We start from the raw sequence: 57,671 nt of genomic DNA, 5'->3' as shown, positions 1-57,671 counted from the left end.
CGCTTATCTGCTGCGTGAAATCCCTGCCGAGCCGGGCAAGGAACCTGCGTTGCTCGTCGCTGATAAAGCTGACGAGAAGAAAGCTGCCGCCAAGGAAGCTGCTGCCAAGGAAGCTGCAAAGCCCGCCGTTGCCAAAGAGTCCGCCAACGACCAGGTAGAAATTGCCAAAGCCGACGCGCCGAAGCCTGAAGCCGCCAAGCCGGAAGCTGGCAAAGCTGATGCATCCAAGGCCGACGCTGCCAAAGGTGACGTTGCCAAGGCTGATGCAGCCAAGGCTGATGACGTAGCCAAGGGCAAGGACGGTAAAGATATTCAGCAGCCTGCTACCGAGGCAGCACCCACCCATCCGGAACCGGCCAAGACGTTGCAAGTCATGACCGAGACCTGGAGCTATCAGTTGCCGAGCGATGAGTAATTCTCAATGGGTGCCAGTGTCTCTGAACGAGTACCTGGCGCATTTGCCGATGAGCGACGAGCAGCGGGCAGAACTTGCCAGCTGCACAACCTTCGCCGAGTTGCATGAACGCCTTTCGGCGCAGCCGGTCACCGATCCTGCCGAGGCCGCTCAGGCTTCGGTAGGCCGTCGTCTGACGCTGTCCGCAGACGATCTGGAAGACGCCGAGATGCTCGGCGTCGATGCCAGCGGGCGTCTGTGCCTGAAGGCTACACCGCCGATTCGCCGGACCAAGGTTGTGCCCGAGCCGTGGCGCACCAACATTCTGGTGCGTGGCTGGCGCCGCCTGACCGGCAAGAGCAACCCGCCCAAGCCGGATCACAGCGATCTGCCTCGGGATCTGCCGAAGTCTCGCTGGCGTACCGTCGGTTCGATCCGCCGCTACATTCTGCTGATCCTCATGCTGGGTCAGACGATTGTGGCTGGCTCGTACATGAAAGGCATCTTGCCGTATCAGGGCTGGTCGCTGGTTTCGCTGGATGAAATCACCCGTCAGACCTTCGTGCAGACCGCTTTGCAGGTCCTGCCTTATGCCTTGCAGACCAGTATTCTGTTGCTGTTCGGCATTCTGTTCTGCTGGGTGTCGGCTGGTTTCTGGACCGCACTGATGGGCTTTCTGGAATTGCTCACCGGGCGTGACAAGTACCGCATCTCCGGTGCCAGTGCTGGCAACGAGCCGATTGAAGCCGGTGCACGCACCGCGCTGGTCATGCCGATCTGTAACGAAGACGTGCCGCGTGTTTTCGCGGGTTTGCGTGCAACGTTCGAGTCGGTAGCGGCCACGGGTAATCTGGACCGCTTCGACTTTTTCGTGCTCAGTGATACCAACGAGACCGATATTGCCGTCGCCGAGCAACAGGCCTGGCTGGATGTGTGCCGCGAGACCAAAGGTTTTGGCAGCATCTTCTATCGTCGTCGTCGCCGTCGCGTAAAACGTAAAAGCGGCAACCTCGATGACTTCTGCCGTCGCTGGGGCGGTGAATACCGCTACATGGTCGTACTCGACGCCGACAGCGTCATGAGCGGTGAGTGTCTGACCAGCCTGGTTCGCCTGATGGAAGCCACGCCGGACGCCGGTATCATCCAGACCGCGCCACGTGCTTCGGGTATGGACACGCTGTATGCACGCATGCAGCAGTTTGCTACCCGCGTCTATGGTCCACTGTTCACGGCCGGTCTGCACTTCTGGCAGTTGGGTGAATCCCACTACTGGGGTCACAACGCGATCATTCGCATGAAGCCGTTCATCGAGCACTGTGCGCTTGCGCCGTTGCCCGGTAAGGGCGCGTTTGCCGGTGCAATTCTGTCCCACGACTTCGTTGAAGCTGCGCTGATGCGCCGTGCCGGCTGGGGCGTATGGATTGCCTACGACCTGCCGGGCAGTTACGAAGAGCTGCCGCCCAACCTGCTCGACGAACTCAAGCGTGACCGTCGCTGGTGCCACGGCAACCTGATGAACTTCAGGCTGTTTCTGGTCAAGGGCATGCACCCGGTTCACCGTGCGGTGTTTCTGACCGGCGTGATGTCATACCTGTCGGCACCGTTGTGGTTCTTCTTCCTTGTGTTGTCCACGGCCCTGTTGGCGGTGAACACCCTGATGGAGCCGACCTACTTCCTTGAGCCGCGCCAGTTGTATCCGTTGTGGCCACAATGGCATCCGGAACGCGCTGTAGCGTTGTTCTCGACCACCATCGTTCTGCTGTTCCTGCCTAAACTGCTCAGCGTTATTCTGATCTGGGCCAAGGGCGCGAAAGGCTTCGGTGGCAAGTTCAAGGTTACCGTTTCGATGCTGCTGGAAATGCTCTTCTCGGTGCTGCTCGCACCGGTGCGCATGTTGTTCCATACACGCTTCGTACTGGCTGCCTTCCTGGGCTGGGCCGCAACCTGGAACTCGCCGCAACGCGACGATGACTCCACGCCGTGGCTTGAAGCGGTGAAGCGTCACGGTCCGCAGACCTTGCTGGGCGCATGCTGGGCACTGCTGGTGTTCTGGTTGAATCCCAGCTTCCTGTGGTGGCTTGCGCCTATCGTGGTTTCGTTGATGCTGTCGATTCCGGTGTCGGTGATTTCCAGCCGTACCAACCTGGGCCTCAAGGCGCGCGACGAGAAATTCTTCCTGATTCCTGAAGAATTCGAGCCGCCCCAAGAGCTGGTCTCGACCGATCAGTACACCCACGAGAACCGTTGGCATGCGCTGAAACAAGGCTTTATTCGCGCGGTTGTCGATCCTCGGCAGAATGCTCTGGCTTGCGCGTTGGCCACTTCGCGTCACCGTCAGGCACAGCCGATTGAAGTCGTGCGTATGGAGCGTGTTGATCACGCTCTCAAGGTCGGTCCGGCGAAGCTCGACAACCAGCACCGTCTGATGCTGCTGAGCGACCCGGTCGCACTGGGTCGCTTGCACGAGCGGGTCTGGAGCGAAGGTCATGAAGAGTGGCTGGCTGCCTGGAGAGCTTCCATCGAAGCTGATCCACACGCGCCGTTGCTGCCTTTGCAACCTGTCGTAAAAGCACCGGAGCCGGTCCTGGTCTAAAACCACCCGGCAACCAAAAAGCCCCTGAAGCACTGCTTCAGGGGCTTTTTATTGGGGTGTGCCGAGAAAAGGTTTTTTGTGGGAGCGGACCGGGCGACGCTCCCACAGTTACGTTATCGGCCCCTTCGCGGACAAGTCCGCTCCCACTTGGGCAGAATCAAAAGCAGACTTCTGTCCGAGGGGTAGGAGCGAACTTGTCTAAGCCCGTTAAGCAGAATCAAAAGCGGGCGGGTGTATAACGCCAAGCGCTCCAGCTTGGGAATCCTTGCATCGCAGATCCATCAACTCACCTTGAATTTCCCCACCAGCCCCTGCAAGTGTGTGCCCAATCGGGCCAGTTCGACGCTGGATGCTGCGGTTTGTTCGCTCGCTGCGGCGGTCTGTTCGGAGATGTCGCGCACGCTGATGACGTTGCGGTTGATCTGTTCGGCAACCACGCTTTGTTCCTCGCTGGCGGTGGCGATCTGTTCGTTCATGTGCTGGATGGTTGCAACCGTGCGGGTAATGTCCTCAAGTGCACTGCCCGCGCGACGGCTCAGTTCGACCGTGTTGTCGGTCAAGGTGCGGCTGTTGTCCAGCGTGGTCGCGACCTGCTGCGTGCCGCTTTGCAGCGCCGCAATCAACTCCTCGATTTCCTCTGTGGACTTCTGGGTTCGTTGCGCCAGGCTGCGTACCTCATCGGCGACCACCGCAAAGCCACGCCCGGCTTCGCCCGCGCGGGCTGCTTCAATCGCCGCATTCAGGGCCAGCAGGTTGGTCTGCTGCGAAACCGACTTGATCACATCAAGAACGCCGACGATCTTGCCGCTTTCCTGCTTGAGCTGATTCATGGACTGAGTGGAATTGACCATCTCGCGCGCCAGTTGCTCGATCTGAGTGATCGCCCGTCCGACCACTTCATCACCGCTGCGCGCCTGTTGGTCGGCCTGAACAGCCGCCTGGGATGCCTCCTGAGCACTGCGCGCCACTTCCTGCACGGTCGCGGCCATTTCATTCATGGCGGTGGCCACCAGATCCGTCTCGTCCTTCTGGCTGTTCACCCCTGAACAGGTCTGTTCAGTGACGGCTGAAAGCTGCTCGGCTGCGCTGGCGATCTGCGTGACGCCATCACTGATGCCGCCAATCAACTCGCGCAGGCTAAGCGTCATGGTCTGCATACTGCGCTGCAACTGACCCATCTCGTCACGACGCGCTACTGACATATCCCGGCTCAGGTCGCCTTGAGCGATGCGTGCTGCGGCAATCAGGGTTTGTTGCAGCGGAACGGTGATTTGTCGGGTCATGACCCAGGCCGCGAGCAACCCGATCAGTAATGCCAGGCTCGCCACACTGGCCAGCATCGTTCTGGAGTTTGCAGCTTCGCTGTCACGTTGCGCGGTTTGCAGAAGGGTCAGCGCTGCCACAGATTCAAGCAGCTTTTCACCCAGGCTTTCCATCGACTCCTGATCAGCCTCGGCTTTGGTCTGTATCTGTTTGAACTCGCTCAGGCTGTCCCGATAACCCTTCAGCGCCTCGGTCGCGGGTACCAGCCCTTGAAGCGGGTCGTCGGCCTGGGTCTGAGCGATCTGCTCGACTTCCTTGAGCGCTTCGTCGATAGCGGTAATGGCGGCCGTTTCATCCGCATCCTTGGTGGTGAAGGTGTAGGCCTGCACCTGATAGCGCGCGACCTGGATCTGCTGCCTCAGTTGTGAAATGTTGCTGAATTCTTCCATGCGCTCGCTGCTGTCCTGCTCCTGGCTCACGCTCTTGAGCACTTCGGCTTCGACCTGCGCGACTGCCTGCAAAGCCTGCTCTGACCTTTGATCCAGGCGCTGGCGTATCTGGTTGCGGCTCTGTCGATTGCTGCGAATCTCGGCGAAGGATTTCTCCAGTTCGCTCACCGCCTGCAGTTGCCCGTTGAGCAAGGTGATGGTCGCCTGCTCCGTGCTCTGCCGGTGCAGCGATGTCAGGTGGGTTTTCATTTCGTCGAGCTTTTTGATGACTTGCGCTGTGGTCTCCGGGGTCTTTTGCACTCGGTCGGTGATTCTGTCAGCGCGCAGGTCTTTGGTCAGGCTGGTGAGCTGTGAGACGTCCGAAAGCGACTCGGAGCGGTCGATCATGGTGTAAAGACCATGCCAGCCGGTGAGTGTGATGATCAGGGTCAATAACAGCACCAGGCCGAAACCCAGGGACAGTTTGAATCTGACGTTCATGTTGCCGAGCGCGTGATTGATCAGTCGGAACATTGGAATCTCCTGCAATGAGCGAACAAAAGCAGGTCCTGTATGAGTCAGGACGTGCGTTGTGAGCGCATCGGCATGGCGATCCATTGTGTGACCTGAGAAGGTCGTAGGAGATTTCCGAGAAGAAACGAGGGGTGACAGACGTCACATTCAGCGCAGACAGTCGGGCCCGTGCTCGCAAAAAGCACGGGCCTGATGCGCTTGATCAAACGGTAAAGCGGCTTACCAGCAACTGCAGGTGATTGCCGAGTCTGGCCAGCTCGACGCTTGAGGCTGCCGTCTCTTCACTGGCCGCTGAGGTCTGTTCGGAAACATCGCGCACATTGATGATGCTGCGATTGATCTCTTCGGCGGTGGCGCTCTGTTGTTCGGCTGCGGCGGCAATCTGCTGATTCATCGACTGGATGGCCGAAACGGTTTTGGTAATGTTTTCCAGCGATCCACCGGCCCGACGGGTCAGCTCCACGCTGCTGGCGCTCAGCTCGCGGCTGCTGTCCATGACCGTCGCGGCTTGGTGGGTGCCGCTTTGCAGGCTGGCAATCAGCGCTTCGATTTCTTCGGTGGACTTCTGGGTGCGCTGCGCAAGGCTGCGCACCTCGTCGGCGACCACGGCGAACCCGCGACCCGCTTCACCGGCACGGGCTGCTTCAATGGCGGCGTTCAGGGCCAGCAGGTTGGTCTGTTGCGCGACCGACTTGATAACGTCCAGCACGCTGCCGATCTTCTCGCTTTCCTGTTTCAGGGCACCCATTGCTTCGCTGGAATTGCCCACCGCAGAGGCGAGGCGTTCGATCTGCGCGATGGCCTCCTTGACCACGCGTTCACCGTCACGGGCCTGCTGATCGGCGGCTACCGCAGCTTCAGAGGCTTCTTCGGCGTTGCGTGCCACTTCCTGAACCGTGGCGGTCATCTCATGCATGGCCGTGGCCACCTGATCGGTCTCGACCTTCTGGCTGTTGACCCCGGCACTGGTCTGCCCGGTGACTGCCGACAATTCCTCAGCAGCACTGGCAATCTGCGTCACGCCGTCACGGATACCGCCAACCAGCTCACGCAGGCTGACAGTCATGCGCTGGATGGTGCTTTGCAGCTTGCCCAGCTCATCCTTGCGATCGACCCGCAGGTTGCGACTCAGGTCGCCGGAGGCAACGCGCTCCACCACTTCAAGGGTTTCCTGCAGGGGCGTGGTGATCTGACGAGTGATTATCCAGGCTGCCAGAATGCTGATTAGCAGGGCCAGCGCGGTGGTCACAGCGATCATCAGGACTGACTTGTCGCTGTCTGCGTTGCGGCTTTTGTTCTGCCTGGCGATCATTTCATTGCTGGTGGCCAGCATGGTGGTGCCCAGCGCTGTCATTTTCTCCAGCGCGGCCTGGCTGGCGGCTTGCGCGTCCCGATACTGGCCTACCGCAGCGCGGTAGCCTTTTAGGCCGACCACGGCCTGTTGCAGCAACGGCAGGTAGTCGGAGGAAATGTCACCGGCCAGGGTGTTGAACCCGGTAACGGCTTCATCGATAGCCTGGTTGGCGTTCTTTTCAAAGTCCGGACGGCCGCTGTAGGTGTAACCACGAACCTGGAAGCGCGCCTGTTGAATCAGCTTGCTGACGCCAACGATGCCGTTGAAGGCGAGGATGTTATCTGCCTTGAGCAACTCCGCTTCCACCTTGTTGGCCTGATCCACCGCCTTGTCGGCGTTGTCGCCCATCTGACTGCGGCTGGCCTCGCGAACATCGATGGCTTTGGACATGTCCGCGAACGACTGGCGGTATTCACGAGCGGTCTGGATCTGACCATCAAGTGACTGGAGGTTTTCAGGTGAGCGCAGCAGGCTTCTCGCGTAAGCAAGTGCTGCATCAAGTTGATCCAGGGTAGTTCTGACTTCTGCCGCGCTTTCTGCGTTGAACAGGTCTTCGTAACGGGAACGGTTGATGCGCAATTGGAGTGTCAGCTCGTTGATCTCTGCAATCGCTGTGACACGGTCGCCACGATCAATAAGCGCCTGGTTGCTGAACCAGCCGGTGGCCGAGATCATCAGGGTCATTAGCATGACCAGGCCAAAGCCGACTGCCAATTTCAGGCTGACACTCGCGTTGGCGAGACGTTGAGATAACCCACGAGACATGACCACTCCTTAGCTGTCTGTTCTTTTACGAATGCACTTACATCGGCAGTGCAGCAACTAACTGAAGCGATTTAGTTTGCGTAAAAAGTCTAGAACAGACGAGCCAGAAGGGCTGTTACTGCCGTTTCGACGCGCAGGATACGCTCGCCCAGCTGCACAGGCTGCAAACCGGATTGGCGCAACAGGTCCACTTCATACGGGATCCAGCCGCCTTCGGGGCCGATCGCCAGCGTGACAGGCTGGGTGACCGCGCGCGGGCAGGCAGGGAAGTCGCCAGGATGGCCGACCAGGCCAAGTGTGTCGGCAGCTATGTGCGGCAGGCGGTCTTCAACGAAAGGCTTGAAACGTTTCTCGATCACGATCTCGGGCAGTACACAGTCGCGCGCCTGTTCCAACCCCAGAATCAACTGCTCGCGAATGGCTTCGGGCTCCAGAAACGGTGTCTGCCAGAAGCTTTTTTCGACCCGGTAGCTGTTCAGCAGAATGACTTTCGGCACGCCCATGGTCGCAATGGTCTGAAACACCCGGCGCAGCATTTTGGGACGAGGCAGCGCCAGCAACAGGGTCAGCGGCAGCTTGGCCGGCGGCTCGGCAGTCAGCGAAACACGCAACTCGGCCTCGTGAGGCTCCAGACGCAGCAGTTCGGCACTGCCCAGCAAGCCGTTGACACGGCCCACGCGCAAGCTGTCGCCAACCTCTGCGCGATGCACCTCCTGCATGTGCTTGAGGCGCCGATCGCGCAGAACCACCCGGTCGGCCGCGATAAAGTCGGCCTCCTCAAGTAACAGCAGGTTCACGGTGTGGTGGCGGGCGGCTGATCCTGCTTGTCAGCGTCCCCGGTTTCATCGTCCGGGTGTTCGCCGCGCTTCCTGATCATCGAGCTGCACAGGATGCCCAGCTCGAACAGCAGCCACATCGGCACAGCCAGCAGCGTTTGCGAGAAGATGTCCGGCGGGGTCAGGATCATGCCGACCACGAAGCAGCCGATGATCACGTACGGACGAATCTTTTTCAGGTATTTCACGTCGACAATGCCGATCCAGACCAGCAACACCACCGCCACCGGGATCTCGAAGGCCACGCCGAAGGCGAAGAACAACGTCATCACGAAGTCCAGGTAACTGGCGATGTCGGTCATCATCGACACGCCTTCCGGTGTCACGCTGGCGAAGAAGTGGAAGATGATCGGAAAGACCAGAAAGTAGGCGAACGCCATGCCTGCGTAAAACAGGATGATGCTGGAGACCAGCAACGGAATGGCCACACGCTTTTCATGCTTGTACAGGCCCGGGGCGATGAAGCCCCAGATCTGATGCAGGATGACCGGCATCGACAGAAACAGCGCGACCATCATGGTCAGCTTGAACGGCGTGATGAACGGCGAGGCCACGTCGGTGGCGATCATCGTTGCGCCTTCAGGCAGGTAGACGCGCAGCGGGGCCGACACCAGGGTGTAGATCTTCTGCGTGAAGTAAAACAGACCGGCAAAAATCAGAAACACTGCCGCGACACAGCGCAACAGACGTGTACGCAGCTCGGTGAGGTGCGAGATCAGCGGCATTTGCTGATCGTTTTCCGGGATATCAGCGCTCATGGGGCTCGCGGTGGCAATGACGAATCGTGGGCGGGAGGCGTCGGGACCGGCGTGCCGGCATCGGCTGGCTTCGCGGTTTTCTCCAGCGACAGTGCGGTTTTCGGTGCCGCAGGTTCCGCCGGGCCGAGGGAGTTGTGCCCGGTGTCGGGGGCGTCGGTCTGCACCGGTGCTGGCTGCGGGCTCACCGGCTCGTAAGCGGTTTCGGGGTGCTGATTCTGAGCGAACATTTTGCGCGCTTCGTCTTCCAGCGAAAGAATGTGCTCGTTGTGCAGCTGCCGACGAATTTCGTCGGCACCGATTTCACGTTCAACTTCCTGTTTGATCGCATTGAAGCTGCGCTTCAAGCGGCCGATCCATAAGCCTGCGGTGCGTGCGGCACCCGGCAGACGCTCGGGACCCAGCACCAGCAAGGCAACCAGGCCGACAAGCAGCAGTTCAGAGAAGCTGATACCGAACATGGGCTTAAACCTGGTCTTTGCGGATCGGCTCGTCGACTTTGTGCGCTTGCGCGTCGATGGTGTGCGGCTGGTTCAGCGGCGAGCCCTGAGGCGCGGGCTGGGCCTGCTGGGGTTGAGGTGCAGGCTGCTCGGCGGGCTTGTCGTCATCGTGCATGGCTTTGCGAAAGCCCTTGATCGACTCACCGACGTCAGTGCCCAGGCCCTTGAGCTTTTTGGTCCCGAAAACCAGTACCACGACGATCAGGATGACGATCCAGTGTTTCCAGTCAAAAATACCCATGAAACAGTCCTCGTAAAAGATTTCAAGCTTGAAAGGGGAGAGCGCTATTCTGCCGTGCGAGCAGCTTTTTCGGCGTGACCGGACAAGCCAAAACGGCGGTCCAGTTCATCGAGCACCGCCTGCGGATGCTGACCTAATGCGGCGAGCATCACCATGCTGTGAAACCACAGGTCGGCGGTTTCATAGATCACATCGCTGCAATCACCGCTGACCGCTGCGTCCTTGGCGGCAATGATGGTCTCGATCGACTCTTCGCCGAGCTTTTCCAGAATCTTGTTCAAGCCCTTGTGGTACAGACTGGCGACGTAGGAGCTGTCGGCAGCTGCATCCTTGCGTGATTCCAGCACCTCGGCCAGGCGGGACAACGTATCAGTCATGTTCAATGGCCTGCAGGGTAAATAGCATCAGGATCTTTCAGAACCGGGTCTACGGTCTTCCAGCCTGACTGTTCATACACGCGGTAAAAGCAACTTTCGCGGCCGGTGTGGCATGCGATGCCGCCGATCTGCTCGACCATCAGGATAATAACGTCGGCATCACAGTCCAGGCGCAGTTCGTGCAGCTTTTGCACATGACCTGATTCTTCACCTTTGCGCCAGAGTTTGCCACGCGAACGCGACCAATAGATTGCACGATTTTCGGAGGCCGTCAGGCTCAGGGCCTCGCGGTTCATCCAGGCCATCATCAGTACCCGGCCGGTCTTGTGGTCCTGAGCGATTGCAGGCACCAGACCGTCGCTGTTCCAGTGAATCTCGTCCAGCCAGTCTTTCATATCTACTCCGGCAGCCGGACTTCAGGCCCGGCGGATTGAACAGTGTGCCAGCGCCATACGCTGCTGGCTATCGGCGAACGATCAGATACAGCCCGGCGATCAGCATGATCGCCGCCGGCCATGCGGTCAGCGTCAGCAGCTGCGTGGCTGCCTCGCTCATCACCCAGCCCTGTATCGCACCGCCCACCAGCAAGGCCGCACCGATGAGCCGCAAGACCGGCTCGTCCTTGCGATCGTGCCAGGGGCGTGGCGGGTCCGAAGCATGCGGGCGGGACATGCGCTCCAGCAGGTCGCGGGTCATGCCGGCGATATGCGGTAGTTGCTCGACCTGGGATTGCAGGTTGCCCAGCAGGGTTTTCGGGCTGACCCGCTCGCGCATCCAGCGCTCCAGATACGGCTGCGCGGTGCTCCACAGATCGAGCTCCGGGTACAGCTGACGACCCAGCCCTTCGATGTTGAGCAGGGTCTTTTGCAGCAGAACCAGTTGCGGCTGAACTTCCATATTGAAGCGGCGCGCGGTCTGGAACAGGCGCATCAGCACCTGACCAAAGGAAATATCCTTGAGCGGCTTCTCGAAGATCGGCTCGCAGACGGTACGGATGGCCGCTTCGAATTCATTGAGCTTGGTCTCGGCCGGCACCCAGCCCGAATCGATGTGCAACTGCGCAACCCGGCGATAATCGCGTTTAAAGAAGGCAAACAGGTTACGCGCCAGATAATCCTGGTCTTCCGGGGTCAGGCTGCCGACGATGCCGCAATCGATGGCGATGTATTTAGGCGCCCACGGATTGACCGTGCTGACGAAAATATTGCCGGGGTGCATGTCGGCATGGAAAAAGCTGTCGCGAAAGATCTGCGTGAAGAAGATCTCCACGCCGCGCTCGGCGAGCATCTTCATGTCGGTGCGCTGATCGGCCAGCCCGGCCATGTCAGTGACCTGCAGGCCGTAGATGCGCTCCATGACCAGCACTTTCGGACGGCACCAGTCCCAGTAGACTTGTGGCACGTAAAGCAGGTCGGAGCCTTCGAAGTTGCGGCGCAGCTGGCTGGAGTTGGCCGCTTCGCGCAGCAGGTCCAGCTCGTCGTAGATGGTTTTTTCGTAGTCCATCACCACCTGCACCGGGTGCAGCAGGCGCGCATCGGCGGAAACACGCTCGGCCATGCGGGCAAGGATGAACAGCCAGGCAAGGTCTTGGCCGATGATCGGCTTGAGCCCCGGGCGTACCACTTTCACCACGACTTCTTCGCCAGTCTTGAGGCACGCGGCATGCACTTGCGCCACCGACGCCGATGCCAATGGTGTTTCGTCAAACCGGCTGAACACATCACAGATACGTGCGCCCAGTTGTTCTTCGATCAGCTTGATGGCCACTTGCTGGTCGAACGGCGGCACGCGGTCCTGCAGCAGCATCAGCTCGTCGGCGATGTCTTCGGGCAGCAGATCGCGGCGCGTGGACAGCAGTTGCCCGAACTTGATGAAAATCGGCCCCAGGTCTTGCAGTGCCAGACGAAAACGTACGCCACGGCTCAGCTCGGACTTGCGCCGTGGCAGCCAGCGCCAGGGCAGCACGAAACGCACCGCGAGCATCCACCACGGCAAGGGCAAAGCGAACAACAAGTCATCGAGGCGATAGCGAATAACGACACGTTGAATGCGAAACAGACGGCGGACGGCAAGCAGCTTCATGCGTTATCGCTGGTATTGAGAGAGTGGGCAAGGCGGGCAAAACGCGCCTCGAGACGGTCCAGATCGAGTTTGATCCGGTCGAGTTCGGCGAAGCGTGCTTCGGCTTCGTGATTACCCACCAGCGTACGCGATTCTTCGCTGAGGTAGTCGGCAACGTTCTGGCTGAGGCTGGTAAAGCTTTCCCGCGTCCAGCGCCCGCTGCTGCGCACGCGGCTGCTGAATAGCTGGCTGGCCACAGGGCCGACCCAATTGCACAGTTCGTGCTCCCAGTCCAGTTCCAGGTCCTGAAGAATGCCGGTCAGCTCCAGCAGTACGCCGCTGTCACCCTCAAGTTCGACGTCCGGGCCATGCAGCACGGCGGTCTTGTCCTTGCTCAGGGCCAGACGCAACAGGCTGGAAGCCGGTGCACGCAGGGTGCAGTCGGCATCGGCGGCCCAGTCAGCGGCCAGCAACAGGCCTTCGTCACTGGGCAGAATGAAGATTTTCAGGGACGGGTCGCGGCAATCGACGGCAATGACATGGCCGGACAGACGCGCCAGGCGCGGCAACGCTGTGCTGTCCAGGCGCAACACCCGATTGATACCGTGCTCGATGCTGGCGAGCAGCCCCCGAAGCAACATCAGGGTTTGATACCGCGGTGCAGGGCGACGACACCCGCCGTCATGTTGTGATAGGTCACGCGGTCGAAACCGGCGTCGACCATCATCGACTTGAGGGTTTCCTGATTGGGGTGCATGCGGATCGATTCGGCCAGATAGCGGTAGCTTTCCGAATCATTGGTGACCAGTTTGCCCATCAGCGGCATGAACGCGAACGAGTAAGCATCGTAAGCCTTGGACATGAGCTTGTTGGTCGGCTTGGAGAACTCCAGCACCAGCAAGCGGCCACCCGGCTTGAGCACGCACAGCATGGAGCGCAGAGCGTCTTCCTTGTGCGTCACGTTGCGCAGGCCGAAAGCGATGGTCACGCAGTCGAAATGGTTGTCTGGAAACGGCAGTTTTTCGGCGTCGGCCTGGACAAACTCGACGTTGCCCGACACACCGAGGTCCAGCAGGCGGTCGCGACCGACCTTGAGCATGGAGGCGTTGATGTCAGCCAGAACCACTTGCCCGGTCGGGCCGACCAGGTTCGAGAATTTGCGGGTCAGATCACCTGTGCCGCCAGCGATGTCGAGCACGCGGTTGCCGGTGCGCACGCCGGACAGCTCAATGGCGAAACGCTTCCACAGGCGGTGCATGCCACCGGACAGCAAGTCGTTCATGAGGTCGTACTTGGCCGCGACCGAATGGAAAACCTCAGCGACTTTTTCTGCCTTCTGGCTTTCCGGTACATTTTTGTAACCGAAGTGAGTCGTAGGTTCGGCATCGCTGCCTTTGCGCTGATCGTTCATATCGCTTCACCGGAATAGAGTGCGGGTCATTCTAATCGCCAAGGCCGGCTTTGTCTTGACAAGGCTCATCAGCAACGCTTTCTTGGATGCGGGCGGGTGTATATAGTTGCGCCGCATTTCATCTGACGATCAAGGAACGCTCCAATGGCCAAGATAACCGTTGAACGCGCGCACGCCCTGGGCCGGGAAAAGGCTCGCGAGAAAGCCGAACAGCTGGTTCAGAAGCTGTCCGACAAGTATGGCCTGGCTCACGAGTGGTCTGGCGATACCGTGAAACTGGAAGGCAATGGCGCCAAGGGCAAGGTCGAGGTCGAAGAGGCGCTGATCCGCATCAATATCGAGCTCAACTTCATCCTGTCGACCATGAGCGGCTCGATCAAGACCGAAGTCGAGCGTGTGCTGGACAAGGCGCTGGCTGCCTGAGGCCTGGTACTTAGCCTAGGGTGAGCTTTCTAATTTTTCTCCGTAACGTTGTGCTTATGCCCATCAGGGGCGGTTCCTTCAACTTTCGAGCATGAGGTGCACCATGGCCAGAGCGAACACGCAGAAAAAAATAGAAGACGAGCAAGCCTCCACGCTTTCCGACGTCAGGCTGTATGCCCGCAAGATCTGGCTGGCCGGTCTGGGTGCCTATTCCCGTGTCAACGAGGAAGGCACCCAGTACGTCAAGGCGCTGATCAGAACTGGCGAGCAGACCGAAAAGGAAGTGCTCAAGACGGTCGATGAAACACGTGTGGCCGCCAACAGCGAAATCGAATCGATCAAGGGTGAGGTGTCGGGCGTCAGGGGGCGTGTCGATGCGCAATTGGGCAGAATCGAGGGTGCTTTCGACCGTCGCGTCGCAAAGGCCTTGAACCGTATTGGAATCCCGTCTAAACATGATGTTGACACGCTCTCTGCCAAGCTCGACGAGCTGACGGCATTGCTTGAACGTGTCGTGCCTAAAAAGCTCGAGCGCTCAGGGTCGAAATGACTTGAACGTTCAGGGTCTGGACAATAAGGAGAGCAGGATGGCTGGCAAGAAGAAAATCGATAAAGATGGCAGCTCGTGGATCGGTGAGGTCGAGAAGTACTCGCGCCAGATCTGGCTCGCGGGTCTTGGGGCTTATTCCAAGATCAGCAACGACGGCAGCAAGCTTTTCGAGACACTGGTAAAAGACGGTGAGAAAGCCGAGAAGCAGACCAAGGTCGAGGCGCAGAAACAGCTCGATGAGGTCAAGGACACGGCCAAGACGGCCAAGTCCCGTGTCGGCGACGTGAAAGACCTCGCGGTCGGCAAATGGAATGAGCTGGAAGGTGCTTTTGACAAGCGTCTGAACAGCGCCATTTCGCGTCTGGGCGTACCGAGCCGCAACGAAGTTCAGTCGCTGCACAGCAAGGTCGACCAGTTGACCCGGCAGATCGAACAACTGACTGGCGAGAAAGCCAAACCACTGGCGTCGCGAGCTGCGCCGGCCAAGCCTGCACCTAAGACTGCGGCCAAACCGCTGGTCAAGGCGGCCGCCAAAACCGTCGCGAAAACCGCTGACAAAGCAGCAGCCAAAACCGCTGCGGCCAAGCCTGCAGTCAAGAAAGCTGCGGCCAAACCGGTCGATGCGGCCAACAAGGCCGCGACTGCCACCGCCAGCAAAGCCAAGGCCGTCGCCAAACCTGCTGCAGCGAAAAAGCCTGCTGCCAGAAAACCGGCTGCCAAGCCCGCCGCCTCGGCGCCTGCGGCAAACAGTTCGACGCCTGCGGCAACCGCCCCGACCGCTGCACCGGAAACACCCGCCAGCCAGTCCTGATAACCGGCTGCAACATCGAAGCCCGGCCTGTCAAACAGGCCGGGCTTTTTTGAGATCCCGAATACCTGCCATGCCAAAGCTTCTGGCCGAAGGCCGTGGGAGCGAACTTGTTCGCGAAGAGGGTGGTTCAGACGATGCATCTTCGGGGAATGTGCCGGCCCTTTCGCGAACAAGTTCGCTCCCACAGGGGGGGGGCGTTCAGCCTGCTAATGCAGTTTTGACCAATTTTCAACTATCGTGCCAGCACCGCTATCGTGCGACGCTCTGCGTCCGCTCTTGAGCACGCGGCGCGGCGCGAGATGGTCAGGGAGAACGCTTCTCGCGCCCATGTTCACCCACCCAGATACTCCATCGCCAGCTGTTCTGCCGCCTCTCTTGAGGTGGGCAGCAGGTGTGGGGTGACGAGCATCATGATCTGGTAAACCACCACCCGCACATTGCCCTCGCGTCCGAGGATGCGTTGGTAGTCCAGTGAAAACAGCAGGTTCATGGTGATCTGCTCCACTAGTTGCCCCAACGCCTGAGTTTCGCTGACCAGTTGCCCACGGGCCTTGAGGCGGGCCAGCAGTGAGGCCAGGGTCTTTTTGATCGAGTTGAGCAGGTTGCGAATACCGCGGGCCAGTTTAGGCAGTCGTCCGGCGAGGTTGGACAGGTCCTGAAACAAAAAGCGATAGTGGGACAGCCGCTCGACAATCAGGTGCAGAAACATCCAGTAGTCTTCAGGCTCAAGCCTGGCGTCCGAGGGCGGATCGAGCAGCGGCGCCAGTTCTGTCTGAAACCGCTCGAACAGGCCCAGAATCAAAGGCTCCTTGCCATGAAAGTGGTAATACAGATTGCCGGGGCTGATGCCCATTTCATTGGCAATTTCCAGTGTGGAGACGTTCGGCTCGCCCTGCTGATTGAACAGCGTCAGCGCGCATTCAAGGATACGGTCGCGGGTTTTCATCCAGTCTTCTTGTTCAAAATTCAGAGTCTCGGGCTGGCCTGACCGGGTCAGCGCACATGCACATAGGTCCCCGGCGCGGCCTCCATCGGCGGGTAGTCGGCGTTGCCCAGCTCCCTCCGGGTTTCACGTTCGGCACCGCAATGTTCCTGAACCCATTTCAGCCAGTTCGGCCACCAGCTGCCGTCGTGGTGCTGCGCGTCGTAGTACCAGGCACGCGGATCGCTGCTCAGCCTGTCGTTCTCGACATAGTTGGCTTTGGGGTTGCCTGGCGGGTTGAGAATGCTCTGCACATGGCCGCTGTTGGCCAGCACGAAACGCCGGTCGCCGCCCAGCAGCAGGGTCGAGCGGTACACCGAGTCCCATGGCGTGATGTGATCGTTGATACCGGCGACGCTGAAGCTGTCGACCGTGACTTTCTGCAGGTCGATTGGCGTACCGCAGACTTCCAGCCCACCGGCATGACTGAGCGGGTTGTGCTTGAAGAAGTCCAGCAGGTCACCGTGCAACGCGGCGGGGAGGCGCGTGGTGTCGTTGTTCCAGTACAGAATGTCGAACGGCGGCGGCGATTTGCCCAGCAGGTAATTGTTGATCCAGTACGTCCAGATCAGGTCATTGGGGCGCATCCAGGAAAACACCCGGCTCATCTCGCTGCCTTCCAGTACGCCTCGCTGGTAGGAGCGGCGCTTGGCGGCTTCCAGTGCCTGCTCATCGATGAACAGCGTAGCAGGGCTATCGATCTGGCTGTCCAGCAGGCTGACCATGTAGGTCGCGCTGGACACACGGCGTGTCTGGCGTTTGACCTGCAAGTGGCCCAACAGCGCGGCGATGGTCAGACCGCCTGCGCAAGCGCCCACCAGATTGACCTCACGCGCACCGCTGATCGCCCGGCAGATATTCATCGCCTGCTCGGTCGCCTCGACATAACTGGACAGCCCCCATTCGCGATGACGAATATCCGGATTGCGCCAACTGATGATGAACGTCGACAGGCCGTTCTTGAGGGCGTATTGCACAAAGCTATTGGCCGGGCTGAGGTCGAAAATGTAGTACTTGTTGATCTGCGGCGGCACGATCAGCACCGGTCGGCTGAACTGCTTTTCGCTCATCGGCCGGTACTGGATCAATTCGAACATTTCGTTACGGAACACCACCGCGCCGGGTGTGGCCGCCACGGTCCGTCCTACCTCGAAAGCGTCCTTGGTGGTCTGGCTGGGCAGGCCGTTGTTGTGCAACAGGTCATCGGCCATGTGGCTCAGGCCTTTGAGCAGGCTGGCCCCGCCGGAGTTGAACAGCTCTTTGATGGCTTGCGGGTTGAGCAAGGTATTGGACGGGGCCAGCGCGTCGTTGATCAGCGTGAACAGAAAATGCGCGCGGGCCCGGTCCTCTGTGGACAGGTCGCAGTCATCGATCCACTGCCTGACTTGATGCTGGCAACTGAGATAAACCTGCAGCCCCCGGCGATAAAGCGGGTTCAGGCTCCAGGTCGGGTCGGCGAAGCGGCTGTCCTTTGGGTTGTGCGGATAAAGGGTTTCGCCCAGCAGCACCACGCGCCCCAGCTGGCTGCCCAGTGCCAGAGCGTGGCGGGCGCTGCGAATCGGATGCCGCCAGCCTTGCGCAGCCACATTACGCAGGGTCGAAAGCAGGTCTCGTCCGCGCACGCCGGCTATGGCGCTTTGCGCGTTGATAAAGTTCGCAGGCGCGGGCGCGATCGCGGCAGCTTTCGCTGGTTTTTCTTGCATGAGGGCAACACTCCGTCGTCAGGCAACTCATGGGTTGGCGCGAGCCCTTCTGTTGCGAAGGGCTTGCGTCGTTTTGCGCGCTCAAAAGCTCCTATGTAGTGCGCAATGGTTGAAACTGTTTTGTTCGGCGTCGCGGGCCTGCTGGCGCTGTCAGCGCGTTCGGGTTGGCGTGGGCTGCGGGTGCATGACCGCGCGTTGTCGTTCCTGCTGCAGAAACCCCATGATGATCGGCGCGACGGCTTCGGCGCGGGTAATCAGAAACAAATGCCCGTCATCGATTATGTGTAGCTGGGCATTGGGTATTCGCCAGGCCAGCAGGCGCATATTGACCAGCGGGATCAGCGGATCGTCATCGCCGGCCAGCACCAGCGTGGGCTGGTGAATTTTGTGCAGCCAGTGAATGCTGGTCCAGCCCATGCCGGCAAACAGCTGCCAGTAGTAGCCCAGCTTGCCGGACGAGCGCACTTTGGCAGCGTGATTGGCCGCCAGGTTGTGATCACGCCGAAACGCCCCGCCGTAGATTTCCGGTGCGATGCGAATCACATGCGACGGTTGAATATAGCGGCGCGGGCTGGCCATCAACCACAGCACCCGTGGCTTGCCCGGCACCATCGCCATGCCCGCTGATGTAGCCGCCAGCACCAGTTTCTTGCAGCGTTCCGGGTAGTCATGGGCAAACTGCTGCGCCAGCGCACCGCCCCAGGAAACGCCGATGGCATTGACCTGCCCGTAGTTCAGGTAATCGAGCATGCGCGCCGCGAGTTTGGCCAGCCCCGGAAAGCGATAGGGACGTTTGGGTGTCGACGACCCACCGACTCCCGGCACGTCGAAGGCGATGACTTCCAAGTCCGGGTCCAGCGCCTCGACAAACGGAAACACCAGCTCCAAGTTAGCGCCGATGCCGTTGAATATCAGCAGCGGCGTCAGGTGACTCTTGCCTGGGCGCACGGCGGTACGAATGGTGTGTCCGTTCAGGTCAATGGAGCGAAAAACAAACGGTTGCGGCATGCGCGAAGCCCTGTTGATTGAACCGCCGGGGGATTTCTCCGGACTGAGCGAGCCTAGCGTTCGTGAACGTAAGTCCCGGGCGCTGCCTCGGCTGATGGATAGGCTTTGTTGCCGAGCGCGGCCGGTGCCTTTTTCAACTTGCCCGAGCGGCTGGTCTGCCATTCCTGCCAGTGTAGCCACCAGGAATCAGTGTGCTTGGTGCCGTTTTCCTGCCAGACGGCCGGGTCCGCAGGCAATTCATCGTGCGTCATGTAACGCGACTTGGGGTTGCCCGGCGGGTTGAGAATGCTCTGGATGTGGCCGCTGCTGGACAGCACGAACTCGGTCTTGCCGCCAAACAGCCGCGCCGACTTGTAGCAGGAGGCCCACGGCGTGATGTGGTCGTTGGTGCCGGCCAGGCAGAACACATCGGCCGTCACCTGCTTGAGGTCGATCGGCGTGCCGCAGACTTCCAGCGCGTTGGGGCGGATCAGCGGATTGTTCTTGAACATCTCGATCAGATCGCCATGAAAAGCGGCGGGCAGGCGCGTGGTGTCGTTGTTCCAGAACAGAATGTCGAAGACCGGCGGTTCGTTGCCGAGCAGGTAATTGTTGACCCAGTAATTCCAGATCAGGTCGTTGGGGCGCATCCAGGCGAACACTTTGGCCATGTCGCGGCCTTCCAGCACGCCTGCCTGATAGGAGTGGCGCTTTGCGGTTTCGAGCGTCTGCTCGTCGACAAACAGCGCGACTTCGTTGTCCAGCGTGGTATCCAGAACGCTGACCAGCAGGGTCATGGCGTTGACTTTCTTTTCGCCCAGCGCCGCGTAATGCCCCAGCAGCGCGGTACAGGTGATCCCGCCCGAGCAGGCCCCGAGCATATTGATGTCTTTGCTGCCGGTGATCGCCAGCACCACATCGACCGCCTCCTTGAGCGCTTCGATGTAGGTCGACAGGCCCCATTCGCGCTGGGCCTTGGTCGGGTTGCGCCAACTGATGATGAAGGTCTGCACGTTACTGCGCAGGCAGAAGCGCGCGAGGCTTTTTTCCGGGCTCAGGTCGAAGACATAGAATTTGTTGATCTGCGGCGGGATCACCAGCAAGGGGCGCTCGTGAACCTGCTCGGTGATCGGCTTGTACTGGATCAGCTCCAGCACATCGTTGCGAAACACCACGGCACCTTCGCTGGTGGCCAGGTTCTTGCCGACCTCGAAAGCATCCATGTTGACCTGGCTCGGCATACCGCCGTTGTTTAGCAGATCCTTGGCCAGGTGTGACAAACCATCGAGCAGGCTTTTGCCGCCGGTCTCGAAGAAGCGCTTGACGGCTGCCGGATTGGCGGCAGAGTTGGTGGGCGACATGGCTTCGGTCATCAGATTGATCACAAAGTGAGCACGGCTGATGTCTTGGGGGGTGAGGTTGCTGCCGCCGATCCACTCGTGCAGTTCTTTGCGCCAGGCCAGGTAGGTCTGCAGGTAGCGGCGGTAAAGCGGGTTCTGGCTCCAGGCCGGATCAGCGAAGCGTCGGTCCTCGGGCGGCGGCTGCAAGGCGGACTTGCCGAACATCACGTTTCTGAGTTCGACGCCCAGGTGCGCGACGTGCTTGATGCTGTGAATCGGTTGCTTGAACGCCTGGCGCAGTACGAGGCGTGCGGTGCTCAGCAAGTCCTTGCGGCGCAGGCCTACTACCGGGTTCAGGCCTAGCGTGTGCTCAGAGGCCTGGCGCTGCAGTTCATCATCTTTCGGGTTACTCATCTACGACGCTCCATTGTCCTGAGACGAACACTGACATTCCTTGCCTGTGAACAGTGATACAGGCTGATAGCCAGTTCTACTGTCAATTTGCTGTGTGACTTTCTTCTGGACGATCCGACGCAGGAAACTTGCCAAAGTGACTGGTTACCCGAGATTTAAAAAAATCGCAAGCAGCGTCAGTCATCGACCGCTGCGCGGAACATTGAAACAAATTTGATTAGAACGCGCTTTCTAAAACGGCAAGCGGCAGGCCAGAGCGGCGGTGCTTGAATATGAAGGGGCGCGGGCAGGTGGGCCTGGAGGGGTCAGAGCATCAGCTTGATGACTTGCTCGGAAGGGTCGCGGGATTTGCCGGCTTTTTTCAACTCCTGCAAATAATCTTCCCACAGCGCCGCCTGGCGTATGGCCAGTTGGTACAGGTAGTCCCAAGTGAACAGTCCTGAGTCATGACCATCGTCGAAGGTCAGTTTCAGTGCGTATTGCCCCGCAGGTTCAACCTTGCTCAGGCCGACGCCCAGCTTGCCGAACTGCAGGATCGGCCGGCCATGCCCCTGAACTTCAGCAGACGGCGAATGCACGCGCAGAAACTCGGCAGGGAGGTGATATTCCTCATTTGCCGCGTATTTCAGCGTCAGGGTTTTAGAGGCTTTGTGCAGCTGGATAGCAGTGGGGAGCATTGAAAGCAGCCTCAAGTTTTAAGCTACAAGCTACAAGCTACAAGCTACAAGCTACAAGCTACAAGCTACAAGCTACAAGCAGAAGCAAAAGCAAAAGCAAAAAAGCTGCAGGAGTGAACGACCTCTTGCAGCTTGTAGCTCGCGTTTAAAGAATATAGCGCGACAGGTCTTCGTTTTCCGCCAGATTGCCAAGATGGCTGTTGACGTAGTCGGCATCGATTTCGATAGGCGCTGCGTCCGGGCTGATCGCCAGGTCGCCTGCGCTGAACGAAACTTCTTCCAGCAGACGCTCAAGCAGCGTGTGCAGGCGTCGGGCGCCGATGTTCTCGGTCTTCTCGTTGACCTGCCAGGCAATCTCGGCCAGACGTTTGATGCCATCGGGCTTGAATTCGATTTTCAGGCCTTCGGTCTTGAGCAGTTCGCGGTATTGCTCGGTCAGCGAAGCGTGTGGCTCGGTGAGGATGCGCTCGAAGTCCTGTGGCGACAGCGCTTTGAGCTCAACACGGATGGGTAGGCGGCCTTGCAGCTCGGGTACCAGATCACTCGGCTTGCTCAGGTGGAACGCACCCGAGGCGATGAACAGGATGTGGTCGGTCTTGACCATGCCCAGCTTGGTGTTCACCGTGCAGCCCTCGATCAGCGGCAGCAGGTCGCGCTGCACGCCTTCACGGGACACATCGACGCCGCCCGAGTTACCACGCTTGGCTACTTTGTCGATTTCGTCGATGAACACGATGCCGTGTTGCTCGACCGCTTCCAGCGCCTTGACCTTCAACTCTTCGTCGTTGACCAGGCGCCCGGCTTCTTCTTCGCGCACCAGCTTGAGTGCTTCCTTGACCTTGAGCTTGCGGCTCTTGGTCTTGCCTTTGCCCATGTTGGCAAACAGGCTCTGCAGCTGATTAGTCATTTCTTCCATGCCGGGCGGCGCGGAAATGTCGACACCAACGGCTTCGTTGATCTCGATTTCAATTTCCTTGTCGTCCAGCTGGCCTTCACGCAGGCGCTTGCGGAACAGTTGACGGGTGTTGGAGTCGCTGCTTTGCGCCGGGTCTTCGTTGAAACCGACGCGGGCAGGCGGCAGCAGTGCATCAAGGATGCGGTCTTCGGCAGCGTCTTCGGCGCGGTGGCGTACCTTGACGATTTCCTGTTCACGCAGCAGCTTGATGGCAGCATCGGCCAGATCACGGATGATCGACTCGACATCACGGCCTACATAGCCCACTTCGGTGAACTTGGTCGCTTCGACCTTGATGAACGGCGCATTGGCGAGCTTGGCAAGGCGCCGGGCGATTTCGGTCTTGCCGACACCGGTCGGGCCGATCATCAGGATGTTCTTGGGCGTCACTTCAACACGCAGTTCTTCGGGCAACTGCATGCGCCGCCAACGGTTGCGCAGGGCAATGGCAACGGCGCGCTTGGCATCGTCCTGGCCGATGATATGGCGGTTGAGTTCGTGGACGATTTCGCGGGGAGTCATGGACATGGTTATTCACGGCCCTCTGGCGCGATCAAGCCAATGGGGCCGCAGCATGTGCGGCCCGCAAGGGCTTAATCGGCGAGGTCCTGCTCCTCAATGGTGATGTTGTGGTTGGTGAACACGCAGATATCGCCAGCGATGTGCAAAGAGGTCTCGGCGATTTCGCGTGCTGAAAGATCAGTCTTGAGCAGCAGGGCGCGGGCAGCGGCCTGAGCGAATGCACCGCCGGAACCCATCGCGATCAGGCCATCTTCGGGCTCTACCACGTCGCCGTTGCCGGTGATGATCAAGGAGGCGTCCTTGTTGGCAACTGCCAGCATGGCCTCAAGCCGGCTCAGCGAGCGGTCGGTACGCCAGTCCTTGGCCAGCTCGACGGCTGCGCGAACCAGGTGCCCCTGGTGTTTTTCCAGTTGGGCTTCAAAACGCTCGAACAGCGTGAAGGCATCGGCGGTCGCGCCAGCAAATCCGGCGATCACTTCACCGTGATACAGGCGGCGCACCTTCTTGGCGTTGCCTTTCATGACGGTGTTGCCCAGGGAAACCTGGCCGTCGCCGGCCATGACGACTTTACCGTGGCGGCGCACTGAAACGATGGTGGTCAAGGGAGAGTCTCCACACTGCGGGGCGAAAATGCCCTGATGCAAACTCATATGGGGGTGTGGGTGAGTATTTCAACCTTGGGGGTGAATCGGGGGGAATGACCGTATGATTCTTGTCCCAACCCTTTAAGCGGACCGGGCGACGCTTCGTTTGTCCGCGATCTCCCGGTTTTTGTAGCAGACAGAAGGCCGTTTTTGATTCTGCCCAACGGGCGTAGGAGCGGACTTGTCCGCGATGGGCTGCGAAGCGGCCCCCAAACAGGCTGCTTTGGCTGGGTCTGATACACCGATGCGGCTGGTTTTGCTGCCGGTTCCCGGCAGATCGCGGACAAGTCCGCTCCTACGCCCTTCGGGCAGAAGCTCCGTTCTCCGTACTCATCGAAAACACGCGATGAGCACGGAAACAGCGGCGCTTTGGCTAGCGACTCTGGCGCTGTTGCAACAACAGGTTACTAAAACCGCCGCCTGCCAGTTGTTTCTGGGCGGTGGTCAGTTGTTCGCGGTTGCTGAACGGGCCGACCAATACGCGGTACCAGGTTTCATCCTTCACCGTGCCGGACTCCACTGTCGAAGTCTGTCCCAGCAGGATGATTTGCGCGCGGACTTTCTCGGCGTCAGCCTGTTTGCGGAACGAGCCCGCCTGCAGGAAGAACGTCGTGACCGCCGCTGGCTTGGTGGTGGCGACGGGCGGAGCCGGTGGCGGCGTCAGGCCGCTGAGGGCTGCCTGGGCGCGTGCCGTGTCGATCTTGGCAGCCTGTTCGGGCGAAACCGGGGCGGTCGGTGCCACAGGCGGCGGCGTCTTCTCCGGGACCGCTTCGTTGGGCACGATCACTTCCGATTCCGGCAGCAGCGTGTAGAAGTCGTACTTCGGCTTGACCGGCGCAGTGGGGCTCGGTGGCGTCTTGTTCGCTTCGGCGATCTTCGCGGCCTTGGCGTCCGCCTTGACCCGCTTGACGTCTTCGCCGCCCGGTTCGAGCTTCATCAGAAAGACCACGAATGCGCCCACGGTCAAGCCAATCGCCAGCCACAACCATCCTGGAATCGGCTTCTTCGCGGGTGCCTGATAACGGCTGGCGCCCCGCTTGGGTGCCGGTTTTTTCTTCGCAACTGCCAACTTACATACGCTCCAGAGTTTCCAGACCCAACAGATCCAGGCCTTGCTTGAGGGTGCGGCCGGTCAGGGCAGCCAGACGCAGACGGCTCTGCTGCTGATCGGGATTTTCCGCACCAAGGATCGGGCAGTTTTCGTAAAAGCTCGAAAACAGGCCCGCAAGGTCATACAGGTAAGCACAAAGTACGTGCGGTGTGCCTTTTTCTGCGACGTTATTCAGTGTTTCGTTGAACTGCGCCAAGCGTGCAGCCAGTTCCTGCTCCTGCGGCGCCTCAAGGACGATGTGCCCTTTGCTGGCGTCGAAAGGCGTGCCCAGCTTGCGGAATACGCCGGCTACACGGGTGTAGGCATACAACAGGTAAGGCGCAGTATTGCCTTCAAAGCTCAGCATCTGATCGAAGTTGAAGCTGTAATCGCTGGCGCGGTGCTTGGACAGGTCGGCGTATTTCACCGCGCTGATGCCCACGGCCTTGGCAATGCTGCGCAGCTCGGCCTCGGCGACTTGCGGGTTCTTTTCCTTGACCAGCGTGTAGGCGCGCTCTTGGGCTTCATCGAGCAGGTCGATGAGCTTGACCGTGCCGCCGTCGCGGGTCTTGAACGGACGGCCGTCGGCCCCGTTCATAGTGCCAAAACCCATGTGTTCCAGTTGCATGCCTTCGTGGACGAAACCGGCGCGGCGAGCCACTTCAAACACCTGCTGGAAGTGCAGCGCCTGACGCTGGTCGACAAAATACAGTGCGCGGTCGGCCTTGAGCACTTTACTGCGGTAGCGAATGGCGGCCAGGTCGGTGGTGGCGTACAGATAACCGCCACCGGCCTTTTGCACGATCACCGGCAGGGGCGTGTCATCGGCGGTGCGAAATTCTTCGAGGAACACGCACTGTGCGCCATTGCTTTCAACCAGCAGGCCAGCGGCTTTCAGGTCGTTGACGACATTGGCCAGGTCATCGTTATAGGCACTTTCGCCCATGACATCGGCCGGGGTCAGTTTGACGTTGAGGCGCTCGTAGGTTTGTTGGCAGTGCGACAGCGAAATATCCTTGAAGCGCGTCCACAGCGTCAGGCATTCGGCATCGCCGGCTTGCAGCTTGACCACCAGCCCGCGAGCCCGCTCGGCGAACTCTTCTGACTCGTCAAAGCGTTGTTTGGCGGCGCGGTAGAAGTTTTCCAGGTCTGACAGCTCGTCGCTGGTCGCCGGTTTTTCCTGCAGATAGGCCAGCAGCATACCGAACTGGGTGCCCCAGTCGCCGACATGGTTCTGGCGAATGACCGTGTCACCGAGAAACTCGAGAACGTTGGCCACGCCGTCGCCAATGATGGTCGAGCGCAGGTGCCCTACGTGCATTTCCTTGGCCAGATTGGGTGCCGACAGATCGACCACCACACGCTGGGCTGCGCCAGCCTTGCGGACCGACAGTTGCGGGTCGGCCAGGGCGGCGTCGAGGCGCGAAGCCAGCGCGGCCGTGTTCTGGAAAAAATTCAGAAAGCCCGGCCCGGCAATTTCGACCTTGCTGACCTGCTCGTCGGCAGGCAGCGCGGCGATCAGCTTTTCAGCCAGATCGCGGGGCTTCATGCCGGCAGGCTTGGCGAGCATCATCGCGATATTGCTGGCGAAGTCGCCGTGGGTCTTGTCACGGGCGTTTTCCACCTGGATCGCCGGCGTCAGCCCTTCTGGCAAGACGCCCTCGGTGACAAGACGGGTCAGGGCTTGTTGAATCAGCTGGCGAATGGTGTCTTTCATGAGGCTCTCTTCGACCGCAAGCGCGGTGGCGCTTCATTGCGCGGGTGGAAAAACTCCGCATTATCCGTTGCCGGAGCCTGCTTGCCAACGGCGTGCCTTAATAAAGATCCACCGGGTCCACATCCAGCGACCATCGGACCTGTCGCCCGCTTGGCATTTGCTCCAGTGCCAGCAGCCAGCTGCCGAGCAATTTGTGCAGCGGCGCGCGCGCGCTGGACTGCACCAGCAACTGCGCCCGATAACGCCCGGCGCGGCGCTCCATCGGTGCCGGAATAGGCCCCAGCAGCTCGATGCCGCCCAGCTGCATCTGCGCCACCAACTGCTCGGCATCGCTGCAGGCCTGATCGAGAAAGGCCTCGGCCTGCCCCGGTTTGTGTGCTTCGGCGCGCAGCAGCGCAAGGTGGGAAAACGGTGGCAGGCCCGCCGAGCGGCGTTCGCTCAGGGCTTGTTCGGCGAAGGCGAAATAGCCCTGTTCGGTGAGCTGGATCAACAGCGGATGGTCGGCCAGATGAGTCTGGATGATCACCTTGCCCGGCTCTTCGGCACGCCCGGCACGCCCGGCCACCTGCACAATCAGCTGCGCCATGCGCTCGCTGGCGCGGAAGTCACCGGAAAACAGCCCGCCGTCGGCGTCCAGAATCGACACCAGTGTCACACGGGGAAAGTGATGCCCTTTGGCGAGCATCTGCGTGCCGACCAGAATGCACGGCTGACCGCGCTGGATGGTCGCGAACAACTGGTTCATGGCGTCCTTGCGCGAGGTGCTGTCGCGGTCGACGCGCAACACGGGAAAGTCCGGGAACAGAATCGCCAGCCGCTCTTCGGCGCGTTCGGTGCCTGCGCCTACCGGGCGCAAATCCACCTTGCCGCAGGACGGACACTGGCGCGGCACACGCTCGACATAGCCACAATGGTGGCAACGCAACTCGCCCGAGCGTTGGTGCACGGTCATGCGTGCATCGCAGCGCTGGCAGCCGGACATCCAGCCGCAGTCATGGCACAGCAGGGTCGGCGCAAAGCCGCGGCGGTTGAGAAACACCAGCACTTGCTGACCTGCTGCCAAGGTCTGGCCGATGGCCTGTTGCATCGGACCGGAAATGCCGCTGTCCAGCGGCCTGCTCTTGACGTCCAGACGCATGAAGCGCGGCTGTTGCGCGCCACCTGCGCGCTGGTTCAGGCGCAGCAGGCCATAGCGTCCGGTGTAGGCGTTGTGCAGGCTTTCCAGTGAGGGCGTGGCCGAGCCGAGCACAATCGGGATGTTTTCCTGGCGTGCCCGCACCAGCGCCAGGTCGCGGGCGTGATAGCGCAGGCCTTCCTGCTGTTTATAGGAGCCGTCGTGTTCTTCGTCGATGATGATCAGGCCAGGGTTCTTCATCGGCGTGAACAATGCCGAGCGCGTACCGATAATAATGTCGGCTTCGCCATCGCGGGCGGCCAGCCAGGCATCCAGCCGTTCACGGTCGTTGACGGCCGAGTGCACCAGCGCGATGCGGGCATTGAAACGTTGTTCAAAGCGCGCCAGGGTTTGTGGCCCCAGGTTGATCTCCGGGATCAGCACCAGCGCCTGTTTGCCGGCTTCAAGGGTTTCGCGAATCAGCTGCAGATAGACTTCGGTCTTGCCACTGCCCGTGACGCCCGCCAATAAAAACGCATGGAAGCTGTCGAACCCGGCACGAATGGCTTCGTAAGCGGCGCGTTGCTCGGTGTTGAGGGGTAACTCCGGCTGCGCCAGCCAGTGTTCATGGCGTGCGCTGGGCGCGTGACTGCGCACCTCGACGTATACCAATTCTTTGGCCAGCAACAGGTTGAGGCTGTCCTTGTTAAGCAACAGTTTGCCGAGCAGTTGATGCGCCACGCCATGCGGGTGCTGGGCGAGGGTGGTCAGCGCTTCACGCTGCTTGGGCGCACGGGCGATACGCGGGTCATCGACACTGGCATTGGCGGCCACATGCCAGAAGCGTTCCTGGCGGCTTTCGGCCAGCTCGCCCTGACGCAGCAGCACGGGCAGCGCCCAGCTCAGCGTGTCACCCAGGCTGTGCTGATAATACTGCGACGTCCACAGGCACAGCTTGAACAGCGCGGGCGGCAGCGGTGCTTCGCTGTCGAGCAGGGCGATGGCGGGCTTGAGCTTGTCGGCGGGCACTTCGCTGTGATCGACCACCTCCACCAGAATCCCGATCATTTCTCGCCGTCCGAACGGCACCCGCAGACGCATGCCCGGCTGCAAAGCGCTGCGCAGCACGCCAGCCGGGGCACGGTAGTCGAACAGGCGGCGAAGCGGCGAGGGCAGGGCAAGGCGCAGGATGGCGTCGGGCACGCGATGTTTCCCTGTGGTGGTCTGTAATAAGAAGGCGCGATCTTAGCAGACGACCGGTGAGAAGGTTCGCTTGCGTCGTTGCAATTGTCTGGTACTATCCGCAGCCTATTTCCGTGCGGTATTCAACAATAGTGTTGGGTGGCGGCACGTTAGACTGAGGAAGTACCGATGAAGGCTGATATCCATCCAGTTTACGAAGCCATTGACGCGACCTGCAGCTGCGGCAATGTCATCAAAACCCGTTCCACCCTGACCGGCCCTTTGAGCCTGGACGTGTGCAACGAATGTCACCCGTTCTACACCGGCAAGCAAAAAACGCTTGATATCGGCGGCCGTGTTGACAAGTTCAAGTCCCGTTTCGGTGCGTTCGGCGCAACCAAAGCGAAGCAGGACTGATAGCAAGACTGGTTGCCCCTTGGGCATTTCCAGACTGCTTGAAAAGGCGCCCCTTGTGGGCGTCTTTTTTATGTCCGCGATTTGGCTGTCTGGTGCTCAGGCCTTCTGCCCGGCACCTGCTTCGTTGCCGGTTGCTCACGTGCAGCGCGTGGTAGATGGCGACACGCTACGCCTGACCGACGGCCGCAATGTGCGCATGATCGGCCTCAATACCCCTGAAACCGGCAAGAAAGGCCGCTCTGCCGAGCCATTCGCCGAGGCCGCCAAAAAGCGCCTGCAAGCGCTGGTGGACAAAAGCGGCGGGCAAATCAGCCTGCGTGTCGGTCAGCAGGGCAAGGATCATTACGGCCGCACGCTGGCCAACGTTTATGGCCGCAATGGCGACAATCTTGAAGCGCAGTTGCTCAGTGAAGGGCTGGGCTATCTGGTCGCTGTCGCGCCCAACGTGGCACTGGTCGATTGCCAGCAAAGCGCCGAGCGTGAGGCGCGTCAGGCCAGGCGCGGGGTGTGGCGCAATTCGCCGGTGCAGCCTTCCGACAAACTACGCAAAGGCGGCTTTGCAGTGGTGTCTGGCAAGGTCAGGAGCGTGCAGCGTAATCGCGGTGGCATCTGGATCGAACTACACGGTTCGCTGGTGCTGCGCGTTGCCCCTGATCAGGCGTTCAGGTTCGATATGGAGGCGCTTGAGCGTCTCAAGGGTCGGCAAATTGAAGCGCGCGGCTGGGTGATTGATCGTTCTGGCCGAGGTGGCTTGAAGGCCGGGCAGTCGCGCTGGATGATCGCGTTGAGCCATCCGGCAATGCTGAGCCTTTAGAGGCTGATGGTAGAAATCAGCAGGCAGGCGACCAGCGGTCAGGCATCTAAGCGTAAAGTCTAATCCAGTACCTATTGACAGCAGTGACTGGCCAGTCTTGTTAGGACTATGCATCTTGCGTATCCTCGGCGGTCCGTCTGTCCCACAGTAAAAAAGCGGAATCCAATACATGTCAGATTTGAAAACTGCCGCGCTCGAATACCATGCCAATCCTCGTCCGGGGAAGCTGAGCGTCGAACTCACCAAGCCGACCGCAACCGCTCGTGACCTGGCTCTGGCCTACAGCCCTGGCGTTGCTGAACCCGTGCGTGAAATTGCCCGTGACCCCGAGCTGGCTTACAAGTACACCGGCAAAGGCAACCTGGTAGCAGTTATTTCCGATGGCACCGCGATTCTCGGCCTCGGCGATCTGGGCCCATTGGCCTCCAAGCCGGTTATGGAAGGTAAAGGGGTTCTGTTCAAGCGTTTCGCCGGTATCGACGTTTTCGATATCGAAGTCGATTCCGAAAGCCCGCAAGCGTTCATCGACACCGTCAAGCGTATCTCCATCACCTTCGGTGGCATCAACCTGGAAGACATCAAGGCACCTGAGTGCTTTGAGATCGAGAAAGCACTGATCGAACAGTGCGACATCCCGGTTTTCCACGATGACCAGCACGGCACCGCTATCGTGACCGCAGCCGGCATGATCAACGCACTGGAAATCGTCGGCAAAAGCCTTGAGTCCGCGAAGATCGTCTGCCTGGGCGCTGGCGCAGCTGCCATCTCTTGCATGAAGCTGCTGGTGAGCATGGGCGCGAAGATCGAAAACATCTTCATGGTTGACCGTACCGGCGTGATCCACTCCGGCCGTACCGACCTGAACCAGTACAAGGCGGTGTTCGCTCACGCCACCGAGAAGCGCTCGCTGACCGATGCACTGGATGGCGCTGATGTATTTGTGGGCTTGTCCGGTCCTAACCTGCTGAGCGCTGAAAATCTCAAGTTGATGGCCAAGGACCCGATCGTGTTCGCCTGCTCGAACCCGGACCCGGAAATCTCCCCGGAGCTGGCTCACGCCACCCGCAGCGACGTGATCATGGCGACCGGCCGTTCGGACTACCCGAACCAGGTCAACAACGTGCTGGGCTTCCCGTTCATCTTCCGTGGTGCACTGGACGTTCGCGCCAAGCGCATCAACGAAGAGATGAAAATCGCCGCAGCCAACGCCCTGCGTGAACTGGCCAAGCTGCCGGTTCCTCAGGAAGTCTGCGACGCTTATGGCGGTATCAAGCTGGAATTCGGTCGTGAATACATCATCCCGAAACCAATGGACACCCGTCTGCTGGGCCTGATCGCCGACGCTGTTGCCAAGGCTGCCATCGAAAGCGGCGTTGCGACCCTGCCGTATCCGAAGCACTACCCGCTGACCAGCGTGGACGACGTGTTCAACGGCTGATCCCGCCGCAATAAAAAACCCCTGCAGCGATGCAGGGGTTTTTTTATGTCTTGAGTAGCGCTTAAAGCGGACGCAGAGCATCCAGGGCTGCATGCGACGCGGAGCGTCTCACGGTAGTTGACGGCGATGGGCCCAACATCTTCGCGAGCAAGCTCGCACACAAGGCCTGTGTATGACCGTGAGTGCGGAGCCTGCGGCGTATCAGAACAAGTCGATCGGCGCGGACTCGTCTGCTGGCAGCGGGCTGCCGGGTGCGCTACCGCCGCCCAGTTCGTTGACGCTTGGCGGTGTGTCTTCGCTTTTGAACAGCTCGAAGAACGCGTTTGGCGTGCTCGGTGTGGCCGCGCGGCCGCTCAGCGGGTCGACGCGCAGGCTGAGGATGCCAGACGGTTCGGCCTGCTGATGGGGTGGTTTGTCCTTGAGCGCGGCGCTCATGTAGTCCATCCAGATCGGCAGCGAGACCGTACCGCCAAATTCATGACGGCCAAGGCTCTCAGGCTGATCGAAACCGCTCCACACCGTCGTGACGTAATCCGCGTTGTAGCCGGAGAACCATGCATCCTTGGAATCGTTGGTCGTACCGGTCTTGCCTGCAATGTCCGGCCGGTTCATCGACAAGGCGCGACGCCCGGTGCCGCGCTTGATCACGTCCTGCAGCATGCTGTTCAGAATGTACGTGGTGCGCCCATCCACAATGCGCTCGGCAACGGCTGGCGCTTGCGGTTGGGCCGGTGAGCCCGGAGGGCCTGCGACTACGCTCGGGCTGTCATGCACGGCAAAGGTCGACGTATTGGGCGCCGTATTCACGTCATTGACCGGAACGCTAGGCGGGTTGGCGACAAACAGCGTCTGGCCGTCACGGTTCTCGATGGTCTGGATCAGGTAAGGGCTGACCTTGTAACCGCCGTTGGCAAAGGTCGCCCAGCCGGTAGCGATTTCCATCGGGGTCAGTGTGGCCGTACCGAGTGCCAGCGACAGGTTGCGTGGCAGATCCTGCTTGGCAAAACCGAAGCGAGTAATGTAGTCGATGGTGCTATCGACGCCCAGCGCCTGCAGCAGGCGGATAGAAACCAGGTTGCGCGACTTGTACAGCGCTTCGCGCAGGCGGATCGGGCCGAGGAAGGTGTTGGTGTCATTTTTCGGGCGCCATACCTTGTCCAGGTACTCGTCGACGAACACGATCGGCGCGTCGTTCACCAGGCTGGAGGCGGTGTAGCCGTTATCCAGCGCGGCGCTGTAAATAAATGGCTTGAAGCTGGAGCCCGGCTGACGCTTGGCCTGCATGGCCCGGTTGTAGTTGCTCTGCTCGAAAGCAAAACCGCCGACCAGGGCGCGGATGGCGCCATTTTGCGGGTCGAGGGAAACCAGAGCGCTTTGCGCGACGGGAATTTGACTGAATTTCAGCGAGCCATCGTCCTGACGCAGCAGGCGAACCAGATCACCCACCTTCGCAACATCGCCAGGCTGCTTGGGATTGGCGCCCAGGCTGTTGGTGTTCAGATAAGGACGCGCCCACTTCATGCTGGCCCAATCGACGGTTTCTTCCTTCTCGCCATTGCGGGTCAAAACGCGCAGACCGGTCTTGTCGATCTGGGTGACGATGGCCGGCTCCAGGCCGTTGATCGTGCGCTGTTTGGTCAGCTCCTGCGTCCAGCCGGCGCGGGTCATGCCCGGGAAGCGGCTTTCAGGCCCGCGATAGCCGTGGCGTTGATCGTAGTCGATCAAGCCCTGCTGGATGGACTTGTTGGCGTGCTCCTGCAGGTCGCTCGGCACCGTGGTCGTGACGCGGAAGCCCTCTGTATAGGCCTCGCTGCCATAACGGCCGACCATTTCGGCGCGGGCCATTTCAGCGATGTACGGCGCGTTCACTTCCGGTGTCGGTACGTGATAACTGGCGTTGAGCGGCTCGTTGAGCGCTGCCTGATACGCAGCCTGGTCGATTTTGCCCAGACGGAACATGCGCCCCAGAATCCAGTCGCGACGCTCTTTGGCACGGGTTGCATTGGCGAGTGGGTTGAAGCGTGACGGCGCCTTGGGCAAACCGGCAATCATGGCCATTTGCGCAAGGCTTACATCGCGAATCGATTTGCCATAGTAGACTTGCGCCGCCGCCTCGATGCCGTAGGCGCGGTTACCCAGATAAATCTTGTTCACGTACAGCTCGAGAATCTCGTCTTTGGTGAGTTGGCGCTCGATTTGCAAGGCGAGAAGGATCTCTGTGGTTTTGCGCGAAAAGCTTCGTTCGCTGGTCAGGAAAAAGTTTTTCGCGACCTGCATGGTGATGGTACTGCCGCCTGACTGAATATGACCGCTCTTCACCAATTGGGTGGCGGCGCGCATCAGGCTGCTGGGGTCAACGCCATAGTGGTTGGCGAAGTTGTCGTCTTCGGCCGATAACAGCGCGTTGATGAAGTTGGGCGGGATTTCGGCAAAGCGAATCGGGGTCCGGCGCATCTCGCCGAACTCGGCAATCAGCTTGCCGTCGCTGCTGAACACGCGCAGGGGAATTTGCAGTTGAATGCTTCGCAGCGCTTCGACAGAGGGCAGGGTCGGGCTCAGATACAGAAACGCGCCGCTCAGGCCGAGTAACAGCGAGCAGAATACCGCGACGAGGGACCACCAGAAAAACTTCAGCAGGCGTATCAAGGCTTTTGGATTTCCAGAAAAAATAATGGGTTAAGCGCAGGCATTTACAAATGAACACGCCTTGAAGCTTTCTTAAATGAAAAAAACGCTGGGCATTATAAGCATTTTTCGTCCCCGAGCGTGATTTGCGCTACTGTCAAGGCTGTCGACAGTGACGTTGACCCGAAATAACTCCGTAAGTGACGGAAACTCATAGGAATCAGGTTGTGTTCGAACTCTTTGGTAAGAAGGCCAATACCCTTCTAGGGATCGATATTAGCTCCACCTCGGTAAAACTCCTGGAATTGAGTCGTTCCGGCACTCGTTACAAGGTCGAGTCTTACGCAGTCGAGCCGTTACCGGCCAACGCTGTCGTCGAAAAGAATATTGCCGAACTCGAAGGGGTTGGTCAGGCGCTGTCTCGCGTACTGATCAAGGCCAAGACCAACGTCAAGATTGTGGCGGTTGCCGTGGCGGGTTCCGCGGTGATCACCAAAACCATCGAGATGGATGCCGGTCTCTCCGACGACGACATGGAAAATCAGCTCAAGCTTGAAGCTGATCAGTACATCCCTTACCCGCTCGAAGAAGTTGCCATCGATTTTGAAGTGCAGGGCTACTCGGTCCGCAACCCGGAACGGGTCGAAGTCCTGCTGGCGGCCTGCCGCAAGGAAAACGTCGAAGTGCGCGAGGCCGCGCTGGCCCTGGCCGGGCTGACGGCGCGTGTCGTGGACGTCGAGGCCTACGCGCTGGAGCGTTCATTCGGTCTGCTGGCTGCGCAACTGGGCAACGGCCATGACGAACTGACCGTTGCCGTGGTGGACATCGGCGCGACCATGACCACCCTCAGCGTGCTGCACCATGGTCGAATCATCTATACCCGCGAGCAATTGTTCGGCGGTCGCCAGCTGACTGACGAAATTCAGCGCCGCTACGGGCTTTCCATGGAAGAGGCCGGGCTGGCCAAGAAGCAGGGCGGGCTGCCTGACGATTATGTCAGCGAGGTGCTGGACCCCTTCAAGGACGCGCTGGTGCAACAGGTTTCCCGATCCCTGCAGTTCTTCTTTGCGGCCGGTCAGTACAACTCCGTGGATCACATCATGCTGGCAGGCGGTACGGCGTCGATTTCAGGGCTGGAGCATTTGATTCAGCGACGTATCGGCACACCGACCATGGTTGCCAACCCGTTCGCCGACATGGCCTTGAGTTCCAAGGTCAATGCCGGTGCGCTGGCCAGCGATGCACCTGCCCTGATGATCGCGTGCGGTCTGGCGTTGAGGAGCTTTGACTGATGGCGCGGATCAACTTATTACCGTGGCGTGAAGAGCTTCGCGAAGCACGCAAAAAACGCTTTCTGACCGCACTGGTCTGCGTGCTGGTGGTGTCGGTCGGCATTCTCTTTCTGATCGACCGCTACGTCAGCAGCGCCATTGAACATCAGATGGCCCGCAACGCGTTTCTGCAAACCCAGATCGCCCAGCTCGATATCCGCATCAAGGAGATCAGCGACCTGAAGGCGCGTCGCAAACAATTGCTTGAGCGCATGAAGATCATCCAGGACCTGCAAGGCAACCGGCCTGTCACCGGGCGTGTGTTTGACCAACTGGCGCGCACTCTGCCGGATGGCGTTTATTTTTCGCAGGTCAAAATGACCAGCAAACTGATTGCCATCAGTGGCGCTGCCGAATCGAACAACCGGGTTTCCGACCTCATGCGTAACCTTGAAGCCTCCGACTGGCTGGAAGCGCCAAGCCTCACCGAGGTCAAGGCCACGACGGCGGGCGCTGTCGATCAGGCCAACGTCTTTCAGTTGACCGTGCGCCAGACCCAGCCACCGGTTGCCGCAGTTGCTCCAGCCGGCGCTGCATCGGTCGCACCCACAGCCGCACCCGCACCCGCTGCAGGAGCCAAGCCATGAATATGTCCGAATGGCTGGAAGGGCTGCGCAAGGTTGATCTGAGCGAGCTGGACCTGAACAACATGGGTTCCTGGCCCGCCGCGATCAAGGCGATTGCCGGTGTGCTGGTCGCGGTACTGATTTTCGCGCTGGGCTATTTCTTCTTTATTCAGGATCTGGAAACCCAGCTGGAGAGCACGCAGGCCAGCGAGGTGGCGCTTAAAGAGCAGTTTTCCAACAAGGCGTTCCAGGCTGCGAACCTTGAGCCCTACAGAAAGCAGATGGAAGAAATGGAAAACACTTTCGGGGCGCTGCTGCGGCAATTGCCGAGCGACACCGAAGTGCCAGGCCTGCTTGAAGACATCACCCGCACCGGGTTGGGAAGCGGGCTTGAGTTCGAGGAAATCAAGCTGTTGCCCGAAGCGGTCCAGCAGTTCTATATCGAGCTGCCGATACAGATCACAGTGGTGGGTGGCTATCACGACCTGGCAACCTTTGTCAGCGGCGTTGCCAGCCTGCCGCGCATCGTCACGCTGCATGATTTCGAGATCAAGCCGGTCGATTCGAAGGTGCCGACCAAGTTGCGCATGAGCATTCTGGCCAAGACCTACCGCTACAACGATGAAGGGCTGAAGAAATGAGGGCGGCGCGATTGTTGTGCGTCAGTGTGGTTCTGGCAGGGCTGGCCGGTTGCGGCAATGACAACGATTTTGCCGACCTGAGCGAGTTCATGGATCAGGCCAGGGCGCGCCCGAGCGGCACGATCGAGCCCTTGCCGAAGTTTCGCCCGTATGAGGCCTTTACCTATAACGCAGCGGCCCTGCGCAGCCCGTTTCAGCCGCCGATCAAGATTGACCTGCTCAATCGTCAGAAAGGTACGCGGCTGGTGGCGCCGGACGAGCATCGGGTCAGGCAGTTTCTCGAAGGGTTCAATATCGAGGCGTTCGAGATGGTCGGCACGATCGGCAACGAGTCAGGGACGTTCGCCCTGTTGCGTGGTGCCGGAGGCGTTCATCGCGTCAAGGTGGGCGATTACCTGGGGCGCAACAATGGCCGGGTAGTGTCGATCGGCGATGCACAGGTTGATGTCATTGAAATAGTTCCTGATGGAGAGGGGGCCTGGCTGGAAAGGCCGCGCAGTATTTCCCTCAAAGAACGCTCATGAAGTGGGCAAGGCCAAGTATGCACAGTAGCGCTCAACGGAAATTGATCATGACCCGGATTCTCTCGATTATCGGCGTGTCGTTATGCATAGCGATGCTGTCGCCGGTTCTCCAGGCTGCCAACCTCAAGACCCTGGATGTCGCCGCCCTGCCAGGCGACCGCATCGAGCTCAAGCTTGCCTTTGACGCACCGGTGCCCGCGCCTCGCGGCTACACCACCGCGCAACCGGCGCGCATCGCTCTGGACCTGCCGGGCGTGACCAGCCAGCTGGAGACCAAAAGCCGTGAGCTGGGCACCGGCAATGCACGCAGCGTAGTGGTGGTGCAGGCTCAGGATCGCACGCGAGTGATCATCAACCTGACGACGCTTGCGCCTTATAGCTCTCGCGTTGACGGCAACAATCTGTTTGTGGTCATCGGCCAGGGTGCCGCCGCAGCGCAGGCCTCCCAGCCGACCACTGCGATGGGCGCGCAACGGGTAGCGGTGCCGCCGCCAGCCCCGGCGTCTGCCAGACCCTTTATACCGGCGGGCGTCAAAGCCATCCGCAATGTCGATTTTCAGCGTGGTGAGCTGGGCGAAGGCAATGTGGTCATAGACCTGAGTAACCCGAGCATCGCGCCTGATATTCAGGAACAGGGCGGCAAGATTCGTGTCGACTTCGCCAAGACCCAGTTGCCCGAGCCTCTGCGTGTGCGGCTGGACGTCAAGGATTTCGCGACCCCTGTGCAGTTCGTCAGTGCGTCGGCCACGGGCGACAAGGCCAGTATTCTGATCGAGCCGTCGGGTGCCTTCGACTACTCGGCGTTCCAGACCGAAAACAAGCTGACCATCAGTGTGCGTCCGTTGACCAACGAAGATCTGGACCGCCGCGCCGCCGACAAGCCGGTGTACACCGGTGAAAAGCTCTCGCTTAACTTCCAGGACATCGATGTGCGTTCGGTGCTGCAACTGATCGCCGACTTCACCAACCTCAATCTGGTGGCCAGTGACACGGTTCAGGGCGGCATCACCCTGCGCCTGCAGAACGTGCCCTGGGATCAGGCGCTGGACCTGGTGCTGAAAACCAAAGGCCTGGACAAGCGCAAGGTCGGCAGTGTTCTGCTGGTTGCGCCAGCGGATGAAATTGCCGCCCGCGAACGCCAGGAGCTGGAATCGCTCAAGCAGATTGCCGAACTGGCACCGCTGCGCCGCGAGCTGTTGCAGGTCAATTACGCCAAGGCCGCCGATATCGCCAAGCTGTTTCAGTCGGTGACCAGTGCCGAGTCCAAGGCTGAAGAGCGTGGCTCGATCACCGTGGACGATCGCACCAACAACATCATTGCCTACCAGACTCAGGACCGTCTCGACGAACTGCGTCGCATTGTTTCGCAACTGGATATTCCAGTGCGCCAGGTGATGATCGAGGCGCGTATCGTCGAGGCCAACGTCGATTACAACAAGCAGTTGGGTGTGCGCTGGGGTGGCTCGACCAATACCAGTCGCAACGGTAAATGGACCACCTACGGTCTGGACGACAATGGTGATGAGGGCGGTAACACGAATGCAAACCTGACCTCCAACATCCCTTTTGTTGACTTGGGTGCAGCCGATGCGACCACAGGCATTGGCTTGGGCTTCGTAACCAACAACACGCTGCTGGACCTTGAGCTGAGCGCGATGGAGAAGACCGGCAACGGTGAAATCGTCTCCCAGCCCAAAGTGGTCACATCCGACAAGGAAACCGCCAAGATCCTCAAGGGCACAGAGATTCCGTATCAGGAATCCAGCTCAAGCGGCGCCACCACCGTGAGCTTCAAGGAGGCTTCGCTGTCGCTTGAAGTCACGCCGCAGATCACGCCGGACAACCGCATCATCATGGAGGTCAAGGTCACCAAGGATGAGCCGGACTACCTGAATGCGGTGCTTGGCGTACCGCCCATCAAGAAAAACGAGGTCAACGCCAAAGTGCTGATTTCCGATGGCGAAACCATCGTGATCGGTGGTGTGTTCTCCAATACGCAAAGTAAAGTTGTCGATAAAGTGCCATTTCTTGGCGATGTACCGTATCTTGGCCGGCTTTTCAGGCGCGATGTGGTATCCGAGTCCAAATCCGAGCTGTTGGTATTTTTGACTCCGCGTATCATGAACAACCAGGCGATTTCTGTGAGTCGTTGATTTTGTGCGAAATTTAATACTTGTGGGGCCGATGGGTGCTGGCAAAAGCACCATCGGCCGCTTGCTTGCCAAAGAGTTGCGACTGCCGTTCAAGGATTCCGACAAGGAAATCGAGCTGCGCACGGGCGCCAACATCCCCTGGATCTTCGACAAGGAGGGCGAACCGGGTTTCCGGGAGCGCGAGCAGGCCATGATTGCCGAGTTGTGCGAAGCCGATGGCGTGGTTCTGGCCACTGGCGGCGGCGCAGTCATGCGCACTGAAAACCGTCAGGCGCTGCGTGCCGGTGGGCGTGTGGTGTATCTGCATGCCTCTATCGAACAGCAGGTCGGGCGCACCGCGCGTGACCGAAATCGTCCTTTGTTGCGTACTGCCGATCCGGCCCGGGTGCTGAGCGAATTGCTGGCCATCCGCGACCCGCTGTATCGGGAAATCGCCGACGTGGTGATCGAAACCGATGAGCGGCCACCCCGAATGGTGGTTCTCGAGATACTGGCGCGCCTTGCAGAGCTTCCTCCCCGTTAAAGCGCAGGCGAAAATGCGCTATCCTCGGCGACCATAAAAACAGCGACGGTGCATGGCCTTGCGTCATGACCTCCTGAAAACCGTGCAGCGGTCCAATCGGTAATCAATGTGGGGACACATGCAGACACTTAAGGTCGAGCTGGGCGAGCGCAGCTACCCGATCCATATAGGCGAAGGCCTGCTGGATCAGCCAGAGCTCCTTGCCCCGCACATTGTCGGGCGTCAGGTGGCCATCGTCTCCAACACGACGGTCGCGCCGCTGTATCTGGAGCGCCTGACTCAGACGCTGGCTGGTTACAATGTCCTGCCGATTGTTCTGCCCGATGGCGAGGCGTTCAAGAACTGGGAAACCCTGCAGACCATTTTCGATGGCCTGCTCACTGCCCGTCACGACCGTCGTACCACGGTCATTGCGCTGGGTGGCGGAGTGATTGGCGACATGGCCGGTTTCGCTGCGGCGTGTTATCAGCGCGGCGTGAATTTCATTCAGATCCCGACCACGCTGTTGTCTCAGGTGGACTCCTCGGTCGGCGGCAAGACCGGCATCAACCATCCGCTGGGCAAGAACATGGTCGGTGCGTTCTATCAGCCAAGCGTCGTGCTGATCGACACCACCTCGCTCAATACCCTGCCTGAGCGTGAGTTGTCCGCCGGGCTGGCCGAAGTCATCAAGTACGGTCTGATCTGCGACGAGCCGTTCCTGACCTGGCTCGAAGAACACGTCGACGCCCTGCGCGGGCTTGATCAGGCCGCGCTGACCGTGGCCATTGAACGCTCCTGCGCCGCGAAGGCGCTGGTGGTCGGTGCCGATGAGCGTGAGTCCGGTGTGCGCGCCACATTGAACCTGGGGCACACATTCGGCCACGCCATCGAGACGCATATGGGCTATGGTGTCTGGCTGCATGGCGAAGCGGTGGCTGCCGGTACGGTCATGGCGCTGGAAATGTCCTCGCGCCTGGGCTGGATCAGCACGCAGGAACGGGATCGCGGCATTCGCCTGTTTCAGCGCGCCGGGCTGCCGGTGGTGCCGCCGCAAGAAATGACGGAAGACAATTTTCTCGAACACATGGCGATCGACAAGAAAGTCATCGACGGTCGCTTGCGTCTGGTGCTGTTGCGCCAGATAGGTGAAGCGGTTATCACGGACGATTATCCACAAGAAGTATTACAGGCCACCCTGGTTGCGGACTATCGCGCCCTGGTGGATCAGCTTAGAGGTTAACGGAAAACCCATGACTAGTTTGCATGCCGACGAGGCCTTCCTCGGCCATTATCAGTTGAGTCATGACCCCTTTGCAGCGCGGGTACCTGGCTTCAAATTCTTTCCTGCCCAGCGCAAGCCAGTGCTGGGTCAGCTCCATCATCTGGCGCGTTACAGCCAGTTGCTGCTGGCAGTCACCGGGCCACAGGGCAGCGGCAAGACCCTGCTGCGCCAGGCGCTGGTGGCCAGCACCAACAAGCAGTCGGTGCAAAGCGTCGTGGTCTCTGCACGCGGTGCAGGCGATGCGGCGGGTGTATTGCAGCAGGTCGCCCAGGCGCTGAGTGTCGCTCAGGCCGAAATGCAGGCAATCCTGTCGCAGGTCGTTCAGCTCGGGCTGACCGGTCAGGAAGTCTACTTGCTGGTCGACGATGCGGAACAACTGGGCGATTCGGCGCTCGAAGCGTTGCTGGGTCTTGCTGCGGGCACGCCGGAAGGGCGTCCGCATGTATTCCTGTTCGGAGAGCCATCGCTGCTCGATCGTCTCGATCAGATGTGTGCCGACCTGCAGGGCGATGTCGAAGGCGAACGCTTTCACGTCATCGAGCTGCAACCCTATACGCAAGAGGAAACCCGGGAGTATCTGGCTCAGCGTCTGGAGGGTGCAGGGCAGGGAATCGCATTGTTTACTGCCGACCAGATCACCGATATTCATGAACAATCCGATGGCTGGCCTGGGGCAATCAACCAGGTGGCCCGCGATTCAATGATCGAGGCGATGATCGCGAGTCGTTCCGCGGTCAAGCGTCCAAGTGTGGGGTTCAACATGCCGAAAAAACACGTATTGGCCTTGGGTGCCGTCGTCATAGTGGCCGTGGCAGCAGCAGTGCTGATCCCGGGTCGCGGCGACAAGACAGCCACCACCGCCAATGCCCCTGCTTCCGCTCAGGCGCAATTGCCGCTGGGCGAGGGCAAGCCAACTGCTCAGCAATCGAACAACGGTAGCCCGGCCATCGAATTTGCGGGCAATTCGCAACCGATGCCGCTGCCGATGAACGGTAATTCGCAGCCGGTAATGCGCGGTCCGCTGGCTGAGGCCGCCGGTTCCAGCGATGTCGACGAAGACGCAGTGCCGACAGGTTCGCCTGCCCAGCCGCCGACCGTGACCACCACCGCGCCGCCAGCAGGCGTGCCTGCCGGTCAGGCCGCCGCTCAAACGCCACGTTCGTCGATTCCTGCGCCAACGCCTGCCGCCAAACCGACGCCAGCGCCAGCGCCGACTCAGGTTGCTGTCGCCAAGCCTGCTCCAGCGCCTGCACCGGCCGCCAAGCCTGCCGAAAAACCGGCAGCTGCGGCCGCCAAGCCAGCGGCCGGTGGCAACTGGTACAGCAGTCAGGCACCAGGCCACTACGTAGTGCAGATTCTCGGCACCAGCTCCGAAGCGACGGCTCAGGCCTATATCGCAGAGCAAGGTGGCGAGTACCGTTATTTCAAGAAAACCCTGCAGGGCAAGCCGCTGTACGTCATCACGTATGGCAACTTTCCTGACCGTGCTGCCGCTCTGGCAGCCATCAAGGTATTGCCAGCCAAGGTTCAGGCTGGTAAACCTTGGCCTCGCACTGTCGCCAGCGTCCAACAAGAGCTCGGCGCCACCCGCTGAAGTCGCAGCGGCTCTATCCGGGCCGCTTCACCCAGCCAGCCTGACTTAACCCGCATGAGCGCCACCTTATGGGTGCGCGCCTTGCTGCGTCTGCGTTACAAGCGCTTTGCAGTCTCCCGTCGCGTCAGTCAGATTCATGAAGAAATGCTTTGACTAGCACAGCGACCCGCTTTAAAACTTTCATAATTGCGACATTGATTATCAACCAGTCGTCGTTAAATTTGTGAGCCCTTGTGTCGCTGTGTACAATGACCTCCGTTTTGCCTGTCCGAAGCCGGCGTACGTTCGGCGTGACAGGTAATTGGTTGAATTAAAAGGAAATTTGCCTCGCATAGAGGCAGCCTGGTGAGAAAGTGTCTATGAAAGCAGGTCTGTACCAACCAGATGAATTCAAGGATAACTGCGGCTTCGGCCTGATCGCTCATATGCAGGGCGAGCCCAGTCATCACCTGTTGCAGACGGCCGTCCAGGCCCTGACCTGCATGACCCACCGTGGCGGTATCAACGCCGACGGCAAGACCGGCGACGGTTGTGGTCTGTTGATTCAGAAGCCCGACGGCTTCCTGCGTGCGATGGCCAGCGAGCACTTCGGTGTCGAACTGCCCCGTCAATATGCCGTGGGCATGGTGTTCCTCAATCAGGACGACACCAAGGCCAAGGCCGCACGCGAAAACATGAACCGCGAGATCCTGGCCGAGGGCCTGGAGCTTATAGGCTGGCGCCAGGTGCCGATCGATACCAGCGTGCTGGGTCAACTGGCGCTGGAGCGACTGCCGAAAATCGAGCAGGTGTACATCGGCGGCGAAGGCCTGAGTGATCAGGAGTTCGCCATCAAGCTGTTCAGTGCCCGTCGCCGTTCATCGGTTGCCAACGCTGCAGATTCGGATCACTACATCTGCAGCTTTTCGCACAAGACCATCATTTATAAAGGCCTGATGATGCCGGCCGACCTCACGGCCTTCTTCCCGGACCTGAGCGACGAGCGTCTGCAGACCGCAATCTGCGTGTTCCACCAGCGCTTTTCGACCAACACCCTGCCGAAATGGCCGCTGGCTCAGCCTTTCCGCTTTCTTGCCCACAACGGCGAGATCAACACCATCACCGGTAACCGTAACTGGGCACAGGCGCGTCGTACCAAGTTCACCAACGACCTGATGGATCTGGACGAATTGGGCCCGCTGGTCAACCGCGTGGGCTCCGACTCGTCGAGCATGGACAACATGCTTGAGCTGATGGTGACCGGCGGCATAGACCTGTTTCGTGGCGTGCGCATGATCATTCCGCCTGCGTGGCAGAACGTCGAGACCATGGACCCGGATCTACGCGCCTTCTATGAATATAACTCCATGCACATGGAACCGTGGGACGGCCCGGCCGGCATCGTGATGACCGAAGGTCGTCATGCGGTCTGCCTGCTCGACCGCAACGGCCTGCGCCCGGCGCGCTGGGTCACGACCAAGAATGGCTACATCACCCTCGCGTCGGAAATCGGCGTGTGGGACTACAAGCCCGAAGACGTCATCGCCAAGGGCCGTGTCGGTCCTGGGCAGATTTTTGCCGTGGACACCGAAACCGGCCAGATCCTCGACACCGACGCTATCGACAACCGCCTCAAGTCGCGTCATCCGTACAAGCAATGGCTGCGCAAGAATGCCCTGCGCATTCAGGCCACCATGGAAGACAACGACCACGGCTCGGCTTTCTATGACAGCGAGCAGCTCAAGCAGTACATGAAGATGTATCAGGTCACGTTCGAGGAGCGTGATCAGGTGCTGCGCCCGCTCGGCGAGCAGGGCCAGGAAGCCGTGGGCTCGATGGGTGACGACACGCCGATGGCAGTGCTGTCGCGTCGCGTGCGTTCGCCTTACGATTACTTCCGCCAGCAGTTCGCGCAGGTGACCAACCCGCCGATCGACCCGTTGCGTGAAGCCATCGTCATGTCGCTGGAGATCTGCCTCGGTGCCGAGCGCAACATCTTCCAGGAATCGCCAGAGCACGCCTCACGCGTGATCCTCAGCTCGCCGGTCATTTCGCCGGCCAAATGGCGTTCGCTGATGAACCTGGAGCGTCCGGGTTTCGAGCGCCACATCATCGACCTGAACTACGACGAAAGCCTGGGCCTTGAAGCCGCTGTGCGTAACGTCGCCGATCAGGCCGAAGAAGCGGTGCGTTCCGGGCATACCCTGATTGTGCTGAGCGACCGCCACATTGCACCGGGCAAACTGCCGGTGCACGCCTCGCTGGCCGTTGGCGCGGTTCACCACCGCCTGACCGAGCAGGGCCTGCGTTGCGACAGTAACATTCTGGTCGAAACCGCCACGGCGCGTGATCCGCATCATTTCGCTGTGCTGATCGGTTTTGGCGCTTCGGCTGTCTATCCGTTCCTGGCCTACGAAGTGCTGGGTGACCTGATCCGTACCGGCGAAGTGCTGGGCGACCTGTACGAAGTCTTCAAGAACTACCGCAAAGGCATCACCAAGGGCCTGCTCAAGATTCTGTCGAAGATGGGCATTTCGACCGTTGCGTCCTACCGTGGTGCACAACTGTTCGAAGCCATCGGCCTGTCCGAAGAAGTTTGCAACACCAGCTTCCGCGGTGTACCGAGCCGCTTGAAAGGCGCGCGTTTCGTCGATATCGAAGCCGAACAGAAGGCCCTGGCCGCCGAAGCCTGGAGCCCGCGCAAGCCGATCCAGCAGGGCGGTCTGCTCAAGTTCGTCTACGGTGGCGAATACCACGCCTACAACCCGGACGTGGTCAGCACCCTGCAAGCCGCTGTACAGCAGGGTGACTACAGCAAGTTCAAGGAATACACCGCGCTGGTGGACCAGCGTCCGGTGTCGATGATTCGTGACCTGTTGCAGGTCAAGACCCTCGACCAGCCGCTGAACATCGACGAAATCGAGCCGCTGAGCGAGATTCTCAAGCGCTTCGATTCGGCCGGTATCTCGCTGGGTGCCTTGTCGCCCGAGGCTCACGAAGCGCTGGCCGAGGCAATGAACCGCCTGGGTGCGCGCTCCAACTCCGGTGAAGGCGGTGAAGACCCGGCGCGCTACGGCACCATTCGTAGCTCGAAGATCAAACAGATTGCCACCGGCCGCTTCGGTGTAACGCCTGAGTATCTGGTCAACGCCGATGTGTTGCAGATCAAAGTCGCGCAGGGTGCCAAACCGGGTGAGGGCGGGCAACTGCCGGGCGGCAAGGTCAACGGCCTGATCGCCAAACTGCGCTATGCCGTACCGGGTGTGACGCTGATTTCGCCGCCGCCGCACCATGACATCTATTCCATCGAAGACCTGTCGCAGCTGATTTTCGACCTCAAACAGGTCAACCCGGCAGCGCTGGTCTCGGTCAAGCTGGTGGCAGAAGCGGGCGTGGGCACCATTGCCGCAGGCGTGGCCAAGGCCTATGCCGACCTGATCACCATTTCCGGCTACGACGGCGGCACCGGCGCTTCGCCGCTGACCTCCATCAAATACGCTGGCGCGCCGTGGGAACTGGGCTTGGCCGAAACGCACCAGACCCTGCGCGGCAACGACCTGCGCGGCAAGGTTCGGGTGCAGACCGACGGCGGTCTGAAAACCGGCCTCGACGTGATCAAGGCAGCTATTCTCGGTGCTGAAAGCTTCGGCTTCGGCACCGCGCCGATGATCGCGCTGGGCTGCAAATACCTGCGCATCTGCCACCTGAACAACTGCGCTACCGGCGTCGCGACGCAGAACGAAAAGCTGCGCAAAGACCACTACATCGGCACCGTCGATATGGTGATCAACTTCTTCACCTACGTGGCAGAAGAAACCCGTGAGTGGCTGGCCAGGCTGGGTGTTCGCACGCTGGAAGAGCTGATCGGTCGTACCGACCTGCTGGACATTCTGCCGGGCGAAACCGAAAAGCAACGGCATCTGGACCTCACGCCTTTGCTGGGCAGCGATCACATCCCGGCTGACAAGCCACAGTTCAGCCTGGTGGACCGCAACCCGCCGTTCGACAAAGGCCTGCTGGCAGAAAAGATGGTCGAGCTGGCCAAGCCGGCCATCGAAGCCCTCAGCGGCGGCGAGTTTGAGCTGGACATCTGTAACTGCGACCGTTCCATCGGCGCGCGGATCTCCGGCGAAATCGCCAGACTGCACGGCAATCAGGGCATGAACAAGGCGCCGATCACTTTCCGTTTCAAAGGCACTGCCGGGCAGAGCTTCGGGGTATGGAACGCTGGTGGTCTGAACATGTACCTGGAAGGCGATGCCAACGACTACGTCGGTAAAGGCATGACCGCTGGCAAGCTGGTGATCGTGCCGCCCAAGGGCAGCCCGTTCAAGACCAACGAGAGCGCCATCATCGGCAACACCTGCCTGTATGGCGCAACCGGCGGCAAGCTGTTTGCGGCGGGTACCGCGGGCGAGCGTTTCGCGGTGCGTAACTCGGGTGCCCACACGGTTGTGGAAGGCACGGGCGACCACTGCTGCGAGTACATGACCGGTGGTTTCGTCTGCGTTCTGGGCAAGACCGGTTACAACTTCGGTTCCGGCATGACCGGCGGTTTCGCTTACGTGCTCGATCAGGACAACACCTTCGTTGACCTGGTCAATCATGAACTGGTCGAGATCCAGCGCATCAGCGGCGAGTCGATGGAAGCTTATCGCACTCACCTGCAGAGCGTTCTGAACGAGTACGTCGCTGAAACCGACAGTGAATGGGGTCGTAACCTGGCGGAAAACCTGGACGATTACCTGCGTCGTTTCTGGCTGGTCAAGCCCAAGGCTGCCAACCTGAAATCGCTGCTCTCCAGCACTCGGGCGAATCCGCAATAACAGCAGCTGCTAGCGGTTAGCTTCAAGCCGCCAGTTAACGGCAGTGCGCGAATTGCCTGCGATCATGATTTTTTGCAGCTTCAAGCTTGTAGCTTGAAGCTGCCGCAAAGAGGCTCCAGAGAATGGCTGAACGTCTCAGTAACGACTTCCAGTTCATCGACGTCGGGCGTAAAGACCCGAAGAAGAAACTGCTGCGTCAACGCAAGAAAGAGTTCGTGGAAATCTACGAACCCTTCAAACCTCAGCAGTCCGCCGATCAGGCGCACCGCTGCCTGGGTTGCGGCAACCCGTATTGCGAGTGGAAGTGCCCGGTGCACAACTTCATTCCCAACTGGCTCAAGCTGGTTGCCGAGGGCAATATTCTCGCGGCGGCGGAGTTGTCCCACCAGACCAACACCCTGCCGGAAGTCTGCGGCCGCGTGTGCCCCCAGGATCGCCTGTGTGAAGGTGCCTGCACGCTGAACGACGGCTTTGGTGCGGTCACCATCGGCTCGGTCGAGAAGTACATCACCGACACCGCGTTCGCCATGGGCTGGCGTCCGGACATGTCCAGGGTCATACCGACCGGCAAGCGCGTCGCCATCATTGGCGCAGGGCCTGCGGGCCTTGGCTGTGCCGACGTGCTGGTGCGTGGCGGCGTGACCCCGGTGGTGTTCGACAAGAACCCTGAAATCGGCGGTCTGCTGACCTTCGGCATCCCCGAATTCAAGCTGGAAAAATCCGTGCTCAGCCATCGGCGTGAAGTGTTCACCGGCATGGGGATCGAGTTCCGGCTCAACACCGAAGTCGGCAAGGACGTGACCATCGACCAGTTGCTCGAAGAGTACGATGCGGTGTTCATGGGCATGGGCACCTACACCTACATGAAAGGCGGTTTTGCCGGTGAAGACCTGCCGGGCGTGCACGATGCGCTCGACTTCCTGATTGCCAACGTCAACCGTAACCTGGGCTTCGAAAAGGCGCCGGAAGACTTTGTCGACATGAAAGGCAAGCGCGTTGTCGTGCTGGGCGGCGGCGACACGGCGATGGACTGCAACCGTACTTCGATCCGTCAGGGCGCCAAATCGGTCACCTGCGCTTACCGTCGCGACGAAGAAAACATGCCGGGTTCACGCAAGGAAGTGAAGAACGCCAAGGAAGAGGGCGTGCGCTTCCTCTACAACCGCCAACCCATCGCCATTGTCGGCGAAGGCAAGGTCGAAGGCGTGAAGGTGGTCGAAACGCGCCTTGGCGAACCCGACGCCCGTGGCCGTCGCAGCCCCGAGCCGATTCCGGGTTCTGAAGAGATCATTCCGGCAGACGCCGTGGTCATCGCCTTTGGCTTCCGCCCAAGCCCGGCACCGTGGTTCGAGCAGTTCACCATCAGCACCGACAGCCAGGGCCGCGTCGTCGCCCCGGAACAGGCGCAGTACAAGCACCAGACCAGCAATCCGAAAATCTTTGCCGGTGGCGACATGGTGCGCGGCTCCGACCTGGTGGTCACTGCGATCTTCGAAGGCCGCAATGCGGCTGAAGGGATCATGGATTACCTCGGCGTCTGATCCTTGGGAGTGCGCCTTTGCAGAGGCGCACTCCTACAACAAGCGTCTACCCTTCACCTGCAACCTGCCTATCTGTCTGACATCCCCGCTGCCACTTCCTTCCTAGACTTGCTGAATTCGCTCAGGACGAGCGTTTTATCAACCAGGGAAGGACGTCATGAAACTCAAGTTTGGTCTGTTTTGCGCGCTCTCTATTGCGCCCTTTGCATTTGCATGTGCTGACGATCAGGCAAATGCGCAATTCGATGGGCCCGTTTTCGGATCGATCATCGAAACGAAGGCATCCCATTTCGAATCCAGTGTGGAGCTTCAGAAACGCTTGAGCGAAGGTAGCCTGACTTCCGCCGAGCTGGTCCACGATCTGCTCCAGCGTATCGAAGCGCTGAACAACAATGGCCCGGCGCTCAACGCTGTCATCGAAGTCAACCCCGAGGCTCGGCGGATAGCCACTCTGCTTGACAGGGAGCGCTCCAGCGGCAAGCAAAGAGGGCCGCTGCATGGCATTCCCGTACTGGTGAAAGACAATATCGATACGGCAGACAAAATGCAGACGACTGCAGGCGCACTTGCCATGGCCGGCGCGCCTGCGCAGTACGACGCTTTTGTAGTGCAGCGGCTACGCGAGGCGGGCGCGATCATTATCGGCAAGGCCAACCTCAGCGAATGGTCTAATTTCCGTGGGAGTAACGTCCCGAACGGTTGGAGCGGCCGAGGCGGGCAAACGCGTCATCCATATGACCTCGCTGCCAGTCCGCTTGGCTCCAGTTCGGGTCCGGCGGTAAGTGTTGCAGCTGGCTTTGCGCCGCTGGCAGTGGGTACCGAAACCAATGGTTCGATCATTCAGCCTGCCGCCACCAGTGGCGTCGTGGGAGTGAGGCCCACGTTGGGTCTGCTTAGCCGCTCTGGCATGATTCCGATCTCCAGTCGCCAGGACACCCCCGGTCCAATGGCGCGGACGGTCACTGATGCTGCCATCATGCTGACGGCGATGAGCGGCACTGACCCGCTCGACAAAGCCACCTACCAAGTCCCCGGCAACACCGTTAGCTACGTTGAGTACCTCAGAGCTGGAGCGTTGAGAGGCAAGCGCCTGGGTTATCCGAGCAAACTGCCTGACGGTCGATTCATGGACGACGATCCCGCGTTCCAAAAGATAAAACGTAATCTGAGGTCTGCAGGGGCGATATTGGTTCCGGTCGACGTTCCGCTTGTTTCCAGCATGGCGGAGCCTGCAATGCTCATGAATGACTTCAAGCGTGAGCTTGAAGCGTACTTGAAAACCCGTCCCGGGCTTGAGGTTCGTACGCTTGATGACATCATTGCCTTCAATGTCGCGTCTCCTGGACCGGAAGGTTACAGTCAGGACGCGTTGATTGCGGCCTCGGGCACGGTCGTAGATCAGGCGATCTATTTTTATGATGCAACCGATTTACGCCGTTCCCATCAGCAGCTGATAGACGGGCTCTTGCAACGACACTCGCTTGACGCGCTTATCGACTGGTCGGAGAGTGCTTTCGGAGCGGTTGGCGCTATTGCGGGTTACCCCGGAATGAACCTGCCTGTCGGACTCGATAATGAAGGCCTGCCCAAAGGGCTGTATTTTCTTTCCACCGCCTGGGATGAAGCTAAATTGCTGAGCTATGCCTACGCACTCGAACAGGTTCTTTTGGCTGCGCCCTCAACCTCGATCAGCACGACTGTGCCGCGGGAAGATTGATGCAAGAAGCCTTCAGGGGAGCCAGTGCGTCTGAAGGTTCCCCCCGCTTTTCTTACTTTCAAAAATATTTCGCTCTACACGTTCATCGGGAGATCGATCGCCGCATCGACACTCCCGGCACCCATGTCGCTATAAGGAAATAGCCATGTTGAAAGCAGCACCCATGGGCAAGCTTGCCCGATCCAACGAACAGAAAGCGCTCGGACCTGACCGCTTCAGCCCCAGTACGGTTGCAGTGCGTGAACACCGGGCACGTGAGCGCGCAGACCGAATGATCGACCAGTTGGTCGAGCGCTTCACGGAAAAGAATTATTTCCCTGACGATGGCGAGAGTGCCTTGTTCGCCTTGCTGGTTCAGTTGCCGGAATGGCCTGCTGAACTGATGATCAGTGTTCAAAACGAAAACGGTGAAGACCTTGCGTTGTACCTGAAAGGCAACGACCAAAGCGTTGTCGAAAACACCGTCGTGCTGATGCATGACAGTGACGATGCTTATGTCGCACCCGACGGTGTTTCTATCTCCGATGAAGAGCCCCTGTTGAATCTTGTCTTCAGCCAATTGCCTGTCAGCTCAAGGCTCGGCATGGGCGGAAACTTTCCGGGCAACAACAGTACAGCCGGCCGAATCGTCACCCTGCGCGAACAGATAGCAGGATTGGCCAGGGAACAGCGGCCGCTGTTGTTCGCGGCCTTGCTGGCTGATGAGGGCACTTGCAAAAGCCTGCTGAATGTTCGTCTGCCCAATCCCTTCCTGCCACTTTGGGATCGTAGGGACATCGAAATCTCGCCGGTTCTGGGCTGGTTGGGGGCCTTGAATCCGCAGGTTCCTGTCAGCCGTCTCGAAGAGCTGCTGGAGCGGGTGCCACTGACCGAAGAACAGCAAATCGACTTTCTGAAAAATGATGTTCTTCCGGATGAATTCGTTGAAGCGATGGAAATTTCGCTGGATGAATGGACGCGCAGCACGGCGATTGATGGCCTGTCGCGCACGCGGATCTTCAATCAGTACACCGATGAACTGGCTCGCACCGGAGCACGGGCGCTGCTGGCTGCTTCAGAGCACAATCTGGTGATCGTTGACCCCGGCATGACCAAGTACGAGCCTGCGGGACCTGACGATACCAGTATCGTCTTGTTGCACGATGGCGCCGGTAATTACAGTGCTCAGGATATAAGCAATGGTGAGATAACTGAGTTCAAGGACGGCACCGACAGTTTTTATCTGGCAATCAGTTCGCAATTGAAGGCTGAGGATCGTTTGTCGCTGGGCATGCAGTTCGAACAGGATGTAGCGGGGTTTCGCAAGGCTTTGACCCAGCGCGCAATCGAAGAAAACCGAGGCTGGTTCGATCCCGAAAAACCGACCGGAATTGAAAAGGAATTTTTGCCCGAGTGGTTCGCGAGCGCGTCCGATGACGACAAGTACGCGTGGAAGATCGCCGTACAGGATTACAGTCAGGCGGTGCTCGAAGCCCAGGCTCCTGACCTGCTTGAACCCTCCAGGTACGGAGAGCCTGATCAGCTTCGTAACTATGCTCGCGAAAAGCTGCAGGAGCGAATCCTGCTGGATCATGGTGTAGAGGTTAATCCTGACGAGATCAGCATCCTTACCGTGAGTATTGAAATCGATCCGGGCTTTATCCTGGATCTGGATTATGAGTTTGCAGGCCCTTCGGAGGTCGAGGCTAACTACGAAACGCAGCAACGCAGCCTCACGGACTTGTCCCTGGAAAATATCGCTGTTACCGATCTCAACTTTTTGCTGACCAGTCGCGCGTTAGATGCTCAGGGGCAATTGATCGGTTTTCTCAAGGCTGGTTATCTGTCCAGTCTGATCCGTGACCTGAACATTGGTGAGAATTACCCCAGGTTCCTGAGAAACGTGTTGTCGACCTCGTCTACCGGCGCATGGCATCGCCAACGCTACGCACGCGTGATGCATACGCAGATGCGCCTCGACGGGATCGAGGCAAAGATGGCAGGCGACTTTCTGGGCGACGGAAGTCTTCCCCCCGAGCGGGCGAACCGAGGTCATAAGTGGCTGACAGCCGTGCTGGACCACCCTGTCGACGATGATGACCGTGCAACTGTCGAGGGGCATCGCATTCAGGTCAGTCAGTTGTCCATTAACGGTGTGCCGTTGAGCGGCGTACTGGCGATCGGGGTTGAGGCACGTTCCAGCGTCGGCACCCTGGTGATGTTTACTCCGCAGGCACCTGACGGTAAATGTTTTCGGGAAATGAGCAGCCTGACCGAGTTTCAGCAACTGTTGCTTGAGCCTGCATTACTGGACTATCTGGTGGGCAGGGCAGCGCTCCCCTATCAGGCCGATGTGCGGCGGGCATTGACCGCTGACCGGGATGCGCTGTTCATTGACTTGCTGCCCCGCAGCGAAAACTTTCTTGAAGCGGTGTATGACTCCGAAGTCGAACGGGTGATATCGGCTGTTGATGAGCAGACCAATAGTAATTGGGAAACCAACTGGCGAAGTGCTTGGGAGATCACCCAAACCGTTGGCGACATCATCCTCACCTTCGTGCCCTTTAAAGTGCAGCTCCCGATCGCCGCTCTTCGCAGTTTTTACGCCATCTGGCAGGGCATTGGAAAGGTGGCCAGCGAACAAGGCAGTGCGCCGTTGTATTTCGCTCAGGCTGCGCTGTTGCTGGCCGATGGGCTGACGCTGCCCAAAGGGCGGCGGGTTAAACCGTATTCTCCGGCGGCGGTTGGCCGCTCTGTTCTCAATCCGAAAACAGCCGTATCAAAAACGCCCGGCGGGTTGACGGCGCGCGGCGACGGTATTTATCGGGGCATCCATGAGAAAGTTCAGGAGGGTGTGCCGAGTCGCTTTTACGCTATACAACAGGAAAAAGCCTATGCCGTCAGGTATGACGCTGATTCCGCTGTATGGCGAGTGATTGATTCGCGGCGACCGGATGCCTATTACCAACTACCGATCCAGCTGGACGGTCAAGGCGTCTGGGTGCACGCGCCGGTCGGTTTGCGTGGTGGCGGCAAACATACGGTGCCGAAACTCCCACGCGAGGAGGCTCAGGTCAATAAAGCTCGCCCGTCTGGGTACAAGATATTCATGGATGAGTTTTTCACCAGCAGCAAGTTCACAAAGGCGCAGGGTAAAATACAGGTCGATATCGAAGGCGGCCTTGAAAGCGCAGTCAATCGTGCAGTTGCCAAGTACGTCGAAGATGGCGCTGGTAGCCTGCATGCGTGGAAACACAATGGAAAATTCAATATACCCAAGGACGTACAGATGTTTACTCTGGATCTGACTACCGTCGGTAACAGTACCGGGAGAGGGGACTGGCGTCTGGTCCTCCAACAGGGGAAGGGCTTGCTTAAGCCTTGGAACATCATGAATCATAAGGATCTGAAATAGACGTCATTCGGTTCCGAAGGCGCAACGTTTTGTATAACAAATCGCCTCGATAGACAAAAGGCACGGCGCTTGCCGTGCCTTTTGCGTCGCGCTCTGAGAAAATGCGCGCACTTTTATAGCGGATGCCGACATGACTGCCCTGAAGAACGACCGTTTCCTTCGTGCTTTGCTCAAGCAACCCGTAGACGTCACGCCGGTGTGGATGATGCGTCAGGCCGGCCGCTACCTGCCGGAATACCGCGCCAGCCGGGCAAGCGCCGGGGATTTCATGAGCCTGTGCAAGAACCCGCAGTTCGCCTGTGAAGTCACGCTGCAACCGCTGGATCGTTATCCGCTGGATGCCGCGATTCTGTTTTCCGACATCCTGACCATTCCCGATGCGATGGGCCTGGGCCTGTACTTCGAGACCGGCGAAGGCCCGCGTTTCAAGAAAACCGTCAGCACACTGGCGGACATCGAAGCGCTGCCGATCCCGGATGCACAGCAAGACCTGGGTTATGTGATGGACGCGGTCAGCACCATCCGCCGCGAACTCAACGGTCGTGTGCCACTGATCGGTTTTGCCGGCAGCCCGTGGACCCTGGCGACCTATATGGTCGAAGGCGGCTCGTCCAAGGACTTCCGCAAATCCAAGGCCATGCTCTACGACAACCCGCAAGCCATGCACCTGCTGCTCGACAAGCTGGCGCAGTCGGTGACCTCGTACCTGAACGGCCAGATTCTGGCCGGTGCCCAAGCGGTGCAGATCTTCGACAGTTGGGGCGGCAGCCTTTCTTCGGCGGCTTATCAGGAATTCTCGCTGGCGTACATGCGCAAGATCGTCAACGGCCTGATTCGTGAGAACGACGGGCGCAAAGTGCCGGTCATCGTCTTCACCAAAGGCGGCGGACTGTGGCTGGAAAGCATCGCTGAGATCGGTGCCGACACCCTCGGCCTGGACTGGACCTGCGACATCGGCGAAGCGCGTCAGCGTGTCGGCAACAAGGTTTCGCTACAAGGCAACATGGACCCGACCGTGCTCTACGCTCGCCCGGAAGCCATCCGCCAGGAAGTCGCGCGCATCCTCGCCAGCTACGGCAGCGGCACCGGCCACGTCTTCAACCTCGGCCACGGCATCACCCCCGAAGTCGACCCGGCCAATGCCGGTGCGTTCATCAACGCAGTACACGAGTTGTCGGCGCAGTATCACCAGTAACTGCCAGGCTAACGATGTGTTGAGAGATCAAGACGCATCGTTCCTTTCACGCTTGATCGCCGACGCCTGCGTCGGCGTTTTTGCACCCGAAAAGCCCTCCACCATTGACCCGCTGCGAGGCAGAAATCTGCCCTGACGCTCGCCCTGCGGTTTGCCCTCGGCATAGCTCAGTTGGCCGTTTACCCAGACGCCATCAATGCCTTCTGCTGCTCGCTGAGGATCTTTGAAGTCTGCTATGTCGCGCACGGTGTGCGGGTTGAACAACACCAGATCCGCCCAGTAGCCCTCGCGGATCAGGCCGCGCTCGTGCAGGGCAAAGCGCGCTGCCGAAAGCCCGGTCATTTTGTGGACGGCGGTGTGCAAGGCAAACAGTTTTTTGTCGCGGCTGAAGTGGCCGAGCACCCGTGGGAAAGCGCCCCACAAGCGCGGATGGGGGAACGGGTCTTCCGGAAGGCCATCGGAACCGATCATCGACAGCGGGTGGGACATGATGCGTTCGACATCGCCTTCATCCATGCCGTAATACACTGCGCCTGCAGGCTGCAACTTGCGGGCGGTGTCTTGTAATGACAGCCCCCAGCCAGCGGCAATATCCTGCAGGTCCCGGCCGCCCTGATCCGGGTGCGGCGTTGACCAGGTGATAGTGATACGGAACGCGTCAGTGACCTGTTTAAGGTCCAGCGTCGAAGAACTGGCTGCATAGGGGTAACAATCGCAGCCGACCGGATGGCCCTGCGCTGCGCTCTCCAGTGCTGCCAGCAGTTGCGGGCTACGGCCCCAGTTACCTGCGCCCGCGCATTTCAGGTGGGAAATGATCACTGGCGAGCGTGCATGGCGACCGATGTCGAATGCCTCCGCCATCGCCTCCAGCACCGGCTCGAATTCGCTGCGCAAGTGAGTGGTGTAGACCGCGCCGAACGCCGTCAGCTCTTCGGCCAGTTGTTTGACTTCGCCGGTTTCGGCCGAGAAGGCCGAGGCGTAGGCAAGGCCGGTCGACAAACCCAGCGCGCCGGCTTCGAGGCTGTCGCGCAACTGCTCGCGCATGGCGGCAATTTCCGCCGGGCTGGCGCTGCGCAACAAGTCATCCATGTGGTTGCTGCGCAATGCCGTGTGGCCAATCAGGGCGGCCACGTTCACCGCGGGCCGGGCGTTGTCCACCGCCGCACGGTAGTCGGCGAAACGTGGATAGACAAACGCCGCTGCGTCGCCGAGCAGGTTCATCGGGTCGGGCGGATTACCGCGCAGCGAGACCGGCGACGCGCTGATCCCGCAGTTGCCGACGATCACCGTCGTCACGCCCTGGCTGATTTTGGGCAGCATCTCGGGTTTGCGAATGACCACCGTGTCGTCGTGGGTGTGAACGTCGATAAACCCTGGAGCCAGCACGCGTCCCGCTGCATTGACCTCATCCCGCGCTCGGGCCTCGGTCAGGCTGCCGATGCGCTGAATGCGTCCGTCGCTGATCGCCACGTCGGCGCGCACTCCGGGCGTATCGCTGCCATCAATGACCAGCGCATCGCGAATGATCAAGTCGTAGAGCATGGTTCAGTCTCCCAGCGGCAGGCCGTCTTCGCCGCCGCGGTATTCATCCAGCGCAAGCTTGATTCGGCGCAGCCGCTCCTGATTGTCTTCAGGGCTCTGCAATGCCAGTTCAGTGGCCAGCACATCGATGGTCAGCAACATGCCGTAACGCGCTGCCGTGGGTTTATAGATGAAATTGGTTTCAGCAATTTGCAGCGGCAGTACCACCTCAGCCCGTTGCGCCAACGGTGAGTCAGGCAAGGTGATGGCCAGTACGCGAGTGCCATAGCTGCGCGCCAGCGTCACCGCATCGAGCAGTTCTGGCGTGCGCCCGCTGAGCGAACAGACAATCAGGCTGTGTTGCGGGCCGAGCGTGGCGGCAATCATGCGCATCATCACCGGGTCGCGGCAGGCGGCGACCGGGTAGCCGAGGCGCACCAGGCGGGTTTGCAGCTCCTCGCTGCACAGACTGGAGCAACCGCCCATGCCGAATGTATGAATCATGCTCGCGTCGGCGACACAGGCCACGGCTGCCGCAAAGCGCGATGCATCAAATCCTGCAAGGTGCTGACGCAACGTGGCTTCGATGTCGCCGACAATCCGGGTGAAGAACGCCGACTGCTCCGGAGCCTGTTCCGGGTTGAGAAAACGACTGCCCACCGCGCTGGCCTGAGCCAGTTGCAGACGCAAGTCGCGCAGATCACGGCAGCCGATGTTGCGGGCGAAGCGCGACAGCGTGGCACTGCTGACCTCGGCGCGGCTGGCCAGCTCGTCCAGGCTGGCGCTCGCGGCAAAGGCAATATCGCTGAGCAACAGTTTGGCGATCCGGCCTTCGCCCGCGCTGAATGAAGCCTGGCGGGCACGTATCTGATACAGAATGTCCACTCAGAGCACCTGCGCCAGGCCAAGCGTCAAGGCAAAGGCGACAACGGAAATCAGCGTCTCCAGTACCGTCCAGGTCTTGAATGTTTGCGCTACGGTCATG

Annotated in this window: 46 protein-coding genes and 2 pseudogenes (2 of these 48 running past the window's edge); 21 read left to right on the top strand and 27 right to left on the bottom strand. The window is 59.8% G+C overall.

All coding sequences use genetic code 11. The features are described from left to right. Positions 1-415, top strand: partial view of a glucan biosynthesis protein G gene (locus QRN38_RS14455; RefSeq protein WP_269467375.1) — the 3' end only. Its footprint begins 1,517 nt before the window's first position; 415 of the gene's 1,932 nt are visible here — the last part of the coding sequence; its start codon lies beyond the left edge, outside the window; its stop codon occupies positions 413-415. Continuing rightward, positions 408-2,987 carry a glucans biosynthesis glucosyltransferase MdoH gene (mdoH, locus tag QRN38_RS14450; RefSeq protein ID WP_007245578.1) on the top strand — a complete coding sequence of 860 codons (2,580 nt, stop codon included), beginning with the start codon at positions 408-410 and terminating at the stop codon, positions 2,985-2,987. Before QRN38_RS14455 ends, mdoH begins: the two co-directional genes overlap by 8 nt. Positions 2,988-3,268: 281 nt before the next feature. Here mdoH and QRN38_RS28310 read toward each other — a convergent pair whose 3' ends face one another. The 13 genes and pseudogenes from QRN38_RS28310 to ubiE form a co-directional block, all read right to left on the bottom strand. Next, the gene (locus QRN38_RS28310) at positions 3,269-3,985 is read right to left on the bottom strand and encodes a methyl-accepting chemotaxis protein (RefSeq protein ID WP_371245726.1); all 717 of its coding nucleotides are present in this window, start codon (positions 3,983-3,985) and stop codon (positions 3,269-3,271) included. Between the two features lie 141 nt (positions 3,986-4,126). Continuing rightward, a pseudogene (locus tag QRN38_RS28305) lies at positions 4,127-5,179 on the bottom strand (methyl-accepting chemotaxis protein); the annotation flags it as partial. Positions 5,180-5,414: 235 nt separating this feature from the next. Next, positions 5,415-6,128 (bottom strand): methyl-accepting chemotaxis protein, encoded by a 714-nt coding sequence (locus QRN38_RS28300; RefSeq protein WP_375232260.1) that lies wholly within the window; start codon positions 6,126-6,128, stop codon positions 5,415-5,417. 141 nt (positions 6,129-6,269) lie between these two features. Next, positions 6,270-7,241, bottom strand: a pseudogene (locus QRN38_RS28295) (methyl-accepting chemotaxis protein); the annotation flags it as partial. A 179-nt stretch (positions 7,242-7,420) separates the two neighbouring features. Beyond that, positions 7,421-8,128, bottom strand: a complete 708-nt coding sequence (locus QRN38_RS14435; protein ID WP_005765543.1) for a 16S rRNA (uracil(1498)-N(3))-methyltransferase — start codon at positions 8,126-8,128, stop codon at positions 7,421-7,423. Further along, on the bottom strand, positions 8,125-8,925 hold the full coding sequence (tatC, locus tag QRN38_RS14430; RefSeq protein ID WP_024667491.1) for a twin-arginine translocase subunit TatC: 801 nt from the start codon (positions 8,923-8,925) through the stop codon (positions 8,125-8,127). Before tatC ends, QRN38_RS14435 begins: the two co-directional genes overlap by 4 nt. Then, positions 8,922-9,383, bottom strand: a complete 462-nt coding sequence (gene tatB / locus QRN38_RS14425; RefSeq protein WP_007245581.1) for a Sec-independent protein translocase protein TatB — start codon at positions 9,381-9,383, stop codon at positions 8,922-8,924. Before tatB ends, tatC begins: the two co-directional genes overlap by 4 nt. 4 nt (positions 9,384-9,387) lie before the next feature. Continuing rightward, positions 9,388-9,663, bottom strand: a complete 276-nt coding sequence (locus tag QRN38_RS14420) for a twin-arginine translocase TatA/TatE family subunit (protein ID WP_003378893.1) — start codon at positions 9,661-9,663, stop codon at positions 9,388-9,390. Between the two features lie 44 nt (positions 9,664-9,707). Then, the gene (locus tag QRN38_RS14415; RefSeq protein WP_002551631.1) at positions 9,708-10,040 is read right to left on the bottom strand and encodes a phosphoribosyl-ATP diphosphatase; all 333 of its coding nucleotides are present in this window, start codon (positions 10,038-10,040) and stop codon (positions 9,708-9,710) included. A 2-nt stretch (positions 10,041-10,042) separates the two neighbouring features. Continuing rightward, positions 10,043-10,435, bottom strand: a complete 393-nt coding sequence (hisI, locus tag QRN38_RS14410; protein ID WP_003378890.1) for a phosphoribosyl-AMP cyclohydrolase — start codon at positions 10,433-10,435, stop codon at positions 10,043-10,045. 67 nt (positions 10,436-10,502) lie between these two features. Continuing rightward, a complete protein-coding gene (gene ubiB / locus QRN38_RS14405; RefSeq protein ID WP_007245582.1) occupies positions 10,503-12,122 on the bottom strand; it encodes a ubiquinone biosynthesis regulatory protein kinase UbiB in 1,620 nt (539 codons plus the stop codon). Further along, the gene (locus tag QRN38_RS14400) at positions 12,119-12,742 is read right to left on the bottom strand and encodes a ubiquinone biosynthesis accessory factor UbiJ (RefSeq protein WP_057418319.1); all 624 of its coding nucleotides are present in this window, start codon (positions 12,740-12,742) and stop codon (positions 12,119-12,121) included. Before QRN38_RS14400 ends, ubiB begins: the two co-directional genes overlap by 4 nt. Beyond that, positions 12,742-13,512, bottom strand: coding sequence for a bifunctional demethylmenaquinone methyltransferase/2-methoxy-6-polyprenyl-1,4-benzoquinol methylase UbiE (gene ubiE, locus QRN38_RS14395; protein WP_057418320.1), 771 nt, complete (start codon positions 13,510-13,512; stop codon positions 12,742-12,744). Before ubiE ends, QRN38_RS14400 begins: the two co-directional genes overlap by 1 nt. 144 nt (positions 13,513-13,656) lie before the next feature. Here ubiE and QRN38_RS14390 point away from each other — a divergent pair, with 144 nt between their 5' ends. The 3 genes from QRN38_RS14390 (at position 13,657) to QRN38_RS14380 (ending at position 15,296) form a co-directional block, all read left to right on the top strand. Beyond that, complete coding sequence (locus QRN38_RS14390) at positions 13,657-13,935, top strand: polyhydroxyalkanoic acid system family protein (protein ID WP_057418321.1); 279 nt, start codon at positions 13,657-13,659, stop codon at positions 13,933-13,935. A 103-nt stretch (positions 13,936-14,038) separates the two neighbouring features. After that, positions 14,039-14,485, top strand: a complete 447-nt coding sequence (locus QRN38_RS14385; protein WP_007245584.1) for a phasin family protein — start codon at positions 14,039-14,041, stop codon at positions 14,483-14,485. Positions 14,486-14,522: 37 nt separating this feature from the next. Beyond that, on the top strand, positions 14,523-15,296 hold the full coding sequence (locus QRN38_RS14380; protein ID WP_057418322.1) for a phasin family protein: 774 nt from the start codon (positions 14,523-14,525) through the stop codon (positions 15,294-15,296). A 331-nt stretch (positions 15,297-15,627) separates the two neighbouring features. Here QRN38_RS14380 and QRN38_RS14375 read toward each other — a convergent pair whose 3' ends face one another. The 10 genes from QRN38_RS14375 to QRN38_RS14330 form a co-directional block, all read right to left on the bottom strand. Beyond that, the gene (locus QRN38_RS14375) at positions 15,628-16,242 is read right to left on the bottom strand and encodes a TetR/AcrR family transcriptional regulator (protein WP_007245586.1); all 615 of its coding nucleotides are present in this window, start codon (positions 16,240-16,242) and stop codon (positions 15,628-15,630) included. A gap of 47 nt (positions 16,243-16,289) precedes the next feature. Beyond that, positions 16,290-17,981, bottom strand: a complete 1,692-nt coding sequence (gene phaC, locus QRN38_RS14370) for a class II poly(R)-hydroxyalkanoic acid synthase (protein WP_057418323.1) — start codon at positions 17,979-17,981, stop codon at positions 16,290-16,292. Positions 17,982-18,131: 150 nt separating this feature from the next. Next, positions 18,132-18,989: a poly(3-hydroxyalkanoate) depolymerase gene (gene phaZ / locus QRN38_RS14365; RefSeq protein ID WP_005739559.1), complete on the bottom strand. Its 858-nt coding sequence runs from the start codon at positions 18,987-18,989 to the stop codon at positions 18,132-18,134. A 53-nt stretch (positions 18,990-19,042) separates the two neighbouring features. Then, on the bottom strand, positions 19,043-20,722 hold the full coding sequence (gene phaC, locus QRN38_RS14360) for a class II poly(R)-hydroxyalkanoic acid synthase (RefSeq protein ID WP_057418324.1): 1,680 nt from the start codon (positions 20,720-20,722) through the stop codon (positions 19,043-19,045). A gap of 305 nt (positions 20,723-21,027) precedes the next feature. Continuing rightward, the gene (locus QRN38_RS14355) at positions 21,028-21,399 is read right to left on the bottom strand and encodes a gamma-butyrobetaine hydroxylase family protein (RefSeq protein WP_024667496.1); all 372 of its coding nucleotides are present in this window, start codon (positions 21,397-21,399) and stop codon (positions 21,028-21,030) included. Positions 21,400-21,544: 145 nt separating this feature from the next. Beyond that, the gene (gene hslU / locus QRN38_RS14350) at positions 21,545-22,882 is read right to left on the bottom strand and encodes an ATP-dependent protease ATPase subunit HslU (RefSeq protein WP_057418325.1); all 1,338 of its coding nucleotides are present in this window, start codon (positions 22,880-22,882) and stop codon (positions 21,545-21,547) included. A 65-nt stretch (positions 22,883-22,947) separates the two neighbouring features. After that, positions 22,948-23,478 (bottom strand): ATP-dependent protease subunit HslV, encoded by a 531-nt coding sequence (gene hslV / locus QRN38_RS14345; protein WP_003378861.1) that lies wholly within the window; start codon positions 23,476-23,478, stop codon positions 22,948-22,950. Positions 23,479-23,893: 415 nt separating this feature from the next. Beyond that, positions 23,894-24,589, bottom strand: coding sequence for an SPOR domain-containing protein (locus tag QRN38_RS14340; protein WP_005621218.1), 696 nt, complete (start codon positions 24,587-24,589; stop codon positions 23,894-23,896). Position 24,590: 1 nt separating this feature from the next. Continuing rightward, positions 24,591-26,327: an arginine--tRNA ligase gene (gene argS, locus QRN38_RS14335; protein WP_007245592.1), complete on the bottom strand. Its 1,737-nt coding sequence runs from the start codon at positions 26,325-26,327 to the stop codon at positions 24,591-24,593. A gap of 97 nt (positions 26,328-26,424) precedes the next feature. Then, positions 26,425-28,644 (bottom strand): primosomal protein N', encoded by a 2,220-nt coding sequence (locus QRN38_RS14330; RefSeq protein WP_005765511.1) that lies wholly within the window; start codon positions 28,642-28,644, stop codon positions 26,425-26,427. Positions 28,645-28,812: 168 nt separating this feature from the next. On the opposite strand from QRN38_RS14330, the gene rpmE reads away from it, so the two are divergent. The 3 genes from rpmE to QRN38_RS14315 all read left to right on the top strand — a co-directional run bounded on the left by rpmE (position 28,813) and on the right by QRN38_RS14315 (position 31,292). Continuing rightward, positions 28,813-29,040, top strand: a complete 228-nt coding sequence (gene rpmE, locus QRN38_RS14325; RefSeq protein WP_003378857.1) for a 50S ribosomal protein L31 — start codon at positions 28,813-28,815, stop codon at positions 29,038-29,040. Positions 29,041-29,059: 19 nt separating this feature from the next. Beyond that, positions 29,060-29,854 carry a thermonuclease family protein gene (locus QRN38_RS14320; protein ID WP_057418326.1) on the top strand — a complete coding sequence of 265 codons (795 nt, stop codon included), beginning with the start codon at positions 29,060-29,062 and terminating at the stop codon, positions 29,852-29,854. Between the two features lie 169 nt (positions 29,855-30,023). Next, complete coding sequence (locus tag QRN38_RS14315; RefSeq protein ID WP_003378855.1) at positions 30,024-31,292, top strand: malic enzyme-like NAD(P)-binding protein; 1,269 nt, start codon at positions 30,024-30,026, stop codon at positions 31,290-31,292. 201 nt (positions 31,293-31,493) lie between these two features. On the opposite strand, the gene QRN38_RS14310 is transcribed toward QRN38_RS14315, so the two are convergent. Further along, positions 31,494-33,935 carry a penicillin-binding protein 1A gene (locus tag QRN38_RS14310; RefSeq protein WP_375232259.1) on the bottom strand — a complete coding sequence of 814 codons (2,442 nt, stop codon included), beginning with the start codon at positions 33,933-33,935 and terminating at the stop codon, positions 31,494-31,496. A gap of 209 nt (positions 33,936-34,144) precedes the next feature. On the opposite strand from QRN38_RS14310, the gene QRN38_RS14305 reads away from it, so the two are divergent. The 13 genes from QRN38_RS14305 to hemE all read left to right on the top strand — a co-directional run bounded on the left by QRN38_RS14305 (position 34,145) and on the right by hemE (position 55,165). Beyond that, a complete protein-coding gene (locus QRN38_RS14305; protein ID WP_005765505.1) occupies positions 34,145-35,209 on the top strand; it encodes a pilus assembly protein PilM in 1,065 nt (354 codons plus the stop codon). Beyond that, positions 35,209-35,835 carry a PilN domain-containing protein gene (locus QRN38_RS14300; protein ID WP_005765503.1) on the top strand — a complete coding sequence of 209 codons (627 nt, stop codon included), beginning with the start codon at positions 35,209-35,211 and terminating at the stop codon, positions 35,833-35,835. Before QRN38_RS14305 ends, QRN38_RS14300 begins: the two co-directional genes overlap by 1 nt. Beyond that, positions 35,832-36,455 carry a type 4a pilus biogenesis protein PilO gene (gene pilO, locus QRN38_RS14295; RefSeq protein ID WP_005765501.1) on the top strand — a complete coding sequence of 208 codons (624 nt, stop codon included), beginning with the start codon at positions 35,832-35,834 and terminating at the stop codon, positions 36,453-36,455. Before QRN38_RS14300 ends, pilO begins: the two co-directional genes overlap by 4 nt. Further along, positions 36,452-36,979 carry a type 4a pilus biogenesis lipoprotein PilP gene (pilP, locus tag QRN38_RS14290; protein ID WP_003378849.1) on the top strand — a complete coding sequence of 176 codons (528 nt, stop codon included), beginning with the start codon at positions 36,452-36,454 and terminating at the stop codon, positions 36,977-36,979. Before pilO ends, pilP begins: the two co-directional genes overlap by 4 nt. Positions 36,980-37,026: 47 nt before the next feature. Then, a complete protein-coding gene (locus QRN38_RS14285; protein ID WP_005765499.1) occupies positions 37,027-39,132 on the top strand; it encodes a type IV pilus secretin PilQ in 2,106 nt (701 codons plus the stop codon). Positions 39,133-39,136: 4 nt separating this feature from the next. Further along, the gene (aroK, locus tag QRN38_RS14280; RefSeq protein WP_007245596.1) at positions 39,137-39,655 is read left to right on the top strand and encodes a shikimate kinase AroK; all 519 of its coding nucleotides are present in this window, start codon (positions 39,137-39,139) and stop codon (positions 39,653-39,655) included. A gap of 118 nt (positions 39,656-39,773) precedes the next feature. After that, a complete protein-coding gene (gene aroB / locus QRN38_RS14275; RefSeq protein WP_005765495.1) occupies positions 39,774-40,877 on the top strand; it encodes a 3-dehydroquinate synthase in 1,104 nt (367 codons plus the stop codon). Positions 40,878-40,887: 10 nt separating this feature from the next. Then, on the top strand, positions 40,888-42,513 hold the full coding sequence (locus tag QRN38_RS14270) for an SPOR domain-containing protein (RefSeq protein ID WP_057418327.1): 1,626 nt from the start codon (positions 40,888-40,890) through the stop codon (positions 42,511-42,513). Positions 42,514-42,872: 359 nt separating this feature from the next. Next, positions 42,873-47,318: a glutamate synthase large subunit gene (gltB, locus tag QRN38_RS14265; protein ID WP_057418328.1), complete on the top strand. Its 4,446-nt coding sequence runs from the start codon at positions 42,873-42,875 to the stop codon at positions 47,316-47,318. 122 nt (positions 47,319-47,440) lie between these two features. Continuing rightward, complete coding sequence (locus tag QRN38_RS14260; protein WP_005621194.1) at positions 47,441-48,859, top strand: glutamate synthase small subunit GltD family protein; 1,419 nt, start codon at positions 47,441-47,443, stop codon at positions 48,857-48,859. 157 nt (positions 48,860-49,016) lie between these two features. Then, positions 49,017-50,576: an amidase family protein gene (locus QRN38_RS14255; RefSeq protein WP_007245601.1), complete on the top strand. Its 1,560-nt coding sequence runs from the start codon at positions 49,017-49,019 to the stop codon at positions 50,574-50,576. Between the two features lie 145 nt (positions 50,577-50,721). Continuing rightward, complete coding sequence (locus QRN38_RS14250; protein WP_057418329.1) at positions 50,722-53,970, top strand: dermonecrotic toxin domain-containing protein; 3,249 nt, start codon at positions 50,722-50,724, stop codon at positions 53,968-53,970. Positions 53,971-54,100: 130 nt separating this feature from the next. Further along, positions 54,101-55,165: a uroporphyrinogen decarboxylase gene (gene hemE, locus QRN38_RS14245; RefSeq protein WP_005765484.1), complete on the top strand. Its 1,065-nt coding sequence runs from the start codon at positions 54,101-54,103 to the stop codon at positions 55,163-55,165. Between the two features lie 27 nt (positions 55,166-55,192). On the opposite strand, the gene QRN38_RS14240 is transcribed toward hemE, so the two are convergent. The 3 genes in view from QRN38_RS14240 to QRN38_RS14230 are tightly spaced (at most 3 nt apart) and all read right to left on the bottom strand, a layout consistent with a single transcriptional unit that may run on beyond the window. Further along, positions 55,193-56,707, bottom strand: coding sequence for an N-acyl-D-amino-acid deacylase family protein (locus QRN38_RS14240; RefSeq protein ID WP_011105323.1), 1,515 nt, complete (start codon positions 56,705-56,707; stop codon positions 55,193-55,195). A gap of 3 nt (positions 56,708-56,710) precedes the next feature. Continuing rightward, a complete protein-coding gene (locus QRN38_RS14235) occupies positions 56,711-57,571 on the bottom strand; it encodes a MurR/RpiR family transcriptional regulator (RefSeq protein ID WP_007245604.1) in 861 nt (286 codons plus the stop codon). Next, on the bottom strand, positions 57,572-57,671 hold the final stretch of the coding sequence (locus QRN38_RS14230; protein WP_005739583.1) for a GntP family permease. The gene runs 1,250 nt beyond the window's last position; only the last 100 of its 1,350 coding nucleotides appear in the window; its start codon lies off the right edge, out of view — the gene reads right to left on this strand; the stop codon is at positions 57,572-57,574. It lies immediately after the preceding gene.

The sequence above is a fragment of the Pseudomonas sp. CFBP2511 genome (assembly GCF_030209255.1).
Classification (GTDB): Bacteria; Pseudomonadota; Gammaproteobacteria; order Pseudomonadales; family Pseudomonadaceae; genus Aquipseudomonas; species Aquipseudomonas avellanae.
The sequence above is the reverse complement of the archived record's forward strand: the minus strand, read 5'-3'. Positions and strand labels throughout refer to the sequence as shown.

What these genes read in the sequence shown, in the direction of transcription:
- ubiE (WP_057418320.1), bottom strand. Translation starts at nt 13,512, where the DNA reads ATGAACGATCAGCGCAAAGGCAGCGATGCCGAACCTACGACTCACTTC.
- QRN38_RS14390 (WP_057418321.1), top strand. Translation starts at nt 13,657, where the DNA reads ATGGCCAAGATAACCGTTGAACGCGCGCACGCCCTGGGCCGGGAAAAG.
- QRN38_RS14240 (WP_011105323.1), bottom strand. Translation starts at nt 56,707, where the DNA reads ATGCTCTACGACTTGATCATTCGCGATGCGCTGGTCATTGATGGCAGC.
- rpmE (WP_003378857.1), top strand. Translation starts at nt 28,813, where the DNA reads ATGAAGGCTGATATCCATCCAGTTTACGAAGCCATTGACGCGACCTGC.
- QRN38_RS14380 (WP_057418322.1), top strand. Translation starts at nt 14,523, where the DNA reads ATGGCTGGCAAGAAGAAAATCGATAAAGATGGCAGCTCGTGGATCGGT.
- QRN38_RS14375 (WP_007245586.1), bottom strand. Translation starts at nt 16,242, where the DNA reads ATGAAAACCCGCGACCGTATCCTTGAATGCGCGCTGACGCTGTTCAAT.
- tatC (WP_024667491.1), bottom strand. Translation starts at nt 8,925, where the DNA reads ATGAGCGCTGATATCCCGGAAAACGATCAGCAAATGCCGCTGATCTCG.
- QRN38_RS14260 (WP_005621194.1), top strand. Translation starts at nt 47,441, where the DNA reads ATGGCTGAACGTCTCAGTAACGACTTCCAGTTCATCGACGTCGGGCGT.
- hisI (WP_003378890.1), bottom strand. Translation starts at nt 10,435, where the DNA reads ATGAAAGACTGGCTGGACGAGATTCACTGGAACAGCGACGGTCTGGTG.
- QRN38_RS14285 (WP_005765499.1), top strand. Translation starts at nt 37,027, where the DNA reads ATGACCCGGATTCTCTCGATTATCGGCGTGTCGTTATGCATAGCGATG.
- QRN38_RS14250 (WP_057418329.1), top strand. Translation starts at nt 50,722, where the DNA reads ATGTTGAAAGCAGCACCCATGGGCAAGCTTGCCCGATCCAACGAACAG.
- QRN38_RS14415 (WP_002551631.1), bottom strand. Translation starts at nt 10,040, where the DNA reads ATGACTGATACGTTGTCCCGCCTGGCCGAGGTGCTGGAATCACGCAAG.
- phaC (WP_057418324.1), bottom strand. Translation starts at nt 20,722, where the DNA reads ATGAGTAACCCGAAAGATGATGAACTGCAGCGCCAGGCCTCTGAGCAC.
- QRN38_RS14255 (WP_007245601.1), top strand. Translation starts at nt 49,017, where the DNA reads ATGAAACTCAAGTTTGGTCTGTTTTGCGCGCTCTCTATTGCGCCCTTT.
- hemE (WP_005765484.1), top strand. Translation starts at nt 54,101, where the DNA reads ATGACTGCCCTGAAGAACGACCGTTTCCTTCGTGCTTTGCTCAAGCAA.
- pilP (WP_003378849.1), top strand. Translation starts at nt 36,452, where the DNA reads ATGAGGGCGGCGCGATTGTTGTGCGTCAGTGTGGTTCTGGCAGGGCTG.
- QRN38_RS14315 (WP_003378855.1), top strand. Translation starts at nt 30,024, where the DNA reads ATGTCAGATTTGAAAACTGCCGCGCTCGAATACCATGCCAATCCTCGT.
- phaZ (WP_005739559.1), bottom strand. Translation starts at nt 18,989, where the DNA reads ATGCCGCAACCGTTTGTTTTTCGCTCCATTGACCTGAACGGACACACC.
- argS (WP_007245592.1), bottom strand. Translation starts at nt 26,327, where the DNA reads ATGAAAGACACCATTCGCCAGCTGATTCAACAAGCCCTGACCCGTCTT.
- QRN38_RS14400 (WP_057418319.1), bottom strand. Translation starts at nt 12,742, where the DNA reads ATGTTGCTTCGGGGGCTGCTCGCCAGCATCGAGCACGGTATCAATCGG.
- QRN38_RS28300 (WP_375232260.1), bottom strand. Translation starts at nt 6,128, where the DNA reads ATGCATGAGATGACCGCCACGGTTCAGGAAGTGGCACGCAACGCCGAA.
- hslU (WP_057418325.1), bottom strand. Translation starts at nt 22,882, where the DNA reads ATGTCCATGACTCCCCGCGAAATCGTCCACGAACTCAACCGCCATATC.
- gltB (WP_057418328.1), top strand. Translation starts at nt 42,873, where the DNA reads ATGAAAGCAGGTCTGTACCAACCAGATGAATTCAAGGATAACTGCGGC.
- QRN38_RS14300 (WP_005765503.1), top strand. Translation starts at nt 35,209, where the DNA reads ATGGCGCGGATCAACTTATTACCGTGGCGTGAAGAGCTTCGCGAAGCA.
- ubiB (WP_007245582.1), bottom strand. Translation starts at nt 12,122, where the DNA reads ATGAAGCTGCTTGCCGTCCGCCGTCTGTTTCGCATTCAACGTGTCGTT.
- QRN38_RS14270 (WP_057418327.1), top strand. Translation starts at nt 40,888, where the DNA reads ATGACTAGTTTGCATGCCGACGAGGCCTTCCTCGGCCATTATCAGTTG.
- QRN38_RS14385 (WP_007245584.1), top strand. Translation starts at nt 14,039, where the DNA reads ATGGCCAGAGCGAACACGCAGAAAAAAATAGAAGACGAGCAAGCCTCC.
- QRN38_RS14420 (WP_003378893.1), bottom strand. Translation starts at nt 9,663, where the DNA reads ATGGGTATTTTTGACTGGAAACACTGGATCGTCATCCTGATCGTCGTG.
- QRN38_RS14355 (WP_024667496.1), bottom strand. Translation starts at nt 21,399, where the DNA reads ATGCTCCCCACTGCTATCCAGCTGCACAAAGCCTCTAAAACCCTGACG.
- tatB (WP_007245581.1), bottom strand. Translation starts at nt 9,383, where the DNA reads ATGTTCGGTATCAGCTTCTCTGAACTGCTGCTTGTCGGCCTGGTTGCC.
- QRN38_RS28310 (WP_371245726.1), bottom strand. Translation starts at nt 3,985, where the DNA reads ATGAATGAAATGGCCGCGACCGTGCAGGAAGTGGCGCGCAGTGCTCAG.
- aroB (WP_005765495.1), top strand. Translation starts at nt 39,774, where the DNA reads ATGCAGACACTTAAGGTCGAGCTGGGCGAGCGCAGCTACCCGATCCAT.
- mdoH (WP_007245578.1), top strand. Translation starts at nt 408, where the DNA reads ATGAGTAATTCTCAATGGGTGCCAGTGTCTCTGAACGAGTACCTGGCG.
- pilO (WP_005765501.1), top strand. Translation starts at nt 35,832, where the DNA reads ATGAATATGTCCGAATGGCTGGAAGGGCTGCGCAAGGTTGATCTGAGC.
- phaC (WP_057418323.1), bottom strand. Translation starts at nt 17,981, where the DNA reads ATGCAAGAAAAACCAGCGAAAGCTGCCGCGATCGCGCCCGCGCCTGCG.